This is a genomic window from Pseudomonas sp. Marseille-Q0931, from assembly GCF_940789645.1.
GTDB lineage: Bacteria > Pseudomonadota > Gammaproteobacteria > Pseudomonadales > Pseudomonadaceae > Aquipseudomonas.
The window spans coordinates 1-56,291 of record NZ_CALNWT010000021.1; the positions used below are offsets into that span (position 1 = coordinate 1).

Sequence of the window (56,291 nt, forward strand, 5' to 3'; positions counted from 1 at the left end):
CGGCATCATCTGCCGCACCACCCACTCCCGATGCTCTATCGAATAACGCGCCACACGGCTCTCACTTCCGCCCACCGACCAAGACTCATCGAATCAACTCACACGACAACTATCCTGACGCGGCGGGGGACTAATTGTGGTGCGACCTATCGCTGTTAGTCTTGAAAGCGTTTCAAGGTCAACTTCTTTCCCTACATGCCCATAACCTTTGATTATTTTTTCAAGCTCTCCACGAGACGAAGAAGGCAGACTAACTTCATCAGACATTAAAAAATCTCCTTTTTCATAAATATCTAGAATTCATTTTGCAAAGCCAAAACTCACAAACCAAAACCACTTAAAACATCAAATAGCAGCGTGACTGGGAGAGAGCTTCTGATTTGCATAACACCCTAGAATGCTCTTTGACAGGGACTAGGCTGAAATCGAGAGTAGCCGCACAGATGGCCGTAGACAATAATCTGATGGCATTTTGCCTAAAAAGTGTCACAGACACAGCAAAACATAGCCAACCTAAGCGGGACAGAAAAACGACAACTAATTGATTTTCATGAAAAAGCAGACGAAAGCAGAGCAATGCAGAACCGTCGACATGGGTTCAAATCCCCCCGGCTCCACCAAATAAACCCCTGATTTTCCTAGAGAAAGTCAGGGGTTTTTCTTTGGGGTGTCGAAAAGGTGTCGAAGTGTTAGGCCTGCTGGAGGGGATCGCTTTCGATATCTGAAAAATTGCTGATCTTCACTGAACCATCGGGAAACCGGGCAATGACATCCAACTGACCACCCATGGCTTCGATGTGGCTACGCAAAGTGGAAATGTACATGTCAGTACGCTTTTCCATCTTGGCAATGGATGGCTGCTGTACATGCAGCACCTCAGCCAGCACCTTCTGTGACAACCCACGAGCCTGGCGCAGCTCATTAAGCAGCATCTCTGCAAGCAGCTCCTGGGCTTTGGCCTCTACCCTAGCCTGAGCCTCAGGCGCCATTTTTGCGCGTAGCTCTGCAAATTTCTTAGCCATCTATCAAGCGCTCCTTTCGAAGCTGTTCCAGATGTTCGTCATACAGTCGATCAGACAGCGGAACGTTGATGTCATACCAACGATCATCACCAGTATTGTCGCCACCGATCAGCAAAATAGCCGAACGCCTGAGATCGAATGCATACAGGGTTCTATAGGGTCGGCCTTCGTGCTGCGTCCTCAGCTCCCGCATGTGGCCGTGACGAGAGCCATTGATTCCGCTGCTGTGCGGAAAGCCAAGTGACGGGCCCCGCGCCTCCAGGAGCTGGACTGACACCGCAACAGACTCCTGCTCCTCAACAGACAAGCTTTCCCACCACTCACCGAACTCGTCGGTGTATTCGATATCCCAAGTCACGGTAAAAAATATAACCTCAAAGGAATATTCCATCAATGGAATACCCACATTATAGAGACCTGAGCGGGCCAAAGAGTACCGCGACCTGCAGAGATGATCCGACGCCAGGTGCGCATAGCGCATCGTCATGGCCAGGTTGGAGCGACCCAGGATTTTCTGCAGGGTGAGGATGTTGCCGCCGTTCTGGATGAAGTGGCTGGCAAAGGTGTGTCGCAGGGCGTGGGCGGCCTGGCCTTTTGGTATGCGGATGATCGTCCTGGCCAGGGCACGGCGGAACGATGTGATGGCCGAGTTTGGCTGGCCGTGTTGGTGCCAGTACCTGACGACCTTCCTCAAGCTGCAATGACTGGCGCCGAACGAACCATGCCGTTTCTGGTTCCGCTGGAGGTGATCACGCCATTGCGCAGGCCGGTCGGCTCAGCCTCTTCGAGCATCGGTGGCCAGACGGATCAGGGTGATCACCTCGCCATGCCGGGTATTCCAGCCATGCCGAATTTCCTCCAGCAGCCCGGCGAGCACGACAGTCTGCGAGGACTTACAGAACGCTGCCGCGCCTCGATGAGCGCCACCAATATCCATACAAGGCGCCATAGACACTCACTGAATCCGATAGCTGAAGGTGTTCTTCACATTGGCCACGGCCACCGCCTGGCCATTGACCACCCGGGGCTGGTAGCGAAAGGTCCTGGCAGCCGCCAGCGAGGGTTTGACGAACATGGGGTGGCAGGTGCCCACCACCTGCGGGTCTTCCACCCGGCCGGCGGCATTGACCGTGTAGGCCACGGTGCATTCGCCCTCGATCTTGCGCTCCAAAGCGCGCGCGGGATAATCCGGCGCCTGCTTGGCGATGGGCAGGTACTGACGGCTGGCGGCCTCCGCCTCGGCACGTGCAGCCGCGGCTGCCGCATTCGCCGCCGCCTGCCGTTCGGCTGCAGCCAGGCGCTCAGCCTCGGCCTGGCGGGCCTGGGCCAGTTGCTGTTCCTTCAGCGCTTGCCGTTGCTGCTCCTCACGGGCCAGACGTTCGTCGCGTAGCACTTTCTCACGCTGCTGGCGTTCGCGCTCCACCTGGCGGGCTTTTTCCTGACGTTCCTGTTCCACCCGCTTGAAGGCGAGATCGGCCTGCTCGACCACCGGCGCCTGGACCACCGGTTCAGGTTCCTGCACTGGAACAGGCGCTGGCGGCTCGGCAAGCGCCGGTACGGGAGCTGGCGGCACCACTGGCACCGGCAGGGTGATCAACTGGGTGGTGAGCACCGCAGAAACTGGTGCCGGCATCGGCGTCGGGTGGGACAGGTTGAGCAACAGGTAAGCCAGGCCGGCATGCAGGGCCAGCGCCACACCGAGGGCGAAGCCGTGTTCACGCCAGGCCGGCCAGACGAGACGGGACGCGGGCATCTCTAGAGTCAGACCGTTCATCTCAGGGCGCCTCGGTAATTAGGCCCAGGCGGCTGACACCGCCACGCTGCAGTTCGGCGATGCCAGCCACCACCGACGCATAGTCGGCGTTCTGGTCGGCGCGCACGTACACCTGTGTCTCAGGGCTGGCGGCGACCAGGGCAGCAATTTTCTCGCGCATCTCATCCTTGTTCACCGCGCTGTCGGTCTGCGCCTCGACGTTCACCTCGCTGCCCAGGTTCCAGTAGAAGCTGCCGTCCTCCTTCACCGACAGGGTGACGATACGCTGCTCGCCTGGCGTCGGCAGCGCCTCGGCGGCCACTTTGGGCAGCTCGATCTGTACGCCCTGAACCAGCATCGGCGCGGTGACCATGAAGATCACCAGCAGCACCAGCATCACGTCGATGTAGGGCACCACGTTCATCTCGGCCTTCAGGCCGTGCTTGTGCGTCGGTCGAACCAGCATTGCGCTCTCCTCCTCAGGCTGCCGCGGCCATGCTCGGCGCCGCGCCGTTCAGGCGACGGTGCAGGCGCCCTTGCAACTCGTTGCCGAAGGCGTAGTAGCGGGCGATCAGCGTCTGGCTACGTGCCGAGAAGCGGTTGTAGGCCATCACCGCGGGAATCGCCGCGAACAGGCCGATGGCGGTGGCGATCAGCGCTTCGGCGATGCCCGGGGCTACGGTGGACAATGTGGCCTGCTGCACCTGGGACAGGCCCAGGAAGGAATTCATGATCCCCCACACGGTGCCGAACAGACCGATGTAAGGGCTGACCGAGCCGACCGTGGCGAGAAATGGCAGGCCTTTCTCCAGGCGCTCTTCCTGCTCGGCGATGGCCACCGCCAGGCTGCGCTCGACACCGTCGAGCACGCTTTCCGGGCTGTTGCCGGCATGGGGCTGCAACTGGCTGAAGCTCTGGTAGCCGGCCAGGAAGATGCGTTGCAGGGCGGCATCGGCCGGCAACTCCTGCTGGCTACCTTCGCGGTACAGGCCACCGATCTCGTCGGTGCGAAAGCGCTTGAGAAAGGCCTTGGCCAGTTGCTCGCTGCGGCGCAGCACGGCGCCACGCTGGACGATCAGGTACCAGCTGACCAGCGAGGCCAGCACCAGGCAGAGCATCACGGCCTGCACGACGATGCTGGCTTCGGCGATCAGGCCCCAGACGGTCATGTGTTCGAGGTGGGCTTGGTTTTGCATCACGGATTTCCTTCAATTGCTCGAGCCCCAGGGCTCACATTGGAAGACCAGCACGTTGCGCACTGATGACAGGCGCAACGCCGTTCGTCTCACTCCAGGCCCAGCGCAGCGGCGACCGCCGTCCAGGGCACGTATTTGTAGTTCTGGTTGCCTTCGGGCATGCGCTTGCGGCCGTCCTGCACCACCAGCAGGCCGGCGCTCCAGGGCCCGCCGAGGTTGGCCGAGGTGACGTCCAGGCCATCGGTCTCCGATGCGCCGTCGATACCCAGCGCGGCGTTCAGGCCGATGCGAAAACTGCCGCGCAGCCGGTACGGCGCCTGCGCCTCGACCACCACGTAGCTGTCGTTGCCCTGGCTGGAGATCACCAGGTAGTCGCGCTGCTCGCCGTGGTAGAGCGCCAGGCCTTCGATGTCGTCCTTGACCGGGCCACCGACGGCGATCACCTGATCGAAGGTGGTCGGCGCCTCGGCGCGCGCATCCAGCGCCCACACCGCAACGTCTTCCTCACCGATATACAGCCGCTCGTTGCGGTCGTCGGCCACGCAGCCCTCGGGCTGGGTTTCGGTCTTGAAGCGGCGCACCAGTTGGCCGCTGGCCTTGCCGTTCACGCTGCCCAGGCGGTACTGCAGAAAGCTGCCGTCCTTGTCGTTGGCGATGGCATGGATGGCGCCCTGACGATCCTTGAACAGGCACAGACCGTAGATTTCCTCCAGCGGCGTGGCGATCTGGCCGATGTCGGCGAGCACGCCGCTGAGTGGATCGATGGCGAACAGATGCAGGCTGTTGTGATCGCGGTTGCTGGCCACGGCCAGATCGACCTGGCGCTCGCCCAGCTGGAAGCCGGGGCGCACATCGACATTGTTCAGGCGACCGACGCGTAGGCTCTGCACCTGCTTGCCGGCCAGGTCGTAGGCGAGCAGGCCGCCCTTCTTGTCGGTGCCCAGCACACGGCTGCGTTCGGGGTGCACGCGGTCGATCCAGATCGCCGGGTCGTCCGCCGCATCGCCAAGGCTGGGCACGCCATCGGTCTGTACCAGGGGCGCGAGCACTGGGATGGTAGGCTGTGGCTCGGTGCGCTGAGGTGTCCAGTTCAGTGATGCGCTGCGTGCGCCAGCGTCGTCGACCAGCAGCAGTTCGAGGCCCTGCGACGTCGCGCGGGCGCTGACCTGCTCCGGCTCATCGAGGTCTTCTAGACTCAGCACACCGGCACGCTGCCACTGCGAGGCGCTGCGCTGGTACAGATGCAGGTTGGCAGCAGCGGCATCGACCAGCAGCAGCGCATCCGGCAACACGGCCATCCCAGCGGCCGTCTCGAGCAGCTCGCCGAAGGGTGCGACCAGCTCCACCGGCTCACGCACCAGCGGCGCTTCGGCGCCGGCGTCATAGCGCCACAGGCCGACGTTTTCTTCGTTCACGTACAGGCTGTTGCTGCGGTCATCGACCTGACAGAAACCGCTCTCCGGCGGCAGGCTCAGGGCACGTACTAGGTGCGGTTGGGCCAGCGGGCGGCCCTGCTCGGCCACCAGCCACTGCTCGCCGATGCCCTCTTCGCCCACCAGGAACAGAAAGTCGTTACGCGCGCTGTCGCGGTACAGGCACAGGCCTTCGATGGCGAAACGGGTTTTCGGTAGATAACGCGGCGCGCTCCACTGCTGTGCGGAGTCGAAGCGCGTCAGCAGCGCCTGTTGGCGTTTGCGGTCGAGGCTGGCAACCAGCACCCCGTCGGCATCGGCACGGTGATCGAGGGTTTCGAAACGGCCCGGCAGCTCGCTGAGCACCTGGCCGTCGCCACCGATTACCTGCAAACCGCTGCGCGTCACCTGCAGGCGCTGGGCGTCGGCGAGAAAGGCCAGCGGCGCCAGCCACTGCGTGCTTTCGCTGGCGATAAGCGTCTTGCTGAGGGTCAGCGCCGGTGTCACAGAAACAGCCTGCTGCGCTTGTTTGCCCTGGCAAGCGGCCAAGGCAACGCAGAGACCCAGCGGGGACAGATTGAACAGTCGCATAGATTGAGAATTTCCTGGATCAATTGCCTGGTTGCAGTGACCTGAAATTTGTTCCGGGTCCGGATACAGGTTTGCGATTTTTCAAAATTTGCCTGCGATATGGCGGCGATCATGTGGGAGGGGCTTCAGCCGCGAGCTTTCATCCGGGCAGCAAAAGCTAGCGGCTAAAGCCCCTCCTACAACAATCATTCAGCCAACCGGCAGCTTCTATCTTTCAATCGCCAATCCCTGGCGCTTAAGGAGCGTGAGTTCAAAACCCCGCCGTCAGAAGTGGGTAAGGGTCAGGCCAACCTTGTAGGTCGGGCCGTATTCCTCGTACTGGGCGTTGTAGCTGCGGCGCCCGGTGTAGACGTAGTAGGACTCGTCGATGATGTTCTGCGCCTCGAAGGTCAGCTGCAGTTCGGGGGTGATGAAGTAGCCGGCCTTGAAATCGACGAACAGCTGATCATCGACGTACAGGTCGTGGCGCTTGTCCTCGACCGAGCTGATCTCGTACAGGTAGCTGGACTTGTAGTTGGCCGCGACGCGAAAGTTGAAGCGATCGTTTTCCCAACCGACCATGAAATTGCCGACGGTGTCGGACTGATTCGGCAGGTCGATGGAGCGCTTGGCGCCCTGCCCCTCGATGGTCGCGTCAGATCTGCTCAGGGTCAGGTTGGCGCCCAGCAGCACACCGTTCCACGGCGCCGGCAGCCAATCGAATTTCTGCGAGTAGGCCAGCTCCATGCCATAGAGCTTGGCGCCGCTGCCGTTCTCGAAGCTCAGCGCCTCGTCGAAATCTGCCCAGATACCGCTGCCGGCGAGGTCGGTGTTGTAGATGAAGTTGTCGATGTCCTTGTAGAACAGGAAGCCCGAGACCACGCCGGCACGGCCCATGTAGTGCTCGATGCCGAGATCAAGGTTCATCGACTCCAGCGGTTTGAGGTCGGGGTTGCCGAACGAGGCGTCGTCACCGTCGATGGCGAAGCCCGGCGCCAACTGGCCAAAGGTCGGGCGCACCACGGTGTTGGTCCAGGCGGCGCGCACGGCGGTTGACGGCGAAATCTGGTAACGCGCATGCAACCCGGGCAGCCAGTGGTCGTAGCGATTCTTGCTGTGACTGTCCTCGTAGACGCCATCACGCAGGCCGGTGCCCTTGGCCTCGAACTCGGTGCCCTCGTAACGCAGGCCGGCGATGAAGCGCCAATCGTCTACATCCAGGGTGTTCATCAGGTAGGCCGCGTTGATGTCCTCACGCATGTCGAAGTCGTTGATGCGCGAATTTTCCTCGTCGTAGAACTCGCTGCGATCCAGGCCGCCGATCAGGTTCTTGATGGCGCCGGCGCTGATGCCGTTGCCGAAGTTGCCCAGGGAATAGTCGACGTTGCCGCTCTGCAGGCCTTCCAGATCGATGCCGCTGAAGTCGTCGTAGACCCACACCTCGGTGTCGCTGGTCTTGTCGCGGCGGCTAAGCTTGCCGCCGAATTTGACCTGGGCGGCGTTGCCTTTGAGGTCGTAGTCGCGAGCCAGGTCCAGACGGATGTTCTTTTCCTTGTCCTTGCCGCTGACCTTCTCCCATTCCACTTCGTCGAGTTCGAAGGAGGCCGGGTCGTAGAACCCGCTGCCCACGCTCAGGTACGGCTTGCGCGTGCCGTCGAAGCCGACATCGGTGAAATCGCCGACGAACTTCGCCCCGGCGATGCCGCCTGGATCCCTCTCAGTGGCCTGGCTGTAGCCGGCCTGGCCGCTGATGGTCCACAGGTCGATCATGCGTTCGCCGCCGATTACATAGGACTGGATCTCCTGGGTGTCCTGACGCGACTTCAGTTCGCGCCAGCCTTCAGCGTCGCCGCGTTCGCCCGAAGCCTGGGCATCGGCAAACTCGACACCCGCGGCGTTGCGCGTCTCGGTGTCCTTGAACTTGCTGTACAGGGTGCGCAGGTAATAGTTGGAGTAATCGTCGGGCTGGTAGTCGAAGTTCAGGCCAAAGCCGGTACGCTCACGGGTAATTTCGTAATCACGCTGCTCGACCTCCTCCAGGCGCGCGCCGTCGTCGAAATCCCAGGCGCCGCCGGTCTCGACGTTCTCCGAGCCGAACTTGCGTTTCTGCCAGCTGAACGCTGCCGCTACGCCGAAGTTGTCGGTGCCGTCGCCCAGGCTGAAACGGTCGCTGATGGCGCCGGAGAACTTGGGGCTGTTCTTGCTGACGTTGGTGTCGTGGCTGCCTTCGCCGGACAGGGAGTAGAACAGGCCGTCGTGGTCAAAGGCCGAAAGGCTTTCCACCTCGATGGTACCGCCCAGGGAGTTGGCGTCCATGTCCGGGGTCAGGCTCTTGACCACCGACAGCGACTGCACCAGCTCGGCGGGCAGCACGTCCAGCGCCACCGCGCGGCGGTCGCTTTCCGGTGCCGGCACCAGGGTGCCGTTGATGGTCACGCTATTGAGATCCGGGGCAATGCCGCGCACGCTGACGAAGCGTCCTTCGCCCTGGTCGCGCTCCACCGACAGGCCCGGAATGCGCTGCAGGGCTTCGGCGGCGTTGTCGTCCGGCAACTGGCCGACGCCGTCGGCGTGCACCACGCTCTTGATACTGTCGGCGCTCTTCTGCTCACGCAGCGCCTTGTCGATGCTGGCGGCCTGGCCGATCACCTCGACGCGCTCGATCACTTCTTCTGCCCAGGCCGGCGCGGCGCTGATGGCGATGGTCAGCAGGCTGACGCGAAAACCGATATTGCGGCTATGACGGAATGGCTTTGCCACCTTGACTCCCTCGTTCGATGACCCTGGCAACACCAGGCAATGGCAGCGAAAGCTAGAAATCCTTTGTGGCACTTGCGTGACAGGGGCGCCGGCCTAAGCCTTGAAAGCATGGTTTTACGGCCGTCGACCGAGTGTTTTGAGCTGAATTGACCTCCCCGGCATGCCGGGAACAGATACTCCAGCCCCATTTCATCCGGCCGCGAAACGGGTACTGGCAGCAGCGAGTCTCTGCTGCCGGCGCGCCGCACGCGGGACTGTGGCTACGGATCGACAAACAAACGCCTGACTCGGCGACGCTTAAATCAGCCTGAAAATTTGCCGGTTTGCGCAGCGATCACCTGAGCCGAATCGACCCCCCGGCCGGTAACCGAACCGTCATACGCCTTTGTTTCCTTGGCGCCCCAACGCACCTCCGCCTTACCCAAGGAAACCGCTCATGCATCGCCCCCTGCTGCTGGCCACGTTGCTGGCCACCGCCCTGACCTGCTCTCCGGCCTTTGCCCAACAGCCCGTACCGCACTCGCCCGGCCAGCCTTACGCCGCCGGTAACCTGGCCGACCGCATCGTGCTGACGCCTGGCGCAGACGCCGCCACGCAGATGGCCGTCAGCTTTCGCACCGATTTGCAACAAGGCACTGCCCAGCTGGAATTCGGCCCGGCGCTGGCCGGCCCGCAGTTGACCGCCAAGGCGCAGCCACGCAGTGGCCAGACCCGCCGATTGGACGCCGAAAATGGCCCCTCCAACTACCACCAGGTGCGCCTGGAGCAGCTCACGCCGGACACCGCCTATGTCTATCGGGTCAAGGGCAGCGCCGGCTGGAGCGAATGGCATCAGTTCCGCACCGCCAGGCAGACCTTCGCGCCGTTCACCTTCCTCTACCTGGGCGATACCCAGAACGACATTCTCGCCGTGGCCTCGCGCACCATTCGCCAGGCACTGCGCAGCGTCGCCCGCCCGGCACTGGTGGTGCACGCCGGTGATTTGGTCGCCTCGCGCGACGAGCTGGCCCATGACGACGAATGGGGCGAATGGAACCAGGCCGGCGGCTGGGCCTACGCCGCCATCCCGCAACTGGTGGCCGCCGGCAACCATGAGTACATCGACACCCTGCTGGCCGACGGCAGCGAGAGCCGCACCCTGGGCGAGCACTTCCCCGCCCAGTTCGCCCTGCCGCGCAACGGCGCCGAGGGCGTGGCCGATACCAGCTACGTCAGCGACTACCAGGGCGTGCGTTTCGTGGTGCTGGACGGCACCTCGGCGCTCGACCTCGGCACCCTCGAGAACCAGACCCGCTGGCTGGAAAACGCCCTGAAGACCAGCCAGGCGACCTGGAACGTGGTGGTCATGCACCAGCCGATCTACACCTGCGCGCGCCCCGAGGACACCGAAGAGTTGAAGGCCGCCTGGCAACCGCTGCTCGAACGCTACAAGGTCGACCTGGTGCTGCAGGGCCACGATCATTGCTACAGCCGCCTGACCCATGCCGCCGGCCGCGATGCCACCCGCCAGGCGCAACAGGCCAACCAGCCCATCGGTCCGGTGTACCTGGTGTCGGTGACCGGCTCGAAGATGTACGGCCTCAACGACCGCGCCCACACCCAGCCCGACCGCAGCGCCGAAGACACCCAGCTGTTCCAGACCATCGCCGTGGAACAGAACCGCCTCAGCGTGCGCACCTACACCGCCGACGATCGCCTGTACGACGCCTTCGACATCCAGCGCGACGCCAAGGGCAACAAGTACCTGCACGAACCGAAGCTGGAGAAACAGGCCGAGCGCTTCTGCACCGCCGAACGCGGCCCGGATGGCCTGCCGTGCAGCGCTCGAGACAAATGACCGTCATCGTTCTGAGACATTGCCCCGGCATGCTCGGCAGCGCCCATAGGCGCAGCGCAAGGAGAACCCCATGAAGTCGTTGCTGAAACTGCACGGCATGACCCTGGCCGGCCTGGTCCTGGCCGCCAATGCCGGCCTGCTGGTCTACCTGGCGGCCGGCGACATCAAGCGATGGGCCGAGATCAACTGGATGGATGTGGCAGGCGAAGGCGGCACCTGTCTGATCCTCTGCGGATGGCTGATCATGCTGCTGCGCGGCCGCCCGGCCGGGCGCGTCACGCGCCTGCTGTCACTGGGGCTGTGCTTCACCGCCTTCTCGATGTGGATGGATTGTTTGGACGAATTCATCCGCCTGCCGGCCGAAGCGATCTGGGACAACTGGCTGGAAACCGCGCCCATGCCGGTGGGCATGCTGTTGCTGACCCTCGGCATGTATCACCTGCAGCAGGAGCAGCGCGCCATCAACGAGCAAATGAGCAAGCGCGAGCAGCGCCTGCGCGACCACCGCCTGTTCGACAAGCTCACCCCGCTGTCCGGCGCCCAATACTTGCGCCAGCACCTGCAGCAGGCCCTGGTGCAGGCACGCACCGAGCAGCAGCCGCTGTCGCTGGTGGCCATCGACTTGGACGACTTCAACCTGGTCAACCAGCGCTACGGTCAGGCCGAGGGCGACCAGGTGCTGCAGGCCGTCGCCCAGTTGCTGCTGCTCAACCTGCGCCAGCAGGACATGCTCTGCCGGCTGGCCGGCGACCGCTTCGTCGCCGTGCTGCCAAACACGGGCGAGCATCAGGCGCTGAGCATGGCCGGCGAATTGCGCCAGAGCATCGCCAACCTGGCACACCGCAGCCAGCAGCACGGCGAACGTCTGCAACTGCGCGCCACGGTGGCCGCAGTGATGGCGCTGGAGGAGGACGAGGCGCAGCTGCTCAAACGCCTCAATCTCGCGCTGGCCTACGCCAAACCTCGCCTGGCGCGCAGCGCATGAGCGGCGCCGGCTACGAGTGCGACAGCCGCTTCATCGCGGCTCACCATCTGCCTGCCGTACTGATCGACCTGGCACGCTCGCGCGGCATCGACAGCCATCACCTGCTGCGCGGTTGCGAGCTGTTCTACGACGACATCGTCACCGGCCAGGCGCGGATCAGCCCTGGCCAGTTTCTGCGTCTGATCGCCAACGCCCAGAAGCTGCTGAATGCAGCGGATACCAGCTTCCTGTTCGGCCAGCGCCTGTGGCCGGGCCATTACGGCGCGGGTAGCCATCTGCTGGAGCAGGCCGATCACCTGTTGCAGGCGCTGGAGGATCTGGTCACCTACCGCGCACTGCTGTCGCCGCTGCTCACCCCCGTGCTGCACCTGGACGACCGCTATCTGCACCTGTACTGGCGCGACAGCTGCGGCGCCGCCGAGCGACTGCCCTTTTTGCTCGAAGCGAGCATGACCGCGGTGGTCGCCCTTGCCCGTCGTCAGCAGAACGAGCGCCTACCCTGGCGCTTCCAGTTCGCCTATGCCGAGCCGAGCCACGTCGAGCAATACTGGGTACACCTCGGTGAAACGCTGAGCTTCGACCGCCCCTCGACGGTCATGAGCCTGCCCCGCGTGCACCTGCTACAGCCCTGGCCGAATGGTGGCGCCACAGGCGCGCGGGTCGCCCGCCAGGCTTGTAATGAGCAATTGCAGAATTGGGGCTGGCAGCACAGCCTGCTCGACGAATTGCATGCCCACCTCAGCGCCCATATCCGCCAGCCGCTCAGCCTGGAACGGGTCGCCAGCGCCTTCGCCACCAGCCCGGCCACGCTCAAGCGCAAACTCGGCAAACACGGCACCCACTTTCAGGAGCAACTCGATCTGGCGCGCCGCGATCTTGCGCTCTACCTCTACCAGGTCAAGGGCTACAACAACGATGAAGTAGCGCAGCGACTGGGCTTCAACGACATCACTAACTTCCGCCGCTCGTTCAAGCGCTGGACGGGCCGCGTGCCCAGCGACCTGGCCGCCTTCACTTTGCATGGGAAAGCCTGAGGTGCAAAGCCGGACGGCCACGCTCAGCGATAAAACACTGCGGCTGGTCATGGCAACAGCCGTGAAGCGTTACCAGCAAATCGAAGCAGGCTGCCATGGACATGAACACCGCCTTCGAGCCGGAGGCGTGGCAGCAGTGCAAAGCGCGCTGAACCAGCCAGCAACTTGCGGGTAAACCCGAGCCGCTCAAAGCTCACCGCATCCTGCAGATGATCCTGCGCCAGCGGCGCATCACGCATGCCATGACGCTGTATTGGAGTCCCGCTCTCCCTTCGCAGCAGGCCTCAGAATACGAACTCAGGCAGATGACCTCTGGTGCTTGCGACTCGTACCAGCAAATCGATATTATGCGAACTATTCTCAATTGAACTTGAGTATCGACTCCTCCATCGCGAGTGTGCGCATGTCTGCGGCCGAGCCCCCTTTCCAGCAAGCGATCCATGAGCTGTACAGCAACCATCACGGTTGGCTGTTCGCCTGGCTACGGCGAAAGCTGGGTTGCGCCCATAACGCGGCCGATCTGGCGCAGGACACCTTTGCCCGCATTCTTTCTTCGCGCGAGGTACTCGGCAGCATTCGCGAGCCACGTGCCTTTCTGACGACGACAGCGCGCCGCCTGGTGATCGACAAGTCACGCCGCAAACAGATCGAAGACGCCTACCTGCGTGAGCTGGCGCTGACCGTCGAAAGCCTTTCGGGTTACCAGTCGCCCGAGCAGATTCTCACCACGCTCGAAGCCCTGGAGCAGATCGCGTTCGTCCTGGAAGAGCTCAGCGCCAAACAGCGCCAGGCCTTCCTGCTGTACTTCCTGGATGGCCAAAGCCAGGTCGAGATCGCCGTGCAGATGGGTATTTCCGAACGCATGGTGCGCAAGCATCTGATGCAGGCACTGCTGCATTGCAGCAATGCGCTGGAAGTCTGAGCGCGCATGAACAGCCTGGAATCGATCAACGAGCAAGCCGCCGACTGGCTGATCCGGCTCAACGAGCCGGACGCCGACGAAAACCTCGCAGCCGAATTCGACGCCTGGAAACGCAGCGACGCCCGTCATGCCGCAGCAGCCGAGCGGCTACAGGCCTTTATCGGGCAAATGTCGGCGCTGCGTACGCAAAAGGCCTCGGTGCATGCCGCGCTCGATGCCGCCTTCACCAGCCGCAAGCGCAGCTACCGCGGCAAGCGCGCGGCCACCGCCCTGATGCTGCTGGCGCTGCTGCCGGCCTGGGCGCTCTGGCGTAGCGAGCTGTCCGGCTACCTGCTGGCCGACCTGCGCACCCAGCCCGCGCAATGGCTGGTGCACGAGCTAGCCGATCAGTCGCGGGTGACCCTCAACGGCAACAGCGCCCTGGACCTGCAGTACGACGGTCAGCAGCGACGCATTCGCCTGCTGCGCGGCGAAGTGCTGGTCGACGTCGCCCATGACTCGAGCCGCCCCTTTATCGTCGAGACCGAGCAGGGCGAAATCCGTGCGCTGGGCACCCGCTTCGTGGTCGCCCGGGCAGACGGCGTGACCCTGGTGACCATGCTCGAATCGCGCGTGGCGGCGACGGCCGGCGACAACCCGCAGGCGCTGGAGGTCAATGCCGGCGAGCAGGCGCGCATCACCCGCAACGAGGTGCAACTGACGGCGACCGTGGACACCCGCAGCGTCGAGGACGCCTGGCGCCACCATCAACTGGTGGTCAAGGACCAGCCGCTGCCAGCGGTGCTCGATCAACTGGCCAGGCAGTTTCCGGGGCATATGCAATTCGACCGCGAGGCGCTGGCCGACCTGCGCGTATCCGCGGTGCTGCCGCTGGATGACAGCGACCGTGCCCTGAATCTGCTCGCCGAGGCACTGCCACTGCAGGTTCGCGAATTCAGCCCATGGCTGAGAGTGATCAGCCGCGCCCGCTGAAGCGGCAGCAAAAAAAATCGCATGATCGGGTTCCGGCTTTTGCGCCTGGCCCGTCAAGGACGATAGACACCAAAAAACACGGGATCCTATCGATCATGCGCACCTCCGCCGCGCCCTTTGGCTACGCTGTCACGCCCCTTGCCCTGGCCGTTCATCTGACCTTCGCCGGGCTGCTGGGCACCGTTGCCGTCATGCCTGCACCCGCTCACGCTGCCGAGCAGGCGCACACCCACTACGACATCGAAGCCGGCCCCCTGGCGGAGGTGCTGAGCCGTTTCGCGCAGCAGGCCGGCGTGCCGCTGGCGTTCGAGCCGCAGCGCCTCGCCGATCTGCAAAGCCCGGGCCTGCACGGCCGCTACGACATCGACGCAGGCTTCGCCACCCTGCTGCGAGGCAGCGGCTACTCAGCCCGCATGGGGACCAACGGTTACGTCCTGGTTCGCCAGAGCGACAGCCTGGAGCTGAGCGCCACGACCGTGATCGGCGCCAACGAGGAACACCCCAACGAATATGTGGCTGGATACGTGGCCAAACGCAACATGAGCGCTACCAAGACCGACACGCCAATCACCGAAACGCCACAGTCGCTGTCGGTGGTAACGAGCGACGAGGTCCGCGACCGTCAATCGGAAACGCTGGGCCAGGCGCTGAGTTACACGCCAGGGCTCACCAGCAGCTCGACCGCTTTCAACCGCACCGCGGACCGCTTCCGCATCCGCGGCTTCGGGGTCGAATCCGGCACCGGCGGCTCGCTGCGCGACGGCCTGCGCCTGCAGAACAACTCCTACGACGGCATTCAGGAACCTTATGGCCTGGAGCGCGTCGAGGTCATTCGTGGCGCTGCCTCGGTGCTCTACGGCCAGCTTTCGCCCGGCGGCATGATCAACGGCGTCAGCAAGCGCCCGACCGAAACGCCCTTCCATGAGCTGAACCTGCAAGCGGGTTCCCACGACCGCAAGCAACTCTCTGCAGACTTCAGCGGCCCGTTGGCCGGTAGCGACACACTGAGCTATCGCCTGACCCTGCTCAGTCGCAACAGCGACACCCAACAGGATCATATCAACGACGACAAGTTCTACATCGCTCCGGCGCTGACCTGGCGACCCAACGAAGACACATCGCTGACCCTGCTGTCCTTCTACCAGAAGACCGATACGCGTTTCCCCGCGCCCCTGCCCTACCAGTTGGTCAAGGGTGTGGGTGACGGCGCGTTCAAGATCGGTCGCCACGATTTCATCGGCGAGCCGGACTACGACGACATGAACGGCGAGATGTCGACCCTGGGCTACGAATTTCAACACCACTTCAACGAAAATTTCACGCTCAACCATAAGCTGCGTTATTACGAAACCGACGTGCAGTGGAGCTACCTGCAAATTCAACCGTCTGCCGCTGCCATCAACCTTGCTGCAAACACCGGCACACTGTTGCGCCGTTACAGTGACCGCCACGAACGTGCACGGACATGGGCCAGTGACACCAATATCGAGTCGAAATGGCAGCTCGGCAATGTCGAACACACAGTTCTCGTAGGCTTCGATGGCTATGACACGTCTTATGACTCACATAATTTCCGGGGCACCCCTACCAATACTCCAAGCCTGGATCTGACTCGTTATAACTACGGTCAGCCAGTGGTCGTCGACAAAAGCCGCGCAGCAGATCGTGGATCACAGCTCGATACTCGACAGAAAGGTCTCTATCTGCAGGATCAGATCAAGTTCGACGACAAGTGGATTCTAGTGTTGGGTGGCCGCCACGACTGGGCTGACCAACTGCAGACGGCGCATCGCAATGATGCCAAGGCCAGTCAAAGCGACGAAGCCACCACCTGGCGCGCCGGCCTGGTCTACCTGGCGGACAACGGCCTGGCGCCCTATATCAGCTACAGCGAGTCGTTCTTCCCTGTTTCTGTCGCAGAAGTCACTGGCCAAAACTTCGCCCCCACCGAAGGCAAGCAATACGAAGTGGGCGTGCGCTATCAGCCCAAGGACAGCAATCTGCTACTCAGTGCAGCCATCTATGAACTGACCCAAACCAACGTGCTGACCTTCGATAGCAATGACGATCCGAGACAGACCGGCGAGGTTCGCTCGCGCGGCCTGGAACTGGAGGCCAAAGCCGATGTGACCGAAGCGCTAAGCCTCATTGCCTCCTACGCCTACACCGATGCCCGCACCACCAAAAGCGCCATTGCCACAGAAGTCGGCCAACGCACCGATGATACGCCCTACCACCAGGCCGCCCTGTGGACCAGCTACGACTTCGTCAACTGGGGTATTCCGCAACTGACCATAGGCGCCGGCGCTCGCTACATGGGTACAACCCAGGCCTCACTGATGGACTCGCCCATGCCGGCCTATACCCTGTTCGACGCCATGGCGCGCTACCAGATCGACGATCACTGGGCCGTGACCGTCAACGCCAGCAACCTGACCGACAAGCGCTACGCGCAGTGCGGGGCCTCCACCTGTCACTACGGTGACGAGCGCCAGGTGGTGAGCACGGTGAGCTACCGCTGGTAACGAGCACAGCCGGCAAGATCGGGCAAAGCTGCCAGTTCGAGCCGCTCAGGCCCCAAATGTGAACAAGCCCCTGAAGTCGACTCTTCAGGGGCTTTTCGTTGGTCACGCCGCGTCGATTACGAGGCGATCGATGCCAATCGGCGATAACTTGATGACACGGCGCCCGCCTTATCCTATCCAGCACGCCAGCACGAAAACCCGGATAATGGCGGCCATTTCGTTTCACTCGCTGGTGCTGCCCTCATGGAAATCAAGGTCAACTTTCTCGACAACCTTCGCCTCGAAGCCAAGTTCGATGACTTCACGGTGATCGCCGATCAGCCGATCCGCTACAAGGGCGACGGCTCGGCGCCGGGGCCGTTCGACTATTTCCTGGCCTCCTCGGCGCTGTGCGCAGCGTACTTCGTCAAGCTGTACTGCCAGACGCGCGACATCCCCACCGAGAACATCCGCCTGTCGCAGAACAACATCGTCGACCCGGAGAACCGCTACGCGCAGATCTTCAAGATCCAGGTCGAGCTGCCCGCCGATATCTCCGAGAAGGATCGCCTGGGGATTCTGCGCTCCATCGACCGCTGCACGGTGAAGAAGGTGGTGCAGCAGGGGCCGGAGTTCATCATCGAGGAGGTGGAAAACCTCGACGCCGATGCCCAGGCGCTGCTGATGCCGGTGAGTGACACCACCACCTACATCCCGGGCAAGGACCTGCCGCTGGAGCAGACCATCGCCAACATGTCGGGCATCCTCGCGGATCTCGGGATGAAGATCGAGATCGCCTCCTGGCGCAACATCGTGCCCAACGTCTGGTCGCTGCATATCCGCGATGCGCAGTCGAACCTGTGCTTCACCAACGGCAAGGGGTCGACCAAGGAAAGCGCCCTGGCCTCGGCGCTGGGCGAGTTCATCGAGCGGCTGAACTGCAACTTCTTCTACAACGACCAGTTCTGGGGGGAGGACATCGCCGCCGCCGAGTTCGTCCACTACCCGAACGAACGCTGGTTCAAGCCGGGCCCGAAGGATGCGCTGCCCGAAGAAATTCTCGACGAGTACTGCCTGGCCATCTACAACCCGGACGGCGAGTTGCGTGGCTCGCACCTGTACGACACCAACTCGGGCAACACCCTGCGCGGCATCTGTTCGCTGCCCTTCGTGCGCCGCAGCGATGGCCAGACGGTGTATTTCCCGTCCAACCTGATCGAGAACCTGTACCTGTCCAACGGCATGAGCGCCGGCAATACCCTGGCCGAGGCCCAGGTGCAGTGCCTGTCGGAGATCTTCGAGCGGGCGGTGAAGCGCGAGATCCTCGAGGGCGAGCTGTGCCTGCCAGACGTGCCGCAGGACGTGCTGGCCAAGTACCCGGGGATCGTCGCCGGCATCCAGGGTCTGGAGGAGCAAGGCTTCCCGGTGCTGGTGAAAGACGCCTCGCTGGGCGGTGAATTTCCGGTGATGTGCGTGACCCTGATGAACCCGCGCACCGGCGGCGTGTTCGCCTCGTTCGGCGCGCACCCAAGCCTGGAAGTGGCGCTGGAGCGCAGCCTCACCGAACTGCTACAGGGCCGCAGCTTCGAGGGCCTCAACGACCTGCCGCAGCCGACCTTCGACAGCCTGGCGCTGACCGAGCCGAACAACTTCGTCGAGCACTTCATCGACTCCAGCGGCGTGGTGTCGTGGCGCTTCTTCGGCGCCACGCCGGACTTCGAATTCGTCGAGTGGGACTTCTCCGGCGAGGGTGCAGACTCCAACGAGCAGGAAGCCGCAACCCTGTTCGGCATCCTCGAAGACATGGGCAAGGAAGTCTACGTCGCCACCTATGACGACCTCGGCGCCAACGCCTGCCGCATCCTGGTGCCGGGCTATTCGGAGATCTACCCGGTCGAGGACCTGATCTGGGACAACACCAACAAGGCGTTGCTGTTTCGCAAGGACATCCTCAACCTGCACGCCCTGAGCGACCGCGAGCTGAAATCGCTGCTGCGTAACCTGAACAACACCGAGGTCGACGACTACACCGATATCACCACGTTGATCGGCGTCGAGTTCGACGACAACACGGTGTGGGGCCAGCTGACCATTCTCGAGCTGAAGCTCTTGATCAACCTGGCGCTGAAGAAATACGACGATGCCAAGGAGCTAGTCGAGGCCTTCCTGCAGTACAACGACAACACCGTCGAGCGTGGCCTGTTCTACCAGGCGGTCAACGCCGTGCTGGAGATCCAGCTGGACGACGAGCTGGAGCTGGCCAACTACGAGCACAACCTGCGGCGCATGTTCGGTAGCGAGCGCATGGACGCGGTGATCGGCTCGGTGGATGGCAGCGTGCGCTTCCATGGGCTGACCCCGACTAGTATGAAGCTCGAAGGCCTGGACAAGCACCTGCGCCTGATCGACAGCTACAAGAAGCTGCATGCTGCCCGCGCCAAAGCGGCCGGGCTGGCCGACTGAGCATGACCAGCGAGCGCCCAATCCAGAGAGTCGTAGCGCTGATGCTGGCGGCCGGCTACAGCCGCCGCTTCGGCGGCGACAAGCGGCGTGCAACACTGGCCGACGGGCGCTCGCTGCTGGCGGCCAGCCTGGCTCTGCCCTGCTCGATGCTCGAAGACGTCTGGCTGGTGCTGCGCCCGGACGAAGCGCCAGCAGGACTGGACCTGCCAACGGGAGTGCGAGTCGTGCAAAACCCGGCTAGCGCCCAGGGCATGGGCCATAGCCTCGCCGCTGGCGCCGAGCGTCTACTGGCTGAATCCAACGCTGATGCCGTGGCGATCTTTCTTGCCGATATGCCGTCGATTCGCCGGGATAGCCTGGAAACCCTGATAACCCACTCCTGCGCGAACAATATCGTGCTGCCCAGCTATCAGGGCAAACGCGGTCATCCGGTGCTGTTCGGACGCGATTTCTGGCCGCAGCTCACCAGCTTGAGCGGCGATGCCGGCGCGCGCGCGGTACTGCAAAGCAACGCTCAGGTCGTGCAACTCGTCGAGTTGGACGACCCCGGTGTGCTGCAGGACATCGATACCCGAGAAGACTGGCAACACCTGCCGCCCCACTGAACCTTCAGTGTGCTTCCTTGCGGTACTCAGCGCCTAGCTCTCGGGACAGGGCGATAAAATTGACGACCTGCGGCGACTGGTGCAGCTCACGGCAAACCAGGGTAACCGGTGCGACCAACCGAGGTTTGGCATCACGAATCGAGCGGTACGCCACGCTGTGCTCGTGGAAACCACGCATCGATGCGGGCACCACTGACACTCCAGCGCCGGCAGCCACCAGGCTGACATTGGTCAGCATGCGCTCCACCTCGAACGCCACATGCGGCTCGAACCCTGCGTTGCGGCATGCCTGCAGGAAATTGGCGTACATCCCCGGCGCACCTGGGCGGCGCACCAAGATCAAGGGTTCATCGGCGAGATCCTTGAGCGACACTGCGCCATTGCCATGCAACAGGCGATGCCCCACCGGCAGCACCAGTACCAGTTCCTCGTTGAGCAGGCGGTGATAAGTGACGCATGCCGGACTGGCCACGGGGGCGCGTAGAATGCCGACGTCGACTCGCTCGTTCACCACATTGTCGGTCAGCAGTTTCGCACTGCCTTCATTCAGCGCGATATCCACTCCAGGATAGCGTTCGCGGTAATACCGGATGATCCTCGGGATTAGTGGATGCGACGCGGCGGAGCTGGTGAACCCCAGCCTCAGGCTGCCTTCGATGCCTTGTGCGGCCCGCGCAGCCTTGAGCCCACCCTGCTGGACGCGCTGCAGGATGTCCCGTGCTTCCTTGAGGAAGACCTCGCCTCCCACCGTCAGATCGACACCCTTGGCATGGCGGATGAACAGCTCGAATCCCAGCTCCGCCTCCAAGGCACGGATCTGCTGGCTCAGCGGCGGTTGCTGAATGTTCAGGCGTGCAGCCGCGCGAGTGAAATGACGCTCCTCGGCAACCATGACGAAGTAGCGCAGGTGACGAAGCTCCATGAGATGACTCACTGTGAGACAGAGTGGACAGCGGGGCCAAACGATACCGAATCGCGCGACCGATGGGGTAGGATGACCCTTCTGCTGAAGCGACGACAGCAGACACCCATAATTACAAAAACAGAGCGTCATGATTCACCGACTTGCCCGTTCCGGTATTGCTCAGCTGCTTTTGGCCGTCCTCTTCGGTGGTATTCTCGGTGTCTGCAATCCGTCTCTGGCAATCCAGATGAAGCCGCTCAGCGAGGTGTTTCTCGGCATCATTGCCTGGGTGACACCGCCGGTGATGTTCATCCTGCTCTGCTCCAGCGTCGCCAGGCTCGTCGGCCACCCCGGCAGCGCGAGACTGGCATTGAAGACAGTGGGCTACTGGCAGTTGATGTCCCTGCTGTCGCTGAGCTGCGGCATCCTGTTGGCGTTGCTGTTACAGCCTGGCAGCAATAACGCCCTCCTCTCACCAATAGCAGCCGACAGCCATACCAGTACGGACGTGATTGCGCAGTTGCCCGCCCTGGTACTGCAAACGTTTGAACAAAGCCTGATTCTCAAGGTACTGCTTGCCGCGCTGGTCTGCGGCTACCTGCTGGGACTTTCGGGCCAGGCAGGCACAGCATTGCAGCAACGCCTGGATCAGGGCGTCTCGATGATATTCAGGCTGATGCGAGGCATCGTGCGCTTCGCTCCGCTGGCCGCATTCGCTGCCATCGCCTTCACCATTGGCAAGTACGGCATGACGGCCGCCATTCCGCTGCTGAAGTTCATTGCTACCCTCTACCTGGCCAGTCTCGTATATATCACCCTGGTACTGGGTTTCGCCCTGCGCCTGCTCAGGTTGCGCTTGTGGCGCCTGATCCTCCATGTCAAAGAAGCGCTGCTGCTGGTCGCTGCCACCGGTTCATCGGTAGCAGCTTTACCGAAACTGCTCGAGAAGCTCGAAGCGGCCGGATGTAATAGTCATGTCGCACGCCTGGTGCTGACAGGCGGCTACAGCTTCAACCTCAACGGTTCGAATCTCTACCTGAGCGTGGCCATGGTGTTTCTCGCACAGATGGCGGGAACCGACCTGAGCGCTCAGCAACTCTTGCTGCTCCTGCTCGTCAGTCTATTCACCTCGTTGGGAGCGACTAGCGTCGCCGGATCAGCCTTCGTCATTCTGACCGCCACACTCAGTGCTCTGCAGTTCGCCCCCATGGAGCTGCTGGGTATCCTCGTTGGCGTCGAACGTTTGATGAAATGTCGTTCGCTGACGAATGTTCTGGGCAATTGTGTGGCCTGTCTGTTCATCAGCAAATGCCACGATGCGCTGGATGTCGAGCAAGCTCGGCGCGTACTGGGTCAACATCGCCCGCAGCGAGGCGCCCTGAGGCTCAACGAGGAGTGACGGCCTGCACGGCTGGCCGTTGTAGTCGATAGCGCAGCCTGAATCGACCTGGATTTCCGGCACCGCGTGCAGCATGTCGCCGTAGCAGTTCGGCCCCGAGACCGTGGCCGACCAGCTCGACACCCTGCAAATCGGCAAAAGCCGGATGATGCGTGAGATAGCGTAACAAACCATCGACAACCGCTAGCGCGCAAACACCTTTCAGAGCGAATCCGGATCGTTCCCCTCTGGCCCAATCACCCACCTGCCATACAGGCATGTCGGGCTGTATCCTGGGGTCACCAGGCTCAAGAAAGACAGGCGTAATCACCAGCGCTCCTTCAACCTGGTAGGGCCTTTCGTCGAGGTCTGCGCCGAAGAGGATGACCGCCCGGCTCAAACCAGTTGGTAAGTTGTAGAGGTCTGCGCTGGCCCTTACCAGAATGGCGAAGGCTGTATCATCGACGACCAGACGCATGAACTGCGTCGTCAGCTTGCCCCTGGTATCCACCGGGCTGCGCGCCCCTAGAAAACCCGAACATGTCAAGGCGCCGCTACCGAACATCGATAGCAGCGCGGCCAGCCGGAGCAGATGACGCCTGCGCACGGGCCGAGACGATCAGCGGGCGAGACGATCAAACGCCTTGTCCAGACGCTGCTCTGCCTCGACCAGCTTCTGGCGATGCTCACCCATCCAGCCCTGATCGGCCTTCAAGGTTTTCTGCGCAGCCGCCAGCATGCGCTTGACCTCAGCCGGTTGCGGCCCCCCCGTGCCCTTGCGGGTTTCCACCATGGCGCGTGGCGACAGCGTAGCGCGGAACGCGGACTCGCTCAGTGGCAACTGCTGCTCCTGCCACTTATATTTCTGCGCCGCCTTGGCGAACAGCGCCTGGGCATCCGCGTATGGGAAGTTCTTCGGCAGCAAGCCTTCCTTACGCGCCTGCCCGACGATCATGGAGGCGAAACTGTGCCCTATGCGAAACGGCACCTTATGCTCACGTTCGAGGGTATCGGCCAGCTCCATCGACGTGGTCCAGTCGTTATCCAGTTCTTCCATGGCGCGCTCGGGATTGATCACCAGGGCATCGAGCACCGAGTCCAGACGCTTGAACATCTGCGTAGCCGACTCGAACAAACCGAGCTCGTCGAATGCGATCTTGTAGTCGGTCATGCCGGTGGTGACGTTATGCGCACGGATCGACGTGGCACCGGCCAGCCCGACGACGTTGGATGCCGACTCCCGGGTGCGCATCAGCAGGCCCGGGTTACGCTTCTGCGGCATGGCGCTGCTGGTATAGGTAGAGCCCTCCTCGAGCAGCAGCCAGGGTCGGGTTTGGTGATATTGGGTATGAATGTCGCCGATCAGCGCGCCCACACGAATCGCCGACGAGGATGCGATACCGGCAGCCTCCAGCGGGATATCGAAGGTCGAGACCTGGCTGGAGTCCAGCGAGTTCTCGCGTACACCATCGAAACCGAGCAAGCTCGCCAGGCGCTCTCGATTGAGCGGCCAGCCCGAGTTGGCCAACACCGCCGTGCCCATTGGGCTGAGATTGAGACGCCCGTAGAGTTCGTGAATACGCTGAGCGTCACGTTGGAAAGCCGCCTCGAACGCCAGCAGGTAGTGCGCGTAGCTGATCGGCATGGCCTGCACACCGTTGGTATAAGCGGGAATCAGCGTATCGACATTGTCGGCGGCGAGCTTCAGCAGACGCTCACGCACACTGTTGAGACCATCACTGAAATCCAGCACCTGAGCACGCAGCACTGCCAGGCGGTAGGTCGCGTACATGTCCTGCCGACTACGCCCGGAATGGATCAGCGACGCCTCTGGGCCGATCTTGTCGATCATGATTTTCTCGACCTGCAGCACGTCACTTGGACGCCTGCCATCGGGCTGCCCGGCCTGGTCGATGACATGCTGCACGCCGCTGGCGATACGCTTGCCCTGCGGCGCACTGACGATGCCTTCCTCGGTGAGCATGACGATGGAGGCCTTGTTGATGCGGTTCATCCAGGCGAACTGACTTTCGTAGGCGCCGCCTTTGAGCGCACGCTTGTCGGTGCTCGCACCGATCCTGGCGGCCTGTTCGGCGCACTCGGCGGTGCTGTTGCAGGAAACGTCGGCGGTGTTGGCAGCCTGGGTGGTCAGCGGCAGGAACAACGCGGCACTGATGGCCAACTGCAGCAGGGTCTTGTGGGTATTCATATGTAAGTCCTCGCGAAGGTACCGGGCCACTGCGGGCCCGGTATCGGGCATAAAAAGGGTCAGAGCAGCGGCAGGGTGTAGCTGAAGATCAGGCGGTTCTGATCGATGTCATTACCACCGTTGCTGCGGTAGGTGCCGTTACGCCATTTGACGCCGAAGTTCTTCAGCGGGCCGTTCTGCACGACATAGGCAATGTCGGTGTTGCGTTCCCATTCCTTGCCCTCGCGACCACCTGCGCGATCGAAGTTGTCGCCGCTGATGTAGCGCGTCATGAAGGTCAGGCCCGGCAGGCCCAGCGCGGCAAAATCGTAGTCGTAACGCACCTGCCAGGAGCGCTCCTCGGGGCTGGCGAAGTCCGCCGAGATCATCACGTAGTTGACCAAGAAGGAGTTGGTGCCTTCGATGTGCGGAAAGCCCGTATCGCCACTCATTTTCTGATAGGCGACACCGAGCGAGTGGCTGTTGAGGTTGTAGGTGAACTTGGCGCCGACGGCAGTGTTGTCGACATTGCTGTTGCCATCGTGAGTGGAGCGGGCATAGCGAATGTCGCTGTCGAAAGAGTGCCCATCCATGATCGGCAGGTGATGACGCACGTTGACGATGTGCTGCTTGTAGTTCTGCTCCAGGTGTCCGTAGTTGTAGGCAGTGCTTAGGTGCTTGGACCACTTGTAACTGGCCCCCGCGAAATTGAACTCATCGCTGGCCTGACCACCTCGAATGCCCTTGCCGGCGACCAGCATGTCATCACTGGCGCTGGAGTTGCGCAGGCTGTTCTTCGTCAGTTGACCGACGTCCAGCGTCAGCCCGTCGATTTCCCGTGACTGCAGCTGTGCGCCACGAAAAGTCTGCGGCAACAGGCGCGAATCGCTAGGCAGGACCGTCGGCAGTTTCGGAATCAACGTACCGACATGCAGCGTGCTCTTGGAGATACGCGCCTTGGCGGTGAAACCCAGCTGGCTGTAATCATCCGGTGCCTTGTCATCACCGACGGGCAGCAGACCGGTGCCCTGACGATCGGGGCCGGAGTCGAGCTTCAGGCCAAGCAGCCCCAGCGCATCGACACCGAAACCTATCGGCCCCTCGGTGAAACCGGACTGATAGTTGAGCAGAAATCCTTGTGCCCACTCGTCTCGCTTGGACTGACTGGCACCGTCCTGATGAAAGTCATGGTTCATGTAGAAATTGCGTAGCTCGAGCGAAGCTTTACTGTCTTCGAAGAAGGCGGCGTTGGCGACGGTGGGCAAGACAAGGGAGCTGCCCACGGCGAGAAGCGCGGGCAGGCGCGAGGTAGGTCGTATCATTTTCATGCCTCGATTCATTGTTTTTGTTAGCGGCCAGGCAACTGGCAAAGGGATGCTAAAGACAACAAATAGAGATTAAAAATATATAAATAGTATTGAATTGATATCTACAGAATATGACTTTCTTTCTTCACCTCAACCCTTGCGGGCGAGCGTCATCAGCGTTTCGCTCAACGCCTGCGCCGCGCTGGACAACTGATGCCCGGCCAGGTGCAGCAGACCGATCCGGCGCGACACCTGCGGCTCGATCAGCGGCAGGCAGCGGGCGCCCAGGTCCTCCATCTGCTGCCGGCATAGCTGTGGTACCGCGCTGACGCCGAGGCCTTCGGCGACCATGCGCCCGACCGTGACCAACTGATGACTCTCAAACGCCACCGGCAGCTTGCCGTGACTGGAGATCACGCTGTCTTCCAGCAGCAGGCGCACCGCCGAGGGTCGCTGCAGAGTGATAAAAGGCCGGTCGAGCAGATCCACCCAGCTCAAGGCCTCGCACCCGGCCAGCTCGCTATCTGCCGGCACCACCGCGACGAAGCGATCCTCGTACAGCGGCGTGAACTGCAAGCCGTCGAGGCTCAAAGGCTCGAATGCGATGCCCAGTTCGACGCGGCCGTCGCGCACCATCTCCATTACCTGTTCGTTGACCACATCGTGCACCGCCACGTTGACCCGTGGGTAGGCGTCGCGAAAGGCGCGCAGCGCCGCCGGCAGGCGATTACCGGCGAACGACGGCATGGCCGCCACCGCTACCTTGCCCATCTGCAGGGTGAAGTGCTGGCGCAGCAGGTCCTCGGCGTTGTCCCAGTCGGCCAGCAGGCGCACGGCGATGGGCAGCAACGTCTCGCCCTCGGGCGTCAGCGCCACGCTGCGGGTGGTGCGCACCAGCAACTGACCACCGAGCGATTGCTCCAGGTTCTTGATCGCCAGGCTCAGCGCCGGCTGCGACAGGTGCAGGCGCTCGCAGGCCTGGGCGAAGCTCAGGCTCTGTGCCACGGCAAGAAAGGCGCGCAGCTGCTTGACGGTCATTGATTTATTTACCTGATCAATCAAGAGAAAAAACAAACTTAACAAATAAGGCTACAGCGCAGAAGCTTGGCCTCACTCCTGATAACAACAAAAGAGGCAGCCTCGAATGAGCGGACTCGACAAACGCGTCGGCAGCTACGCAGAAGCCCTGGACGGCCTGCAGGACGGCATGACCGTGCTGGCCGGCGGTTTCGGCCTGTGTGGCATCCCCGAGAACCTGATCGCCGAGATCCGCCGTCGCGGCGTGCGCGATCTGACCGTGGTGTCCAACAATTGCGGCGTCGACGGTTTTGGCCTCGGCGTGCTGCTGGAAGACCGGCAGATCCGCAAGATGATCGCCTCCTATGTCGGCGAAAACGCACTGTTCGAGCAGCAACTGCTCTCCGGCGAACTGGAAGTCGAGCTCACCCCGCAGGGCACACTGGCCGAGAAGCTGCGCGCCGGCGGTGCCGGCATTCCTGCCTTCTTTACCGCCACCGGCTACGGCACCCCGGTCGCCGAAGGCAAGGAAGCGCGCGAGATCAACGGCCGCCACTACATCCTCGAACCGGCCATCACCGGCGACTTCGCCATCGTCAAAGGCTGGAAGGCCGACCACTTCGGCAACGTGGTCTACCGCCATACCGCGCAGAATTTCAACCCAGTGGTCGCCACTGCCGGGCGCATCACCGTGGTCGAGGTCGAGGAGATCGTCGAGCCCGGTGAACTCGACCCGACGCAGATTCACACGCCCGGCATCTATGTCGATCGGCTGATCTGCGGCAGCTTCGAGAAACGCATCGAAAAACGCACGCTGCGCGCCTGAGGAGAAAGACCATGGCTCTTACCCGTGAACAAATGGCCCAGCGCGTGGCCCGCGAGCTGCAGGACGGCTTCTACGTCAACCTCGGCATCGGCATCCCGACCCTGGTGGCCAACTACGTGCCCGAGGGTATGCAGGTGATGCTGCAGTCGGAAAACGGCCTGCTCGGCATGGGCGCCTTCCCCACCAAAGAGGAAGTGGACGCCGACATGATCAACGCCGGCAAGCAGACCGTCACCGCGATCAAGGGTGCGGCGATCTTCGACTCGTCGCAGTCCTTCGCCATGATCCGTGGCGGCCACGTCGATCTGACCGTGCTCGGCGCCTTCGAGGTGGACGTGCGCGGCAACATCGCCTCGTGGATGATCCCCGGCAAGCTGGTCAAGGGCATGGGCGGCGCCATGGACCTGGTGGCCGGCGCCGACAACATCATCGTCACCATGACCCATGCCTCCAAGGACGGTGAGTCCAAGCTGCTGGAGCATTGCAGCCTGCCGCTGACCGGCTGCGGCTGCATCCGCAAGGTGCTGACCGACCTGGCTTATCTGGAGATCGAAAACGGCGCCTTCATCCTGCGCGAACGCGCGCCAGGGGTGAGCGTCGAGGAAATCGTCGCCAAGACCGCCGGCAAGCTGATCGTCCCCGAACACGTGCCGGAAATGAGCTTCTAAAGTTGTCTACCGTTCTGTAGGCGCCACCACGCACGGCGCCTACGGAACGTTTTTTTGGCTATGTCCTACACCCTGTAGGAGCGGATTCATCCGCGAAGCTTTTTCCGCCCTACCGCGCACAGAGGATTCCCCATGCAAGACGTCGTCATCGTCGCCGCCACCCGCACCGCCATCGGCAGCTTCCAGGGCAGCCTGGCCGAGATTCCCGCGCCGGAGCTCGGCGCCATCGTCATCAAGCGCTTGCTCGAACAAACCGGCCTCGACGCCGCCCAGGTCGATGAAGTCATCCTCGGCCAGGTACTCACCGCCGGTAGCGGCCAGAACCCCGCACGCCAGGCCGCTATCCGCGCCGGCCTGCCGCATGCCGTGCCGGCTATGACCCTGAACAAGGTCTGCGGCTCGGGTCTCAAAGCTCTACACCTGGCTACCCAGGCCATTCGCTGTGGCGATGCCGAGGTGATCATCGCCGGCGGCATGGAGAACATGAGCCTGGCGCCCTACGTGCTGCCCAAGGCCCGCACCGGCCTGCGCATGGGCCACGCGCAGATGCTCGACAGCATGATCGTCGACGGCCTGTGGGATGCCTTCAACGACTTCCACATGGGCATTACCGCCGAGAACCTGGTGGAGAAATACGGCATCAGCCGTGAGGCGCAGGACGCCTTTGCTGCCGAATCGCAGCAGAAGGCCGTGGCCGCTATCGAAGCCGGTCGCTTCGACGCCGAGATTACCCCGGTGCTGATCCCGCAGCGTAAGGGTGACCCTGTCGCCTTCGCCCGTGACGAGCAACCGCGTGCCGGCACCACCGCCGAATCCCTGGCCAAGCTCAAACCTGCATTCAAGAAGGACGGCAGCGTCACCGCCGGTAACGCCTCCAGCCTCAACGACGGCGCCGCTGCCGTGCTGCTGATGAGCGCGGCCAAGGCGCACGAGCTGGGCCTGCCGGTGCTGGCGAAGATTGCCGGCTACGCCAACGCCGGCGTCGACCCGGCGATCATGGGCATCGCCCCGGTGTCGGCCACCCGTCGCTGCCTGGACAAGGCCGGCTGGAGCCTGGCCGATCTGGACCTGATCGAAGCCAACGAGGCCTTCGCCGCCCAGGCGCTGTCGGTCGGTCAGGAGCTGGGCTGGGATGCCGACAAGGTCAACGTCAACGGCGGCGCCATCGCCCTCGGTCATCCCATCGGCGCTTCGGGCTGCCGCGTGCTGGTGACCCTGCTGCACGAGATGATCCGCCGCGACGCCAAGAAGGGTCTGGCCACGCTGTGCATCGGCGGCGGCCAGGGTGTGGCGCTGGCCATCGAGCGCGCCTGAGCGCCAGACAATCGCCGCTGAAGCGCCTCCCACACTGCCCGTCTGGCTCCTGTGGGAGGGGCTTTAGCCGCGACGATTTATAAAGAGGTATGCCTGGACGCAATCCGGGGAAACCTGAAATGGACCTCCCGGATTTCATCCGGGCTACCACCACCCAGCTCGGTCTCGGCCGAGCTTTGTCATATCCACCGCAACACCCAGGCATAGCCAACTCTGAATGCCCGGTTAGCCCTTACACAACCATAAGAAAGAGGCGTCATCCATGTTCAACACCCTCACCCGCATGAGCGTGAGCCTGGTACAGAAGTACCTGCCGTCACCGTTCGTGTTCTCTGCGCTCCTGACCCTGGGCGTGCTGCTCGCCGGTATATTCTCCACCGGCCAGTCGTTGCCGGCCATGGTGCAACACTGGAGCGGCGGCTTCTGGACGCTGCTCGGCTTCGCCATGCAGATGGCGCTGATCTTCGTCACCGGCCATGCCCTGGCCAGCGCACCGCTCATCAACCGTCAGCTCGACCGCCTGGCCGGCATGGCGCGCACACCGGGTCAGGCGATCATCATGGTTACCCTGGTGGCGCTGGTCGGCTGCTGGGTCAACTGGGGCTTTGGCCTGGTGATCGGCGCTGTGTTCGCCCGCGCCCTGGCGCGCAAGGTCGATGGCGTCGACTACCCGCTGCTGGTGGCGTCGGCCTACTCGGGCTTCCTGGTCTGGCATGGCGGCCTCGCCGGTTCGGTGCCGCTCTCCCTGGCCACTGGCGGCCCGGACCTGGCGCGCATGACTGCCGGCGTACTGAGCGACCCGGTAAGCATCACCGAAACCCTGTTCAGCACCCTGAATCTGACCATCGTCGCCCTGCTGGTGATCGGCCTGCCACTGCTCAACCGCGCCATGCACCCGCGCCAGGGCGCCAAGGTCGCCGATGCCGCCAAACTGGTCGAGTCACGCGCCGAACTGCCGGCCCGTGAAACCCCGGCGCAACGCCTGGACGACAGCCGCATTCTCGGCTTGGCGCTGGTGGCCATGGCCGGTATCTACCTGTTCAACCACTTCGCCAGCAAGGGCTTCGTGCTCGGCCTGGACGTGGTCATCGCCATCTTCCTGTTCAGCGGCCTGCTGATGCACGGCACCCCGGAGCGCTACATGCGCGCAGTGGACGAGAGCGTGCGCGGCATCGGCGGCATCGTCCTGCTGTTCCCCTTCTACGCCGGGATCATGGGCATGATGATGGGCGCCAACGCCGACGGCATCTCCCTCGGCCGGCAGATCACCGAAGCGTTCATCTCCTGGTCCTCGGCCGACACCTTCCCGCTGCTGGCCTTCCTCAGCGCCGGTGTGGTCAACGTGTTCGTCCCGTCCGGTGGCGGCCAGTGGGCCGTGCAGGGCCCGATCATGCTGCCGGCTGCCCAGGCCCTGGGCGTCTCGCCCACCGTCACGGCCATGGCGATTGCCTGGGGCGACGCCTGGACCAACATGATCCAGCCGTTCTGGGCGCTGCCGCTGCTCGGCATCGTCGGCCTCGGCGCCCGCGACATCATGGGCTACTGCCTGATCATGCTGCTGTACTCGGGCGTGGTGATCTGCGGGGCGTTCTATCTGCTCGGCTGAATCCCCGCTCGCGATCACCGCACTGTGAGGCCTCGCGAGCTAGAGCGATGCAAGGCAGAGGCAGGCGAGCAAGCGGAGTGTACTTTTGTACATGAGCATTGTGAGCCTGCTTCTAACGCAGCAGCGCCGACGCGCAGCAGGCTGTGCCTAACTTAATCCCCCATCAGCCCCTGCGCCTTGGCCATCGCCACCGCCTGGGTGCGTCTTTGCACACCGAGCTTGACGTTGATCCGCCGTGCATGGGTCTTGACCGTGTGCAGCGAGATGAACAGGCGATCGGCGATTTCCTGATTGGAAAAACCCTGCGCGATCAATTGCAGCACGGCCAGCTCGCGCGAGCTGAGCAGGGCGGTTCCGGCGCTGGCGGGCTCGTCAAGGGCCGAAGCCGGCTCGAACAAGCGCTGATGCAGGCTTTGCCCAACCTCTCCCGGCAACATGCGTTCCAACCACTGCGGCTGACGCTGTTGCAACTCCTGCAATGGCCGCAGCAGACGCAGCTGTCGCGCCTCGCCAAGCGCCTGGTGAAGCAGCTCATCGGCCTGTTCGTCCTGACCCTGCACGAGCAGCGCCTCGGCCAGGCTGACCCGACATTCACAGGTCAGGCTGCGATGCCCGGCGAGCTGGCTTTCATCCAGTAACAGGCGCAACGCATGCTCGGCAGCCGCCTGATGACCGAGCAGCAGGTCGCTGATCGCCAGGCAGTGGCGCAAGCGCGGCAGCAGGTCGTAAAACTCGGAAGGGGCCAGTTGCTGGCGCTGCTGCAGTTGCTGCAGGGTCTGGGCGAACAACTCGCGCGCCCGCCCGGTCTGCCCCTGACGCAACAGCAGACGCCCTGCCTGCAATTGCAGCACGCAGCGGTAACGCACTTCCGGCACGTGCGACCACTGCATGACGCGCTCGGCCTTCTGCAGCCACTGGTGCGCCTCGTCGAGTTCCCCCCGACTCTCGGCCAGCTCCAGCAGCCCCAGGTAGCCGGAAATGATGTAGGCATCCTCGCAATGTTCGGCTTCCTGCAGCCCCTGGCGATACGCCTGCTGCGCCGCCTCGTCCAGGCCCTGGCGCGCCAGCAGGCTGGCCCGAACCAGCAACAGGCGGGCGACCACCGGGCTATGGTTGAAACGTTCGCGCAACAGCGCCAGCGACTGCTCGGCCAGCTGGGCCGCGCGCCCGGCCTCGCCACGCATCTGCAACAGCAGGCAGTGATCGGTATTGAGCAGGGCTTCGAAGATCAGACTGCCACGCAAGCGCGCCAGATGCAGGCCCTGATCCAGCGCCTGCTTGGCCTGCTCCAGCGCATGCTCGGCCATATGCTGCTGCGCCAGCGCCTGATAGCACAGCACACGTTGCGACCAACTGCCCTCATCCAGCATCTGCAGGGCCTCCTGACAGTGCAGCCGAGCATCACGGCGGCCGCACTGCCGCGCCAGTACGCCCATCAATGCCTGCCAGTGCGCGATCAGTTTGCGCTGACGCTGCGCATCGGGTTGCGGCATGAAATGCGCCAACCCCTGAATGCAGGCACTGGCGTCGTCGAAACGGGCGCAGATGATCAAGGCCCAAGCCTGTAGCACGATCAGCCGCGGCGAACTGGCGAACAACCAATCCGGCAGCTCTTCGCGCCATTGCAGCAGTTGCGCCACCGAATGCCCCTGCAGCAACTGCTCCTGGTCGAAACGCTGCAGATAGTTGACCGCAACCTCGACCTGCCCGGCCTGCAGAGCATGTTCGACGGCCTCACGAATCTCACCGTGCTGAGCGAACCATTGGCAGGCGCGCACATGGATCGAGGCTGGCAACGGAGCACCCGGCAGGCGCCACAGCACCTCGGCCAGAGGACGCCACAGACGGAACCAGGTACCGCTGCTGTCCAGGCTGCGCACGAATAACTGACGCCGTTGCAATTCGCTCAGCAACAAGGCACCGCGGCCTTCGAGCAGGTGCTCGCACAGCGACCGGGAAAAGCGTGGCAGCAGGGCCAGCGCATGCAGGTCGCTGCGCAGTTCATCGTCAAGATCGTCCAGCACCTCCCGCTGCACGTAGTCACAAAGCACCGGGCAGCCATCCTGCAGACGTTGACGCAGCGCGTCTTCACCGGCATCGAGCAGCAGCAGACGAATCGCCGCCAGCCAGCCTTCACTGCGCGCGAGCAGCGCCTGACGGAGATCATCGACCAACTCGATCTGCAGCGTGGCCAACAATTCGCTCAGCCCCGCCTCATCCAGCGCCAGCTCTTCGCCCTTGAGTTCCAGCAAATCGCCCTGCAGCAGCAGACGCGGCAGGTTCCAGGCTGGCGTACGGCGGCTGGCGACCCACCAGGTGACTTGCGCCGGCGCTGCAGCGAACAACCGATCGAGGCAGGCATCGAGCGCCTCGTCGGCCTGCCGCGGATAGTCGTCGATAAAGATCCACAAGCGCCCCGCGCGCGCATGCAGCCGTTCGATCAGTTCTGCTTCACCGGTATCCTCGCCCGGCAGCTGCATGGCTGCCGCCAGTCGCTTGCACAGCTGCGCCGGGCTCAGGCTGCGCCCGGCAAGATCGAGCCAGACCCGCTCGATGGCGGCGGGCGTGTGTCGCGCGCACTGGCCCAGCAGCACGCTCTTGCCGGTGCCGGCGGGCGCACACAGCAGGCGCAAACGCGCCTGACTGGCGAGCAGACGTTGCAGCAGGGCGGGACGGGAAACGACGCACGGTGGCAGCCGCGGTAGATCGACAGGTTGCACTTGCAGCGCGCTCGTGCGGGCGATGGCGAGGGTCGGCATGGCAGCGGTTCTCTCTGCTTGTCATTGTTGAACCACCCGACGATGGTACGCCGCTCACCAGGCACGACTACCCCCTGGCGCTTATGGTGCGAAATTCACGAGAAAGAGGCAGGCACAAAAAAGCCGGCGACGCGCGAGGCGACACCGGCTTGCTTGGAGCGACCCGGTCAGCGCACGCCAGCGTTACGCAGTGCAGCCGGGGTGAAGTCCTTGGCCGAGGCTTTGGTGCCGTACTGCACCGCCGTCTTCTCCTCATTGGCCATGCCGATCGCGATATAGCGTCCGGCGATCACGTCATACAGCGCTTCGAGCGCGTATACCGGCACCTTCTTGTCGTACTGCTGGAACAGCAGCGCCTCACCGACACGCCACATCTGACCGCGGCCGTCGTAATGCTCGGACAGGGCGATCTGCCAGGAATCCTCATCCACGTAGAAGCGCCGCTTGGCGTAGATGTTGCGCTCGCCGCTCTTCAGCGTGGCCTCGATTTCCCAGACGCGGTGCAACTCGTAACGGGCCAGATCCTGGTTGATATGGCCAGCCTTGAGAATGTCGCTGTACTTCACCTGCGGCGAGGCCAGGCGGTAGTTGTTGTACGGGATGAACGCCTCGCGCTTGCCCACCAGCTTCCAGTCGTAACGATCCGGGGCGCCGCTGAACATGTCGAAGTTGTCGGTGGTGCGCAGACCATCGGCGGCAGTCCCCGGACCGTCGTACGCCACCTGCGGGGCACGCCGCACGCGACGCTGGCCGGCGTTGTAGATCCAGGCCATGCGCGGCTCGCGCACCTGATCCAACGAATCGTGCACCAGCAGCACGTTGCCCGCCAGGCGCGGCGGCGCGGTGACCCGCTGCTTGAACAGCAGCAGGGTGTTTTCCGCCTTGGCCGGGTCGATATCGGGAATGTTGTCCGGGAAGGCGACCTCATCCTCGAAGTTGACCAGCGTGTAGGAGCCATTGGCCTGTGGCGATGCCTGGACGATGCTGCGGCGCAGGTTACCGCCGCGATAGCGAGTGATGTGGTTCCACACCACTTCCAGGCCGTTCTGCGGAATCGGGAACGCGTAGTAACGGCTCTGACCGAAGTTGGTCAATCCGTTGCCGCCTTCCACCAACCCGGTGTTCAGCGCACTGGTCTTGGCCGCGGCATAGATGTTGTCCGGCACTGCGGCGCTGCGGTGGGTCGGGTATACCGCCATGCGGTAGCTTTCCGGATAGCGCTGGAACATCGCCAGTTGCCCCGCAGTGAGGCGGTCACGGTACTGGTCCAGGTTCTGCGCGGTGATGGTGAACAGCGGCTGCTCGTTGGCGAACGGGTCACTGAGAAAACCACGCGCATCGACCTGACCGGCATCGCTGGCCAGGCCGCCCGTCCAGGCCGGGATGGTGCCGGCAGCATTGCCGGCCATCTCTGCACCCAGCGGGGTCAGGCTGTTACCGAGCTTGGCCGCTTCCTGTTCGCCGACCGCGGCCAGCACACCGCTGGCCAGCAGGCTCAGGGAAAGTGCGCCGAGCATCTTCAGGGTTGTATTCATCTGCATTCCTCAACTGATCCTGATGGCCTAGAAGCTCACGCCGAAGCTGAGCGCCAGGAAGTCGCGGTCGATCGCGACGTTGTAATCGCCGCCGAAGAAGTCGGTGTACGACAGGCTGGCGGTGTAGGTATTGCGGTAGTCGGCGTCGATGCCGAAGCTGATGGCCTTGGCGCCCTCGTTGAACAGGCCGTTGGGGCCGTAGCCGTCGACATCGTGCGACCAGGAGATATTCGGCTTGAGGTTGACCCCGGCGAACACGTTGCTGTACTCCCAGATGCCGCGCACGCGGTAGCCCCAGGAGGTGCTGGTAGTGAAGCCGTCGGTGTCGCCGTTGAAGCCGTAGGCACCGAACAGCGAATCACGGCCATAGCGCAGGTCTTCGCGGCTTTCCAGCCCACCGACGTGGGCCACGCCGACCTCGCCGACCAGGGTGAAGCGTCCCGCGCCCATCACCTGATCGAAGAAGTGGGTGAAGCTGGTCTGCAGCTGGGTGACTTCCTTGCGCCGATAGCCGACGTTGTCCTGGCCCGGCCCTGCCGCGACCGGCGAGGTGCCGGGGGCGATCGGGTTGAGCAGGCTCAGGGTCATGTCGGTGGTGTTGATCTGCAGCGGCAGGTTCGGCCGGTAGCTGATTTCGCCCGCCCAGGCCGTGCCGGTGGGCAGCGTGGTGGAGAAACTCAGGCCGTAGAGGCGGATGTCCTCGGGGTACTCCAGGTAATAGCGGCCATTGCCGAGCATCACGCTCTGCGCCAGACCGGCGCCGCTGCCCGGCGCGATGCCGTTAGCGGTGCCGATGATCCCCGGCAGCGCCGCCAGCGTGGCCAGGCCGGCGTTCTGCGTGCTGACGATGGGCGTACGGCTGTGGTAGTTCATGAAGTAAGCGCCGTACTCGGTCTCGTCACCCAGCCAGCGCAAGGCCACGCCCCATTGGCCCTGGTCACGCGCATCACGATCACCGGCGCGTGGCAGGATCACCCCTTCGCTGTCGACGCGGAAGCCCTGACCGAACGCGGCGGCGACCGGCTGCAGCGGTGCGATGGCCGGCGAGCCGATGTGGTAGCCGCTGTCGCAGCCATCGGCGGCCACGTCGGCGGTGGAGAAGAAGGTGCCGCAGTTATCGAGGATGGTCTGGTCCCACTCCAGCTGGTAGAAGGCCTCCATGCTCAGGCGGTCGCTGAGGCTCTGCGATACGTAGAGCATGTTCACCGGGATCAGGCCTTCCTTAATCTCCGCACCGGGACGGCGGAAGGCCGCGACGTCGATGGGGTTGATCGAGTTGATGCTGTTGCCGATGAAGGTGCTCTCGCCCCAGCTCACCACCTGCTTGCCGACCCGCACGGTGCCCGGCAGATCGCCGACGGCGTAGTTGTGGTAGAGAAAGGCATCGAGGATTTCCGCGCCCGAGGACTTGGCGCCCTCCTTGCGGTTGCTGTCGTCGATGTCCTTGAACAGGCGGCTCTCGTCCTTCAGCTCGAAGTCGTACCAGTACTTGCCGCGCACGAAAACGCCGGTGTCGCGGTAGCGCAGCTCGAGATCGTGGATGCCCTTGAAGATCTTCGAGAAGGTCTCGCCCTTCTTGAAGTTCAGGCGGCCGTCGTCGCCGGTCTGCGCCTGACCCTGGCCACCATTGTTGGGGCCGATCAGATCGCGATCCGGGCTGCGCATCGACCAGCTGGCACCGACCGACAGCGCACTGTCGAACTGCCCTTCGATCTCACCGATGTTGAAATTGACGGCCTGTGCCGGAGCGGCGAAACCGACGGCGACGGCCAAAGCCAAGGTGTGCGGCTGGAATAGTCCGGGCCCTGTTGTTGTTGTCATGCGGGTCTCCTAGGTATTGGGTACTGCAGCGCCAACCCTAGGCGGGGAACAGGCCCCGGATAAGCGCACCAAGGAGGGATTTCGCCTGTCGCCCGAAAGGATGAACGGCGCCCTGAGACGGGCGCACGCGGGCCGACCTCAGCTTGCTGAATGACGGACCATCAGGCGGGTGGGGAACTATTTGCAGGCAGGCACCGAAAGGCGCTGTCAGAGGACGACGCGAATGGCGTCCTGGAGAAGGGGCAGAGCCTGGGGCCAGGCTCTGCCAGGTCGATCAGTTGCCGCTGGCTGCCAGTTCGCGCAACAGCACCTCGTGGAACAGCGCCGGCGCTTCCACCTGCGGCGAGTGGCCCAGTTCCGGCCATTCCACGAGTTTCGCCTCAGGGATCGCTTCGGCGGTCTTGCGCCCCAGCTCCGGGTAGTTGCCGAGACGCTTGGCGACGTCCTCTGGCGCACGGTTGGCGCCTGGGGCGGTGCGATCCTTGCCACCGATCAGCAGCAGGGTTGGCGCCTTGATGTTGGCGAACTCGTGCACCACCGGCTGAGTGAAGAGCATCTCCGCCGTCTGCGCCTGGTTCCAGGCGACGATTTCCTTGCCTGGCCCGCTGTACATGCCGTTAAGCATGTCGACCCAGCGGTCGTACTCGGGCTTCCACACGCCGTTGTAGTAGAACTTCAGCTGGTAGTTCTTGATGCCCTCGTAGGAGGTTTTCAGCTCGCCCTGGTAGAGCTGGTCGACGGTCACATAGGGCACGCCCTCGGCCTGCCAGTCCTCCAGGCCGATGGGGTTGACCAGCACTAGTTTCTCCACCCGCTCGGCATGCGCCAGCGCGTAGCGTGCGGCCAGCATGCCGCCCATGGAATGGCCGATCACCGTGGCCTTCTCCACGCCCAAGGACTCCAGCAGCGCATCGGTGTTGCTGGCCAGCTGGCCGAAGCTGAACTGATAGCCGCGCGGCTTGCTCGAGCTGCAAAAGCCGATCTGGTCCGGCGCGATCACGCGGTAGCCAGCATCCGCCAGCTCCTTGATGGTCGCTTCCCAGGTTGCACCGCAGAAGTTCTTGCCATGCAGCAGCACCGCCGTGCGGCCATTGGCCTTGCCGGCTGGCTTCACATCCATGTAGCCCATCGACAGCTCCTGCTGCTGCGAACTGAACGCGAAGCGCTGGATCGGGTGGGGATACTCGAAGCCCTCCAGTTGCGGGCCATATTCGGTCTGCGGCGCAGCCTGAAGCATGGAAAGTGGAAGGAGGCTGGCGGAAAGTGTCGCGGTGAGCAGGGTTTTCTTCACGGGCGCATTCCTGTGTCTGATGAGTGCATGCTCGCTACGACCAGGCGCAGGCATGCAGGGGCTAGCGAATATAGCAACCGCCCCCGCTCATCAAGGCTGCAATGCTTTGCCGAATGTGACTGAAACACGCTAGATAGAGCCCTCAGGCATCGACGGGTGGTTCAGGCGCTCAGCGCCAGCGATCCAGCAGATTCACCGCCAGGCGATCCAGCCAGCCCCACAGACGTTGTTGCGCGCGGCGCCACCAGGGGCGCTGGCGCCAGTCATCGAGGGTGATCTCGCGGCTGTTGGCGAAATCCTCGATGAAGCTGGCCGCCACCGCCTGGGTGAAGTCCGGGTCCAGGGCTTCGACGTTGGCGTCGAGGTTGAAGCGCAGGTTCCAGTGATCGAAGTTGCACGAGCCGACGCTGACCCAGTCGTCCACCAGCACCATCTTCAGGTGCAGAAAGCTGGGCTGGTACTCGAAGATGCGCACACCGGCCTTGAGCAGCCTGGGATAGTAGCGCTGGCCGGCAAAACGCACTGGCGGGTGATCGGTGTTGCGCCCGGCCAGCAGCAGGCGTACCTCGACACCGCGCGCCGCGGCGCGGCGCAGGGCACGGCGGATTTTCCAGGTGGGCAGGAAGTACGGCGTGGCCAGCCACACGCGCCGCCTGGCGCCTCTCAGCGCACGCAACAGCGAGAGCAGAATGTCGCGGTGCTGCGCCGCGTCGGCGTAGGCCACGCGCCCGAGACCAACGCCGGCCGGCGGGCATTCCGGCAGGCTCAGCGGGATCGGCTGATGGCTCGGGCGCCAGGAAAATCGTGCCCGCCACAGCCGCTCGAACAACTGCTGCCAGTCGCCCACTAGCGGCCCTTCGATTTCCACCATGGCTTCGTGCCAGGGGCTGCGGGCTTCGTCCGGCAGCCAGAACTCATCGGTGGAGCCGGTACCGCCGACGTAGGCCAGGCACTGATCCACCAGCAGCAGCTTGCGGTGATCGCGGTGAAAGTTGCGGATGCCACGCCGCCAGCGCACCGGGTTGTACCAGCGCAGCTGTATGCCGGCGGCCTGCATGCGCTCGCGCAGCGCGGCGCCCAGCTTGGCCGCGCCGAAGGCATCGAACAGGCCGCGCACCGTCACCCCGCGCTCGGCCGCTCGGCACAGGGCATCGACCAGGCGCTCGCTGCAGCGGCCGTCTTCGATCAGGTAAAGCTCGATCTCCACCTGCTGCCGGGCACCCTCGATGGCTGCCAGCATGCGCGGGAAGAACGCCGGACCGTCCAACAGCAATTCGAAGCGATTGCCACCGCGCCAGGGAAAGATGCGGCCGCGCTTGTGCACGCTCACCGCGCCGTGAAGATCAGCACGGCGCCCACCGGCACCGACAGGCTGATGGCCGGCAGATCGGCGATCTTGCGCAGCGCCTCGATGCCGCTGGCCAGGGCGAAGTCTTCGGCGTGCAGCACCAGCGGCGCCAGGGTCACCACCTGGAAGCGGCGATCATCGAGGCGGGTGACCAGCAGCTCGCTGTCCAGCTCGCGGGTGCGCTCGTTGAGGGTCAGTTGCAGGGGCAGGCGCAGCTCCAGTTGCGCGCCGGGCGCCAGGTCGGTGAGTTGCGGCAGGTCGACCTGGGCACTGATGCGTGCCTCAGGCAAACGCGAGGTGTCGAACAACATGGCACGCAGACGCTCGTCGCGCAGCGGGATGCCGGTGCTCAGCGAATCCAGGTCCACGCGCAGGCGCGCGCGTCCATCGGCGGCGATCTGCCCGTGCAGTGTGAGGAAGCGATGCACCTCCGACTGGCTGCCGGAATGGGTGGAGATGAACGACAGCCGCGAGGACTCGTTGTCCAGGTACCAGTCGGCGTGAACGGGCAAGGCGACAGCCAGCAGCAGGGCAGGAAGCGAACGGCGCATGAGAACTCGATAAAGGCATGACCAGGCGGCAACGATAGTCGCCACGGCCAGCGTTGCAAAGCCCAGCGCCCAGAGCACCGTAGCGCGGCTGCAACCCGCCGCTTCCGAGTTGGCGGGTTTCACCCGTTCTACTTGCTCGGCAGCAACTGGCAGCCCTGCCGCTCCCCCAGCCAAGCTGCACTGTGGGTGCGGCCCAGGCCACTGGCGGTCACACGCTTGGCATTGTGATCATCGAGCAGGCTGCTGATCGGCACGTACTGCGCGACATAGCCTTCGCAATAGGCCGCCGGATTACCGCTGACGTAACGGCAGGAGCAGTACTCCTTGGCCGTGTAGGCGCCGATGATGTCGGGGAACGCCGCCAGATGCGCGCGGTTCGGCCAGGCCCAGGCCAGCGCCAGGATCAGCAGCAGCGCCAGCACGCTGAGAATCGGGTGACGACGAATCATGGTTGCACCTCCGTGGCGAAGGCCGCCTGCACGCGCTTGAGCAATTCGTTGTGCTGGAAGCTGCGGTCGCGGTCATCGGCGTAACGCACCACCACCAGTTTCTCCTGCGGCATCACGTACAGTCCCTGGCCCCAGTGGCCCAGGGCGGCGATGGTGTCGGCCGGTGCATCCGGCCAGGGCCGCGCAGCGCCCGGCAACTCGGCGTTGAGCCACCAGTGCCCGCCCGGTACGGCATCACCAGGCGCGAAATTCTGTGGCTGATAGTCGGCGAAGGGCGTGGAGACGAAATCGACCCAGGCCGTCGGCAGAAGTTGGCGCTCGCCCCAGCGCCCGCCGCGCTGCATCAGCAGGCCGACCCGGGCCAGGTCACGCGCGCTCAGGTAGGCATAGGACGAGGCGACGAAGGTGCCGCTGGCATCGCGCTCCCAGGTCGCGCTGGTGATGCCCAGCGGCTCGAACAGCGCGGTCCAGGGATAGTCGGCATAGGCCTGCTCGCCGACCATGCCGCGCAACGCGGCAGCCAGCACATTGCTGTCGCCGCTGGAATAACGAAAGCGCGTACCAGGCGCGGCATCGGCTTCATGCGCGGCGGTGAACGCCGCCATATCGGCGCGACCGCGGGTATAGAGCATGGCCACCACCGAGGATTTCAGCGGCGCGTACTCGTAGTCCTCTTCCCAGGCCAGGCCCGAGGCCCAGTTGAGCAGGTGGCCGATCTTGATCTGCGCATGCTCGGCCATCGCCGGGTAGTACTGCGCAGCCGGCGCATCGAGCTTGAAGCGTCCTTCGCCGTAGGCCACACCGAGGGTGGTGGCAAGCAGGCTCTTGGCCATCGACCAGGTCAGGTGAGCGGTCTGCGCCGTGGTGGGCTCGGCGTAGCGTTCGTAGACGATCTGCCCGTCGCGTATCACCAGCAGGGCATCGGTGCGCGCGCCCGTGCGTTCGACGTCATCGCGCTCAGGAAAGGCGTACTGTTCCAGTTCGGCCAGCGCGGCGCTATCGATACGGGGTTGGCTCTGCCAGTCGGGTTGCGGCCAGCTTTCCGCCAGGGCGGTGCTGGCAGCCAGGCTGAGAGCGAGCGCCAGGCTCAGTCGACGAAGCAAGGAAGTGGGCATGGGCGGTCTCGATCAGAAATCGTCGCGCACCCTAGCATGGCGAAGATGACGGCTTGAAGGGTCTGTTGCGCCATCTCCGCGGCTCATTCGGGCAGAGCACCACTGCCGTCACTTGGGCAGTTGGTAATCCTCCGGGCCCATCAGGTCGAGACCGCATTCGAGGTTCTCGATCCAGTAAAGGAAGGCGCTGATCATTTCCGGGCCGACGAAGGGCCGGCCGTGCTGCGGCACGATCATTTCCACGTCCATCTCGCGCACCATCGCCGCCCACAGGCGACACGCCTTGTTGCCGGCCATGTAGCGGCGATGGAAGCCCTCCATGTTCGGCACGTGGTTGACGAAGTCGCGCACCGGCGTGGCGTCGTCGACCATCGAGGCGCCCATGTCGCCGGAGAAGAGGATCTTGCTCACCGGGTCGTACACCTGGAAGTTACCCACCGAGTGCAGGAAGTGCGCCGGCACCGCCTTGAGCGTGCATTTGCCAAGCGGGATGCTCTGGCCGCGATCCGGTAGCGCGATGATGCGATCGAAGGTGTTGATGCCACGGCTCAGCACCAGATAGTTGGCCGTCAGGTGCGGTAGAAAACGCGCCCACAGCTTGGAGCAGATCACTCGCGCACGGGTGTGCAGCAGCCACTTGTCCAGCGAGGCGATGATGTCCGGGTCCTGATGCGAGGCGAAGATGTAGGTCAGGTCCTGCACCGGAATGTGTTTGGACAGCTCCAGAGACAGGGGCGTGTAGGTCAGGTCACCGCCCGGATCGAGCAGCAGATACTGCTCGTTGTCGGTGATCAGGAACTGGTTGGATTGCACGCCTTCGCCGCTGACCAGGTCATCGAACATCAGGCATTGGTGGCTGCCGTTATCGAACAGCACGATGGGCTCGCGGCGCATGGAAACCTCGTAGATGAATCGCGAAGCAACCTTATGCGCACCACCACCAGCCAGTACTGATATGGATCAAAGGCCGGCGACAATCCGCCGCGCTTTCTCCAGGCGTTTGGCCCGCGCCGCCTCGGCGATGCGCAGCAAGCCCTTGTCGCGCTGCCACAGTTCCGCCCAAGGCGTCGGCCCGGTCGCCAGAGCGGCCTCCACCTCGCCGGCCAGGGCTTGCTGCTCGGCGAACAGGCCGGCGAGCAACAGATGGGTGGTCGGCGCGTTGGGCGCTTGCCGCGCCACCTCGGCGCAACCGGCGAGCAGCGCCTGCAGGCGCAACAGCAAGGCCTCCGGCCAGTCACACTCACGGCCGATGCCGAACAGCCAGGCGCTCACCGCCGTGAGCACATGCACGTCCTCCAGAGTGCGAAAGGGTTTGACGTAGCCGTCCCAACCGTCGCCGGCCAGGCGCTCGCCCTGCGCCTGCTGCAAGTGCAGGCGCGCATGGCCGATCTCCGGCATCAGCGGCAACGCCGGCAGCGGTTCGATACGCACACCGGGCGCACCCTGGCGCACCACGCCCAAGGCCAGGCGCGGCGCCTGCCCCGCACCCTCCTCGCGCGCCGCCACCAGCAGCCAGTCGGCGCACTCGGCGGCGGTGACGAAATCCTTGCGGCCGCTGAGCTGCAGGCCTTCGATGCGTGTGCCCATGTCCGCCGGGCGGGTGCTGCGATTCTCGGTTACACACAGCGCACCGGCCGTCCACGGCGCCGCTGGCCACAGCACACGCAACGCCGCCTGGTAGCCGGCGAGAAAGGCCAGACCCGGCGTGGCCGCCTGCAGACCGCCCAGCAGAGCCAGATCGAAGGGCTGTGGAGTACCGCCCAGCCGCGCCAGCAGGCGCGTGTACCAGTCTTCCAATCCGGCTTCGGCAGTCAGGCGCTGGACGGGCTGAAACAGGTTGGACCAGGGCATCGCGGCTCTCCTCGTGGGCAGCTTCCGACTGCCGTCACACAAGCATCAAAAAAGCTTCACGGTGATGACACCGCAGCTACCTAGCCTGAGATTGCCCAACAAGATCGCCCGGCTGCAAGCACCCAGCCGGCACACGGAGGATCTGGCATGACTCAAAACGCTCGCCGTCTGCAGGCCGAACGCCTGCATGGCCCCGCCGCCCTGCGTGAAGCCCAGGCCTTGCGCTACCGCGTGTTCAGCGCGGAATTCGACGCCAAGCTCAACGGCGCCGAACTGGGTCTGGACATGGACGACTACGACATCCACTGCCGCCATATCGGCGTGCGTGACCTGGAAAGCGGCCAGCTGGTGGCGACCACCCGCCTGCTCGACCATCAGGCCGCTGCGGGCCTCGGCCGCTACTACAGCGAAGAGGAATTCGCCCTGCACGGCCTGGCCGGCCTCGAAGGCCCGGTGCTGGAAATCGGCCGCACCTGCGTCGATTCCGCCTACCGTAACGGCGCCACCATCGCCGTACTCTGGGGCGAGCTGGCCGAGGTGCTCAACGAAGGCGGCTATCGTTACCTGATGGGCTGCGCCAGCATCTCCATGCAGGACGGCGGCATCCAGGCTCATGCCGTGATGCAGCGCCTGCGCGAGCGCTACCTGTGCACCGAGCACCTGCGCGCCGAACCGAAACACCCGCTGCCGCAACTGGACCTGCCGAGCAACGTCATCGCCGAGATGCCGCCGCTGCTCAAGGCCTACATGCGCCTGGGCGCGAAGATTTGCGGCGAACCCTGCTGGGACAAGGACTTCCAAGTGGCCGACGTGTTCATCCTGCTCAAGCGCGACGAGCTTTGCCCACGCTACGCCCGGCACTTCAAGGCAGCCGTCTGACGCGCCACACATTTAGGAACTTGCATCGCTTGCGCCGGCCCTGTAGACAGAGGCCGGCTTTTTTTATCTGGAGTCCTTCATGACCCGACTGCGCCTTTCCCTGCGCCTGCTGCACCTGGCCCTGGTCATCGCCTTCGGCACGCTGCTGGCAGCCATCGTCAGCCTTTGCGAACGCGTGGTGCGGCATGACCTGATGCCCCTGCGCCAGCGCCTGACGCGCTGGTTCCTGGCGCGCCTGGGCGGTGCCTTGCCGTTTCGCGTGCGAGTCGAAGGCGAGCTGCCGACGCAGCCGATGCTGTGGGTCGCCAACCACGTGTCATGGACCGACATCCCGCTGCTCGGCGCCCTGCAGCCGCTGTCCTTCCTCTCCAAGGCCGAAGTGCGCGCCTGGCCGCTGGCCGGTTGGCTGGCACACAAGGGCGGTACACTGTTCATCCGCCGTGGCGCCGGCGACAGCGGCCAGGTCGGCCAGCAGCTCAGCCGCCACCTGCAACAAGGCCATCACTTGCTGATTTTTCCCGAGGGCACCACCACCGATGGCCTCGCCCTGCGCACTTTCCACGGCCGCCTGCTGAGCAGCGCAATCGACAGCGGCGTGGCGCTGCAGCCGGTGGCCATCCGATACCTGCGCGATGGCCAACCCTGCCCCGTCGCGCCTTTCGTGGGCGACGACGACATGCTCTCGCACCTGCTGCGCCTGCTTTCCAGCTCGGCCTGTGAAGTGGAGATACGCCTGCTCGCGCCGATCCCCAGCGAATCACGCAGCCGCAACGAATTGGCCCGGCACAGCCAGGCCATCATCGCCACGGCACTGCAGTTGGAAACGCCCGCCATGGTGGCGACCGAAGCCGAAGCCGCCTAATCCACCGCGTAGCCCGGATGCGATCCGGGGGCTTTTGCAAGGGCTCCCTGGATTTCATCCAGGCTACAAAGCCGCTCAGCCAGCCGGCGGCACGATCAACGCATCGCTGTCGAGCGAGGCCAGCAGGCGGCTGGCCACACTGCCCAGGAAGAAGCGCGAGACGCCTTCACGAGCATGGGTGCCGAGTACCAGCAGGTCGGCACCGGAGTGACGCAACGCCTCGTCGATCACGCCTTCCGGCGAACCAACCTGCACCAGCAGGCGCTCATGGCCCAGCGACGCGCCCGCAGCATGCAGACGTTCCACCAGTTGCTCACGCAGCAGCTCGCGCTGGCTCTCCAGCGCCTCGGCGCTAAGCCCGGCCTCCATGATCGCGCCCGCTGCCACCGGTTCGACCGCACTGGCCGCGTGCAGGTCGTCGAGGTTCGCCAGGCCCAGCTCACACGCCCGCTTCAGCGCCTGTTGCGAAGTGCGCGACAGGTCCATCGCCAGCAGCGCATGACGGTACTCGTGAGTGACCGGACCATTGACCCGCAGCACCGGCAGATGACTGCTGCGCACGACGCGTTCGAGCGTGGTGCCGACGAAGAAGTCGCGCAACGCCGACTTGCGATGTGCGCCCACCACCAGCAGATCGGCGCCCATGCCCTGGGCACTTTCGACGATCACCATGGCGGCCTCGCCGGTGCCGACGATCACTCGCGGCACACTGCCGCACTGCTCGCCTAGGCGCTCGGCCTGCGCCTGCAGCAGGGTTTCCGCCTGCTGCACCTGACGCTGCACATGCGCAGCCGGTGCGTCGTCATCGATCACGTGCAGCAGGTACCACTCGCCGCCACCCTGGCGACGGATCAGTTGCACGGCGCGCTGCACCGCATGCGCTGAACGCTCGGACAGGTCGGTCGCTACCAGAATCTTGATCATCTCGTTTCCTCCATGTGTTCAAACACCGCGTTACATTCAAGCGTCTGCCGGCGCCGTACTCCTTGATGCAGGTCAGGCAAGACGCGGGAAAGCGGACTAGGGTGATCAGGACTGCTAAACGCGCCACACGCAAGGCAGCCTGGCCCACCGAAGGAGATGCACCCATGGGCAATTCCCCCTCTGAACATAGTGACCACGCCTGGCACGCTTTGACTGCACAACAAGCACTGGAGGCGCAGCACGGCAACGCCAGCGGCCTCAGCCAGGACGAAGCCGAACGACGCCTGCAACGCCACGGCGCCAACCGCCTGCCGCCACCGCAACGCCGTGGGCCGCTGCTGCGCCTGCTCTACCAGTTTCACAACGTACTGCTCTATCTGATGCTGGTCGCCGCGCTGATCACCGCCCTGCTCGGCCATTGGGTCGACACCTCGGTGATTCTCGCCGCGGTACTGATCAACGTGATCATCGGCTTCATTCAGGAAGGCAAGGCGGAGAATGCGCTGGACGCCATCCGCAACATGCTCTCGCCTCACGCCATGGTGCTGCGCGACGGAGAACGCCACGAAATCGATGCCGAACGCCTGGTGCCCGGCGACGTGGTGCTGCTGGTATCCGGCGACAAGGTGCCGGCCGACCTGCGTCTGCTCAGCGTGAAGAACCTGCTGGTGGAAGAGGCCGCGCTGACCGGCGAATCGGTGCCGGTGGAAAAATCCGTGGTGCACTGCAACGTCGATGCTGCGCTCGGCGACCGGCGCTGCATGGCCTATTCCGGCACCCTGGTCAGCAGCGGCCAGGCCACTGGCGTGGTGGTGGCGACCGGCGCCGACACCGAACTGGGGCGCATCGGCGCAATGCTGCAGCAGGTGCAGGCGCTGTCCACGCCGCTGCTGCGACAGATCGAACAATTCAGCCGCTGGTTGGCGGTGATCATCCTGATCCTGGCCTTCGCCACCTTCATCCTCGGCATTCTCTGGCACGGGCAAAGCCCCGGCGACATGTTCATGATGGTGGTGGCGCTCACCGCCTCGGCCATTCCCGAAGGCTTGCCGGCGATCATGACGGTGATCCTCGCCCTCGGCGTGCAGCGCATGGCTGGTCACAACGCCATCGTGCGCCGCCTGCCGGCGGTGGAAACCCTGGGTTCGGTGACGGTGATCTGCTCGGACAAGACCGGCACCCTGACCCGCAACGAGATGACCGTGCAGCGCGTGGTCAGCGCCAGTCGCATTGTCGATGTCTCGGGTGTCGGCTACGCCCCGGAAGGTGCCTTCCATCAGGACGGCGCCCTGCTCGAACCCGACGCCGAACTGCTGGAAATCGCCCGCGCCGCGCAACTGTGCAACGACGCCCGCCTGCAACAGGACGATGCCGGCCACTGGCTGCTGCATGGCGACCCGACCGAAGGCGCACTCCTCACCCTGGCACTGAAAAGTGGTCTCGATATCCAGACGCTGCAGGCTCAGTTGCCACGTAGCGACGCGATTCCGTTCGAGTCCGAGCACCGCTTCATGGCCACCCTGCACCACGACCACGCCGGCCATGGCCTGGTCTACCTCAAGGGCGCCCCCGAACGCGTGCTGGAGATGTGCGCCAGCCAGCGCAGCGCCGACGGCGGTTGCGCGCCACTGGACGCCGATTACTGGCGGCGCCAGGCCACCGACCTGGCAGCCCGAGGGTTGCGCCTGCTGGCGCTGGCCAGCAAGCCGGCCGCAGCCGAACAACGCACGCTGAATTTCGATGATGTCGAAGGCGGGCTGATCCTGCTGGCCCTGGTCGGCATCATCGACCCGCCGCGAGAAGAAGCCATCGCCGCCGTCGCCGAGTGCCAGCGCGCCGGCATCCGGGTGAAGATGATCACCGGCGACCACGCCGAGACCGCCCGCGCCATCGGCGCGCAACTGGGCATTGGCGTCGGCCTGCCGGCGATGACCGGGGCCGAACTGGAACTGCTCAACGACCGCCGCCTGCGCGAGGTGCTGCCCGGCGTCGAGGTATTCGCTCGGGCCAGCCCGGAGCACAAGCTGCGCCTGGTGCAGAACATGCAGGACAGCGGCCAGGTGGTGGCCATGACCGGCGACGGAGTCAACGATGCGCCAGCGCTGAAACGCGCCGACGTGGGCGTGGCCATGGGCCTGAAAGGCACCGAAGCGGCCAAGGAAGCTGCCGAAGTGGTGCTGGCCGACGACAACTTCGCCACCATCGCCGGCGCCGTGCGCGAGGGCCGGGCGATCTACGACAACCTGAAAAAATTCATCCTCTTCGCCCTGCCCACCAACGGTGGGCAGGCGCTGATCGTGATCTTCGCCATTCTGTTCCAGGTGGTATTGCCGATGACCCCGGCGCAGGTCCTCTGGATCAACATGGTCACTTCCAGCACCCTGGGCCTGGCGCTGGCCTTCGAGCCCAGCGAGCGTGGGCTGATGAACCGCGCCCCGCGTGCGCCGAACGAGCCCCTGCTGTCCGGTTTCTTCGTCTGGCGCGTGCTGATGGTCTCGGTGCTGATCGCCGGTGCCGGTATCGGCCTGTTTCTCTGGGAGCTGCAGCTCGGCAGCGACCTGGAGCACGCGCGCAGCGTGGCGGTGAATGCCGTGGTGATGTGCGAGATCTTCTACCTGCTCAACAGCCGCAGCCTGTTCGGCTCGGTACTCAGCCGCGACGGCCTGCTGGGCAACCGCGCGGTGCTGCTGACCATCGCCCTGTGCCTGCTGCTGCAACTGCTGTTCACCTACGCCTCGCCGCTGCAGAACGTGTTCGGCTCGGTTGGCCTGAGCCTGGAGCAATGGTTGCGGGTGCTGTTGGCGGGCCTGGCGCTTTTTGCAGTGGCAGAACTGGAGAAGTGGATGGTGCGGCGTTATCGGTTGCATCCGCAGGCGGTCTGAACATCAGAGAAGCGCTGCGGTGATGTCGTCGCGGCTGAAGCTCCTCCCACGGTGCCAGACGCCCGCTTCTGTGGGAGGCGCTTTAGCGGCGACGGTGACAGGGATGTCGCTGATCCCCGGATTGCATCCGGGCTACGGCTCGCTCCCGCCCTGCTCGGTCTCGGCGAAGGCCATCAGTTCAGGGTAGAAGAGTCGGAAGTCCTCGCTGAGGGGTTCGTAGAGGCGCTCCAGTTCGCTCAGGCTGCCGTCGAGCAACTGCGGTTTTGACAGCCGCCGCTGCATGCCAGCGATCACCTGCTCCAGCACCGCGAACTCGCGGTAGCTGCCCAACCAGTCCTGCGCCGCCATGCGCGGTGCCATCAGCGCCAGACGCCCCGGCAACTCCGGTTCGGCAGCAAGCACCTGATACACCCGGCCGGTGAAGCGCTCCAGCGGCAAAGTGGCATACACCGGCCAGTCACGCGCCAGACAATGGTCGAAGAACAGGTCCAGCAACATGCCCGCCGTACGTCGCCGCGCCAGCGGAAAACGGGCGCGCGCCTGCGCCTGTAGCGGGTGGCTGTCGGTGAAGGCATCGATACGCCGGTGCAGACGGATGGCTGCCTCGATCTGCGCCGGCCAGCGTCCGTTGAGCGGGCCTTTGACGAAATCGCCATAGAGGCTGCCAAGCAGTTGTGATGGCGCGTCGCCGCCGAGATGCAAATGGGCGAGGTAGTTCATCCGGCGAGCTTAGCACTGACAAGACATCGAAGCGGTTGATGGAGACTATCGGAACAAACGATCTGTATATCGCTCAGAGACGATATAAGGTTCGCCACATGCCGATACGCAACGATCACGCTATGGACATCGATCTCGACGCCATCATCAAGGCCCTCGCCCACCCGGTACGCCGCGACATCCTCGACTGGCTGAAGGAACCCGAACGCCACTTCGCCGAACAGGATCATCCGCTGGAAATCGGCGTGTGCGCCGGCAAGATCTTCCTGCGCACCGGGCTTTCGCAGTCCACCGTTTCCGCCCATCTGACCACCCTGCAGCGCGCCGGTCTGGTGACCAGCCGCAAGGTCGGTCAGTGGCACTTCTTCAAGCGTAACGACGAGCTGATCCAGGCCTTCGTCGAGCGCCTAGGCCAGCAACTCTGATTTGACCTCTTCCTTCGGAGAAATCACATGCCCACACTGTTCGACCCCATCCAGATCGGTGATCTGCAGCTGAACAACCGTATCATCATGGCACCGCTGACTCGCTGCCGCGCCGACGAAGGCCGCGTGCCCAACGCGCTGATGGCCGAGTACTACACCCAGCGCGCCTCGGCCGGCCTGATCATCAGCGAAGCCACCGCCGTCACGCCGATGGGCGTGGGCTACCCGGACACCCCTGGCATCTGGTCCGACGAGCAGGTGCGTGGCTGGAGCAACATCACCCAGGCGGTGCACGCCAACGGCGGCAAGATCGTCCTGCAACTGTGGCACGTCGGCCGCATTTCCGACCCGATCTACCTGAACGGTGAACTGCCGGTCGCTCCCAGCGCGATCCAGCCGGCCGGCCACGTCAGCCTGGTGCGCCCGATCAAGGACTATGTCACCCCGCGAGCACTGGAGACCGAAGAGATCGCCGATATCGTCGAGGCGTATCGTCAGGGCGCCGAGAATGCCATGGCGGCCGGTTTTGACGGCGTGGAAATCCACGGTGCCAACGGTTACCTGCTCGACCAGTTCCTGCAGAGCAGCACCAACCAGCGCACCGACCGCTACGGTGGCAACGTCGAGAACCGCGCGCGCCTGCTGCTGGAAGTCACCGATGCCGCGATTTCCGTGTGGGGCGCCGGCCGCGTTGGCGTGCACCTGGCCCCGCGTGCCGACTCGCACGACATGGGCGACGCCAACCGCGCCGAAACCTTCGGCTACGTGGCCCGTGAACTGGGCAAACGCGGCATCGCCTTCATCTGCGCCCGCGAGAAGGCAGGTGACGACAGCCTGACACCGCAACTGAAGAAGGAATTCGGCGGTGTGTTCATCGCCAACGAGCGCTTCACCAAGGATCAGGCCAACGCCTGGCTGGCTGAAGGCAATGCCGATGCGGTGGCCTTCGGCGTCCCCTTCATTGCCAACCCGGATCTGCCGGAGCGCCTGGAGCAGGACGCGGCGCTCAACCAGCCGCATCCGGAAACCTTCTACGGCTCGGGCCCGGTTGGCTATATCGACTATCCGCGCCTGTAAGCCCGACTCAGGAGTGAGGGTTTGTGTGGGAGCGGACTTGTGTGGGAGCGGACTTATCCGCGAACGTGGCCAACGACAAAAAGCTCGCGGACAAGTCCGCTCCCACCGTAATGCTGTTCACATAAGGCTGCACACGTTGGCTCCCCTCTCCCATTTATTGGGGGCACGCCTAGTGGAGAGGGGCTGGGGGAGAAAACACCGAAACCGCCGGTTTCCCCCTCTCCCTAAAGGGGCGAGGGGACTGATCGTGTTTGACCGTTTCTTAAGTGAACAGCATTACGCTCCCACCGGTGTTTAACTCACGACAGCGCAGCACCTGAGCAGCGAGGCATCCCTCCTCGCCTACCTTCAGCGCTGATTGAGCTGCTGCTGCAGATTAGCCACCTGGCTCTGCAGGGTGTTGATGTTGCGCGTCATCTGCGCGCGGAAGGCATCGAATTCGGCGACGTTGGGACCAGCGCTAGGAGCCGGGCGATTGTCCAGCTCACTGCGCAGCACCAGCAGATCCTGCTCCAGGCTGCGGATGGCCTGGGCCGGGTTGCCCTGCTTCTTCAGCGCATCGATATCGCCACCGAGCGTCTTGATCCGGGTATCGAGCTTGGCCAGTTCGGCCTGCGTCGCCTTGGCGTCACCCTGCGCAGCCTTCAGCGCCGTTTGCTCGCTGCTCAGCGCCTGCAGGCGCTTCTCGAAATCGGCGCTGGCGCCAATGCCACTCTTCAGTTCGCTACCCAGTTGCTCGACACGCTTGTCCAGCGCGGCCTGCGCAGTGCCGCTCTGTTGCTGTTGCTTGCTCAGTTCGGCCAGGCGGTTCTCCAGTTGCCGAACCTGCAGCTTGAGCGCCTCGCTGCCGCTGGTGACGTTGGACTCGGTCGCTACCACCTTGCCGGAAATATCCTGAATGCGCCCGGCGGCCTCTTCGCTGATGCGCGCGAAGCTTTCCTGGGTCGCCACCAGGCGCTGTTCCATCAACCCGATCTGTTGCAGGCTCCACCAGCCCAGGCCGGCCAGGGCGAAACTCAGCGCACCGACCAATGCCCACAACGGCCCGGTGCTGGCGCCCTTGGCCACCGGTGCCTTGCTGCTGGTCACGCGGCTGCTGCGCGGGGCCGGCTCTTCACGCGGCTCGGCGAAATCCTCGCGGCGCTCCGGGGTCAGGCTGGGCAGGTTGTCGAGCTCGTCGTTGGCGTCATTACGCATGTTCGGACCTATGGTTGGAACCAGGAAACGGAAATGCCGCGCAGTATACCGATTCGCCACTATGCCATGAGCGTCGCGCCAAGCAGGTGCGCGGCGCACCGACGAAGGGCGCGACAGGGCCATCGACTCGCCCACAGCACAGCAGTTCCGCAAAATTTGAACTGGTACGCACTTTGCTTTTGATCCTTTCGTGAGCGCAGCGATAGCGCACCGCCCACGAGCCAGCAGGCGGCCCGAAAGTTCTGCAATGCAATCAGCACGAGCATACGTGTTACAGCCGCCGGGAAGCGGCTGGCCAGGTCACGGCGAGCGAGGACGGCTGCAACCCGTGCCCCTTCAACCAACCGGGGGAAGTCGCAATGGAACTGAATAAAGAAATACTGGACTGCATGAAAGCGCTGCGTCGTCGCCTACGCGAAGAGCAGGCAGTGGACATTCGCCTCAGCCAGCCCAACGCCATCGGTGCCATGCTCGATGGCAGTCTGAAGTCCGATGACGAAGAAACCCGTAGCCTGGGCAGGCGCCTGGCCGAGCTGTCCGATCAACCCCAACGCGTCGCGACGCCCGAGGCTGCAGTGGAACTGCCAGTCGGCAGCGCCACCGGCTCGGTGCGTATCTATCGCGGCCAGCGCGTCTACGCCTGAGGTCCCATCTGCGCCTGCCACCAGGTGCAGAATTCATCCAGTGCATCCCACAGGCTGGCCCTGGGCTCGTAGCCAAGGTACTCGCGAGCGCGGTCGATGTTCAGGGAGAAATCCCTGGCCATCACCGCCACGCCCAGGCGAAACAGGCTCGGTTCGGATCTCCCGGGCAACAGGCGACACACACCTTCGTTGAGCGTCGCCGCAGCATAGGCCAGCGGCAACGGCACATGCCGCGTCACCGGCGGCAGTTCCAGGCGGCGCAGCACATAGTTGACCACATCCCACAACGGCACCGGAGCGCCATTGCTGATGTTGTACACCTGGCCGAGCGCCGCGCCGCCCACCTGTAACGAACTGAGCAAAGCGTCGTTGAGATTGTGCACGCTGGTGAAGTCGACCTTGTTCAGGCCGTTGCCGATGATCACTAGACGGCCCTTGCGCTGCATGCCGATCAAGCGCGGGAAGATGCTGGTGTCGCCCGCGCCGGTGACGAAACGCGGGCGCAGGGCGATCACCTCCAGACCGAACTCCTGCGCGGCGAACACCTGCTGTTCGGCCAGATACTTGGTTTTGCCGTAGTGATCGGAGAAACGCTTGGGCACCTGCTCCTCGCGGATATCGACATGGGATTTCCCATCGAAGTAGATCGAGGGTGACGAAAGGTGCACCAGGCGCTGCACCTTCTGCTTGAGGCAGGCGTCGACGATGTTCTCGGTGACCGTCACGTTGGCCTGATGGAAATGCCCGTAGTCGCCCCACACGCCAACGGCCCCCGCGCAATGCACCACGGCCTCGACATCCTGGCACAGCGCCTGGGCCAGTTCGGCATCGCCAAGATCGCCCTGGACGAACTCGGCGCCGCGTTTGATCAGGTGTTGCACACCCTCGGCACGGCGACCGTTGACCCGCACCGCCAGGCCCTGTTCGAGGGCGAAACGTGCGAAGCGCCCACCGATGAAACCACTCGCGCCGGTGACCAGAATCTTCATCGTATCCCCTTAATATCGATTCTTGTAATCGCCGCACTCTAGCAGCGCTCAGTGCGGCCTGCGCTGTCGGCGGCAGCCAGAACGACGACCCAGCAGGCCGCCTAGGCGTGCAGCGACACCAGCACCGAAGCCGAGTGGCGACGCAGCTGTTCGGTCAACTCGCCGAGCAGTTCACCGCCGTTGCGCCAGTGGTGCCAGTACAGCGGCACATCGATGAAGCGCTCCGGCACCAGATCCACCAGCCTGCCGCCGGCCAGCGCCTCACGCACCTGCAACTCCGGCACCAGGCCCCAGCCCAGGCCGCCTTCGGTCAGCCGTACAAAGCCTTCCGATGAGGGGCATAAGTGATAGGCAAAGGCTCCGGTCACCCCCAGCCCCGCGAGGTAGCGGTGCTGCAGTTGATCATCCGGGCCGTAAACGATGGCCGGTGCCCGCGCCAGCGCCTCGGCGGTGACGCCAGCGGGAAAGTGTCGGGCGATGAAGGCCGGGCTGGCCAGCGCGCGATAACGCATCGCCCCCAGCGCCAGGCTGCGCGCGCCCGCCACCGGACGCTCGGCAGCACACACGCAGCCTGCCACCTCACCCGCGCGCATTCGTTTGAGACCGACTTCCTGATCTTCCACCACCAGCTCCATCAGCACCTGCTGGGCGGCGCAGAACCCGGCCGTGGCGGCCGCCCACCAGGTGGCCAGACTATCGGCGTTGATGGCGATACGCAGACGCTCGGGCAAGGCCTGTTCATCCAGCCCCGGCACCTGCCCCTGCAGATCGCGCTCGAGCAGGCGCACCTGCTGCACGTGGTTGAGCAGACGTCGACCGGTCTCGGTGGGTGCCGGCGGCGTGGCGCGCACCAGCACCGGCTGGCCGACCCGCGCCTCGAGCAACTTGATGCGTTGCGAAACCGCCGATTGCGACAGGCCCAGCACCTGCGCCGCGCGTTCGAAGCCGGCCTGTTCCACCACTGCCGCCAGGGCAGCCAGAAGTTTGTAATCGAACATCGATTTTCCTAATGAGCGATCAGCAATATTGCTTTCTCTTATACATCCAGTCGCCGCAGACTCGCCAGCATTCACCCACGATCAGGAGCCTGCCATGTCTGGCGAAACCGACCTCGCGCGCCTGCTGCAAAGCATGACGCCGCAGCTCAACCCCGGTCAGTACGTGTTCTGCTGCGTCGCAGCCGAGCATGACTGCAGCGGCCTGCAGCCCATCGCCAGCCTGCGCGAAACCGAAGGCCTTAGCCTGGTGCTGCCGCGCGAAGTCGCCGACGCGCACAACCTGAGCTACGACTATGTCGCAGCGTGGATCACCCTTGAGGTGCATTCGTCGCTGGCCGCTGTCGGTTTGACCGCTTCCTTCTCCACCGCCCTGGCGCAGGCGGGGATCAGTTGTAACGTGGTCGCAGGCTTTCACCACGACCACCTGTTCGTGCCCATCGAGCGAGCCGAAAAGGCGCTGTCCACCCTGCGCGCCCTGTCAGCGGCGTCCCTGCCGGAGCCAGCCTGATGTGGCAGAGCTACGGTAACGGCCTGTTGGTGGCCATCGGTCTGATCATGGCCATCGGCGCCCAGAATGCCTTTGTCCTGGCACAGAGCCTGCGCCGCGAACATCACCTGCCGGTGGCCGCGTTGTGCATCGTCTGCGACGCGGTGCTGGTAGCGGCCGGCGTGTTCGGCCTGGCCACCTTGCTGACGCAGAGCCCGACGCTGCTGGCCATCGCCCGCTGGGG

At 63.9% G+C, this 56,291-nt stretch carries 51 protein-coding genes and 1 pseudogene (1 of these 52 running past the window's edge); 21 read left to right on the plus strand and 31 right to left on the minus strand.

Annotated features, from left to right (window positions below; all coding sequences use genetic code 11):
* Positions 1-93: 93 nt before the first annotated feature.
* The 10 genes and pseudogenes from P3C50_RS23405 to P3C50_RS23450 form a co-directional block, all read right to left on the minus strand.
* Positions 94-267 carry a hypothetical protein gene (locus P3C50_RS23405; RefSeq protein ID WP_275547791.1) on the minus strand — a complete coding sequence of 58 codons (174 nt, stop codon included), beginning with the start codon at positions 265-267 and terminating at the stop codon, positions 94-96.
* Positions 268-689: 422 nt separating this feature from the next.
* Positions 690-1,022 carry an XRE family transcriptional regulator gene (locus tag P3C50_RS23410; RefSeq protein ID WP_275547792.1) on the minus strand — a complete coding sequence of 111 codons (333 nt, stop codon included), beginning with the start codon at positions 1,020-1,022 and terminating at the stop codon, positions 690-692.
* The gene (locus P3C50_RS23415; protein WP_275547834.1) at positions 1,015-1,380 is read right to left on the minus strand and encodes a type II toxin-antitoxin system RelE/ParE family toxin; all 366 of its coding nucleotides are present in this window, start codon (positions 1,378-1,380) and stop codon (positions 1,015-1,017) included. The genes P3C50_RS23410 and P3C50_RS23415 overlap by 8 nt, the downstream gene beginning before the upstream one ends.
* A gap of 159 nt (positions 1,381-1,539) precedes the next feature.
* Positions 1,540-1,716: pseudogene (locus P3C50_RS23420) on the minus strand (integrase); the annotation flags it as partial.
* Positions 1,717-1,797: 81 nt separating this feature from the next.
* Positions 1,798-1,959: a hypothetical protein gene (locus P3C50_RS23425; protein WP_275547793.1), complete on the minus strand. Its 162-nt coding sequence runs from the start codon at positions 1,957-1,959 to the stop codon at positions 1,798-1,800.
* Positions 1,960-1,977: 18 nt separating this feature from the next.
* On the minus strand, positions 1,978-2,796 hold the full coding sequence (locus P3C50_RS23430; protein WP_275547794.1) for an energy transducer TonB: 819 nt from the start codon (positions 2,794-2,796) through the stop codon (positions 1,978-1,980).
* A 1-nt stretch (position 2,797) separates the two neighbouring features.
* Positions 2,798-3,241, minus strand: a complete 444-nt coding sequence (gene tolR, locus P3C50_RS23435; protein WP_275547795.1) for a protein TolR — start codon at positions 3,239-3,241, stop codon at positions 2,798-2,800.
* Between the two features lie 13 nt (positions 3,242-3,254).
* The gene (tolQ, locus tag P3C50_RS23440; protein WP_275547796.1) at positions 3,255-3,971 is read right to left on the minus strand and encodes a protein TolQ; all 717 of its coding nucleotides are present in this window, start codon (positions 3,969-3,971) and stop codon (positions 3,255-3,257) included.
* Between the two features lie 89 nt (positions 3,972-4,060).
* Positions 4,061-5,974 carry a phytase gene (locus tag P3C50_RS23445; protein WP_275547797.1) on the minus strand — a complete coding sequence of 638 codons (1,914 nt, stop codon included), beginning with the start codon at positions 5,972-5,974 and terminating at the stop codon, positions 4,061-4,063.
* A 264-nt stretch (positions 5,975-6,238) separates the two neighbouring features.
* On the minus strand, positions 6,239-8,713 hold the full coding sequence (locus P3C50_RS23450) for a TonB-dependent receptor (RefSeq protein WP_275547798.1): 2,475 nt from the start codon (positions 8,711-8,713) through the stop codon (positions 6,239-6,241).
* A gap of 436 nt (positions 8,714-9,149) precedes the next feature.
* Between P3C50_RS23450 and P3C50_RS23455 the strand changes: the two genes are divergently transcribed.
* From P3C50_RS23455 to P3C50_RS23465, 3 genes are all read left to right on the plus strand, one after another.
* The gene (locus P3C50_RS23455; RefSeq protein ID WP_275547799.1) at positions 9,150-10,550 is read left to right on the plus strand and encodes a purple acid phosphatase family protein; all 1,401 of its coding nucleotides are present in this window, start codon (positions 9,150-9,152) and stop codon (positions 10,548-10,550) included.
* Positions 10,551-10,620: 70 nt separating this feature from the next.
* Entirely contained in the window at positions 10,621-11,535 is a 915-nt protein-coding gene (locus P3C50_RS23460; RefSeq protein WP_197854971.1) for a GGDEF domain-containing protein, read from the plus strand.
* Positions 11,532-12,569 carry an AraC family transcriptional regulator ligand-binding domain-containing protein gene (locus tag P3C50_RS23465; protein WP_275547800.1) on the plus strand — a complete coding sequence of 346 codons (1,038 nt, stop codon included), beginning with the start codon at positions 11,532-11,534 and terminating at the stop codon, positions 12,567-12,569. The genes P3C50_RS23460 and P3C50_RS23465 overlap by 4 nt, the downstream gene beginning before the upstream one ends.
* A gap of 47 nt (positions 12,570-12,616) precedes the next feature.
* Here the strand turns inward: P3C50_RS23465 and P3C50_RS23470 are convergent, their stop codons facing one another.
* Positions 12,617-12,808, minus strand: coding sequence for a hypothetical protein (locus tag P3C50_RS23470; RefSeq protein WP_275547801.1), 192 nt, complete (start codon positions 12,806-12,808; stop codon positions 12,617-12,619).
* A 164-nt stretch (positions 12,809-12,972) separates the two neighbouring features.
* On the opposite strand from P3C50_RS23470, the gene P3C50_RS23475 reads away from it, so the two are divergent.
* The 5 genes from P3C50_RS23475 (at position 12,973) to P3C50_RS23495 (ending at position 20,035) form a co-directional block, all read left to right on the plus strand.
* The gene (locus P3C50_RS23475; protein ID WP_275547802.1) at positions 12,973-13,491 is read left to right on the plus strand and encodes a sigma-70 family RNA polymerase sigma factor; all 519 of its coding nucleotides are present in this window, start codon (positions 12,973-12,975) and stop codon (positions 13,489-13,491) included.
* A 6-nt stretch (positions 13,492-13,497) separates the two neighbouring features.
* Positions 13,498-14,463, plus strand: coding sequence for a FecR domain-containing protein (locus P3C50_RS23480; RefSeq protein ID WP_275547803.1), 966 nt, complete (start codon positions 13,498-13,500; stop codon positions 14,461-14,463).
* 95 nt (positions 14,464-14,558) lie between these two features.
* Entirely contained in the window at positions 14,559-16,988 is a 2,430-nt protein-coding gene (locus P3C50_RS23485) for a TonB-dependent siderophore receptor (RefSeq protein ID WP_275547804.1), read from the plus strand.
* Between the two features lie 243 nt (positions 16,989-17,231).
* The gene (locus tag P3C50_RS23490) at positions 17,232-19,430 is read left to right on the plus strand and encodes an OsmC domain/YcaO domain-containing protein (RefSeq protein ID WP_275547805.1); all 2,199 of its coding nucleotides are present in this window, start codon (positions 17,232-17,234) and stop codon (positions 19,428-19,430) included.
* Between the two features lie 2 nt (positions 19,431-19,432).
* Positions 19,433-20,035 (plus strand): nucleotidyltransferase family protein, encoded by a 603-nt coding sequence (locus P3C50_RS23495; protein ID WP_275547806.1) that lies wholly within the window; start codon positions 19,433-19,435, stop codon positions 20,033-20,035.
* A 4-nt stretch (positions 20,036-20,039) separates the two neighbouring features.
* Here P3C50_RS23495 and P3C50_RS23500 read toward each other — a convergent pair whose 3' ends face one another.
* Positions 20,040-20,957 carry a LysR family transcriptional regulator gene (locus tag P3C50_RS23500; RefSeq protein WP_275547807.1) on the minus strand — a complete coding sequence of 306 codons (918 nt, stop codon included), beginning with the start codon at positions 20,955-20,957 and terminating at the stop codon, positions 20,040-20,042.
* Between the two features lie 130 nt (positions 20,958-21,087).
* Between P3C50_RS23500 and P3C50_RS23505 the strand changes: the two genes are divergently transcribed.
* On the plus strand, positions 21,088-22,338 hold the full coding sequence (locus tag P3C50_RS23505) for a cation:dicarboxylate symporter family transporter (protein WP_275547808.1): 1,251 nt from the start codon (positions 21,088-21,090) through the stop codon (positions 22,336-22,338).
* Here P3C50_RS23505 and P3C50_RS23510 read toward each other — a convergent pair.
* The 4 genes from P3C50_RS23510 to P3C50_RS23525 form a co-directional block, all read right to left on the minus strand.
* Positions 22,325-22,795, minus strand: coding sequence for a hypothetical protein (locus tag P3C50_RS23510; protein WP_275547809.1), 471 nt, complete (start codon positions 22,793-22,795; stop codon positions 22,325-22,327). The two genes, P3C50_RS23505 and P3C50_RS23510, sit on opposite strands and share 14 nt — an antisense overlap.
* Before the next feature lie 141 nt (positions 22,796-22,936).
* Positions 22,937-24,526: an argininosuccinate lyase gene (locus P3C50_RS23515; RefSeq protein WP_275547810.1), complete on the minus strand. Its 1,590-nt coding sequence runs from the start codon at positions 24,524-24,526 to the stop codon at positions 22,937-22,939.
* A gap of 59 nt (positions 24,527-24,585) precedes the next feature.
* A complete protein-coding gene (locus tag P3C50_RS23520) occupies positions 24,586-25,827 on the minus strand; it encodes an OprD family porin (protein ID WP_275547835.1) in 1,242 nt (413 codons plus the stop codon).
* A gap of 135 nt (positions 25,828-25,962) precedes the next feature.
* Positions 25,963-26,850: a LysR family transcriptional regulator gene (locus P3C50_RS23525; RefSeq protein ID WP_275547811.1), complete on the minus strand. Its 888-nt coding sequence runs from the start codon at positions 26,848-26,850 to the stop codon at positions 25,963-25,965.
* Positions 26,851-26,956: 106 nt separating this feature from the next.
* Here P3C50_RS23525 and P3C50_RS23530 point away from each other — a divergent pair, with 106 nt between their 5' ends.
* The 4 genes from P3C50_RS23530 to P3C50_RS23545 all read left to right on the plus strand — a co-directional run bounded on the left by P3C50_RS23530 (position 26,957) and on the right by P3C50_RS23545 (position 31,243).
* Positions 26,957-27,655 carry a CoA transferase subunit A gene (locus P3C50_RS23530; RefSeq protein WP_074859308.1) on the plus strand — a complete coding sequence of 233 codons (699 nt, stop codon included), beginning with the start codon at positions 26,957-26,959 and terminating at the stop codon, positions 27,653-27,655.
* An 11-nt stretch (positions 27,656-27,666) separates the two neighbouring features.
* Entirely contained in the window at positions 27,667-28,323 is a 657-nt protein-coding gene (locus tag P3C50_RS23535; protein ID WP_275547812.1) for a CoA transferase subunit B, read from the plus strand.
* 132 nt (positions 28,324-28,455) lie between these two features.
* The gene (locus P3C50_RS23540) at positions 28,456-29,637 is read left to right on the plus strand and encodes an acetyl-CoA C-acetyltransferase (RefSeq protein ID WP_275547813.1); all 1,182 of its coding nucleotides are present in this window, start codon (positions 28,456-28,458) and stop codon (positions 29,635-29,637) included.
* A 262-nt stretch (positions 29,638-29,899) separates the two neighbouring features.
* Positions 29,900-31,243: a short-chain fatty acid transporter gene (locus tag P3C50_RS23545; RefSeq protein WP_197854948.1), complete on the plus strand. Its 1,344-nt coding sequence runs from the start codon at positions 29,900-29,902 to the stop codon at positions 31,241-31,243.
* A gap of 152 nt (positions 31,244-31,395) precedes the next feature.
* Here P3C50_RS23545 and P3C50_RS23550 read toward each other — a convergent pair whose 3' ends face one another.
* The 10 genes from P3C50_RS23550 to P3C50_RS23595 form a co-directional block, all read right to left on the minus strand.
* Entirely contained in the window at positions 31,396-34,002 is a 2,607-nt protein-coding gene (locus tag P3C50_RS23550; RefSeq protein ID WP_275547814.1) for a LuxR C-terminal-related transcriptional regulator, read from the minus strand.
* A 167-nt stretch (positions 34,003-34,169) separates the two neighbouring features.
* A complete protein-coding gene (locus tag P3C50_RS23555) occupies positions 34,170-35,537 on the minus strand; it encodes a DUF1329 domain-containing protein (protein WP_197854946.1) in 1,368 nt (455 codons plus the stop codon).
* Positions 35,538-35,564: 27 nt separating this feature from the next.
* Positions 35,565-37,358 carry a DUF1302 domain-containing protein gene (locus P3C50_RS23560; RefSeq protein WP_275547815.1) on the minus strand — a complete coding sequence of 598 codons (1,794 nt, stop codon included), beginning with the start codon at positions 37,356-37,358 and terminating at the stop codon, positions 35,565-35,567.
* A 274-nt stretch (positions 37,359-37,632) separates the two neighbouring features.
* Positions 37,633-38,595, minus strand: coding sequence for an alpha/beta fold hydrolase (locus P3C50_RS23565; protein WP_275547836.1), 963 nt, complete (start codon positions 38,593-38,595; stop codon positions 37,633-37,635).
* A 223-nt stretch (positions 38,596-38,818) separates the two neighbouring features.
* On the minus strand, positions 38,819-39,973 hold the full coding sequence (locus P3C50_RS23570; protein ID WP_275547816.1) for a phospholipase D-like domain-containing protein: 1,155 nt from the start codon (positions 39,971-39,973) through the stop codon (positions 38,819-38,821).
* Positions 39,974-39,975: 2 nt separating this feature from the next.
* On the minus strand, positions 39,976-40,548 hold the full coding sequence (locus P3C50_RS23575; RefSeq protein WP_275547817.1) for a YceI family protein: 573 nt from the start codon (positions 40,546-40,548) through the stop codon (positions 39,976-39,978).
* Between the two features lie 128 nt (positions 40,549-40,676).
* Positions 40,677-40,997: an amidase gene (locus tag P3C50_RS23580; protein ID WP_275547818.1), complete on the minus strand. Its 321-nt coding sequence runs from the start codon at positions 40,995-40,997 to the stop codon at positions 40,677-40,679.
* Positions 40,994-42,112, minus strand: a complete 1,119-nt coding sequence (locus P3C50_RS23585) for a serine hydrolase domain-containing protein (protein WP_275547819.1) — start codon at positions 42,110-42,112, stop codon at positions 40,994-40,996. The genes P3C50_RS23580 and P3C50_RS23585 overlap by 4 nt, the downstream gene beginning before the upstream one ends.
* A gap of 108 nt (positions 42,113-42,220) precedes the next feature.
* On the minus strand, positions 42,221-43,006 hold the full coding sequence (locus tag P3C50_RS23590; RefSeq protein ID WP_197854935.1) for an MBL fold metallo-hydrolase: 786 nt from the start codon (positions 43,004-43,006) through the stop codon (positions 42,221-42,223).
* 66 nt (positions 43,007-43,072) lie between these two features.
* Positions 43,073-43,963 carry an acyl-CoA dehydrogenase family protein gene (locus tag P3C50_RS23595; RefSeq protein WP_275547820.1) on the minus strand — a complete coding sequence of 297 codons (891 nt, stop codon included), beginning with the start codon at positions 43,961-43,963 and terminating at the stop codon, positions 43,073-43,075.
* 147 nt (positions 43,964-44,110) lie between these two features.
* On the opposite strand from P3C50_RS23595, the gene olsB reads away from it, so the two are divergent.
* Together olsB and P3C50_RS23605 are read left to right on the plus strand one after the other, a co-directional pair.
* Complete coding sequence (gene olsB, locus P3C50_RS23600; protein WP_275547821.1) at positions 44,111-44,842, plus strand: L-ornithine N(alpha)-acyltransferase; 732 nt, start codon at positions 44,111-44,113, stop codon at positions 44,840-44,842.
* A 79-nt stretch (positions 44,843-44,921) separates the two neighbouring features.
* On the plus strand, positions 44,922-45,704 hold the full coding sequence (locus P3C50_RS23605; protein ID WP_275547822.1) for a lysophospholipid acyltransferase family protein: 783 nt from the start codon (positions 44,922-44,924) through the stop codon (positions 45,702-45,704).
* Between the two features lie 75 nt (positions 45,705-45,779).
* Here P3C50_RS23605 and P3C50_RS23610 read toward each other — a convergent pair whose 3' ends face one another.
* Positions 45,780-46,628: a universal stress protein gene (locus tag P3C50_RS23610; RefSeq protein ID WP_275547823.1), complete on the minus strand. Its 849-nt coding sequence runs from the start codon at positions 46,626-46,628 to the stop codon at positions 45,780-45,782.
* 164 nt (positions 46,629-46,792) lie between these two features.
* Between P3C50_RS23610 and P3C50_RS23615 the strand changes: the two genes are divergently transcribed.
* On the plus strand, positions 46,793-49,510 hold the full coding sequence (locus P3C50_RS23615; protein WP_275547824.1) for a cation-transporting P-type ATPase: 2,718 nt from the start codon (positions 46,793-46,795) through the stop codon (positions 49,508-49,510).
* 132 nt (positions 49,511-49,642) lie between these two features.
* Here P3C50_RS23615 and P3C50_RS23620 read toward each other — a convergent pair whose 3' ends face one another.
* On the minus strand, positions 49,643-50,230 hold the full coding sequence (locus P3C50_RS23620) for an ACP phosphodiesterase (protein WP_275547825.1): 588 nt from the start codon (positions 50,228-50,230) through the stop codon (positions 49,643-49,645).
* Positions 50,231-50,352: 122 nt separating this feature from the next.
* On the opposite strand from P3C50_RS23620, the gene P3C50_RS23625 reads away from it, so the two are divergent.
* A complete protein-coding gene (locus P3C50_RS23625) occupies positions 50,353-50,655 on the plus strand; it encodes an ArsR/SmtB family transcription factor (protein ID WP_041769672.1) in 303 nt (100 codons plus the stop codon).
* A gap of 27 nt (positions 50,656-50,682) precedes the next feature.
* The gene (locus P3C50_RS23630) at positions 50,683-51,732 is read left to right on the plus strand and encodes an alkene reductase (RefSeq protein ID WP_275547826.1); all 1,050 of its coding nucleotides are present in this window, start codon (positions 50,683-50,685) and stop codon (positions 51,730-51,732) included.
* Positions 51,733-52,080: 348 nt separating this feature from the next.
* Here the strand turns inward: P3C50_RS23630 and P3C50_RS23635 are convergent, their stop codons facing one another.
* Positions 52,081-52,929: an ATPase gene (locus P3C50_RS23635; protein WP_275547827.1), complete on the minus strand. Its 849-nt coding sequence runs from the start codon at positions 52,927-52,929 to the stop codon at positions 52,081-52,083.
* Positions 52,930-53,288: 359 nt separating this feature from the next.
* On the opposite strand from P3C50_RS23635, the gene P3C50_RS23640 reads away from it, so the two are divergent.
* On the plus strand, positions 53,289-53,573 hold the full coding sequence (locus tag P3C50_RS23640; protein WP_275547828.1) for a hypothetical protein: 285 nt from the start codon (positions 53,289-53,291) through the stop codon (positions 53,571-53,573).
* Here the strand turns inward: P3C50_RS23640 and P3C50_RS23645 are convergent.
* Both P3C50_RS23645 and P3C50_RS23650 read right to left on the minus strand, forming a co-directional pair.
* Complete coding sequence (locus P3C50_RS23645; protein ID WP_275547829.1) at positions 53,564-54,562, minus strand: NAD-dependent epimerase/dehydratase family protein; 999 nt, start codon at positions 54,560-54,562, stop codon at positions 53,564-53,566. The genes P3C50_RS23640 and P3C50_RS23645 overlap by 10 nt on opposite strands.
* A gap of 101 nt (positions 54,563-54,663) precedes the next feature.
* Positions 54,664-55,560: a LysR family transcriptional regulator ArgP gene (locus P3C50_RS23650; protein WP_275547830.1), complete on the minus strand. Its 897-nt coding sequence runs from the start codon at positions 55,558-55,560 to the stop codon at positions 54,664-54,666.
* A 94-nt stretch (positions 55,561-55,654) separates the two neighbouring features.
* Between P3C50_RS23650 and P3C50_RS23655 the strand changes: the two genes are divergently transcribed.
* Complete coding sequence (locus P3C50_RS23655; protein WP_197854909.1) at positions 55,655-56,068, plus strand: ACT domain-containing protein; 414 nt, start codon at positions 55,655-55,657, stop codon at positions 56,066-56,068.
* Positions 56,068-56,291: the 5' portion of a LysE/ArgO family amino acid transporter gene (locus P3C50_RS23660; RefSeq protein WP_275547831.1), read on the plus strand. It continues 379 nt past the right edge of the window; 224 of the gene's 603 nt are visible here — the first part of the coding sequence; the start codon lies at positions 56,068-56,070; its stop codon lies off the right edge, out of view. Before P3C50_RS23655 ends, P3C50_RS23660 begins: the two co-directional genes overlap by 1 nt.

Excerpts from the sequence above, each read along its gene's own strand:
- P3C50_RS23405 (WP_275547791.1), bottom strand. The coding sequence starts at position 267 with ATGTCTGATGAAGTTAGTCTGCCTTCTTCGTCTCGTGGAGAGCTTGAA.
- P3C50_RS23410 (WP_275547792.1), bottom strand. The coding sequence starts at position 1,022 with ATGGCTAAGAAATTTGCAGAGCTACGCGCAAAAATGGCGCCTGAGGCT.
- P3C50_RS23425 (WP_275547793.1), bottom strand. The coding sequence starts at position 1,959 with ATGGATATTGGTGGCGCTCATCGAGGCGCGGCAGCGTTCTGTAAGTCC.
- P3C50_RS23430 (WP_275547794.1), bottom strand. The coding sequence starts at position 2,796 with ATGAACGGTCTGACTCTAGAGATGCCCGCGTCCCGTCTCGTCTGGCCG.
- tolR (WP_275547795.1), bottom strand. The coding sequence starts at position 3,241 with ATGCTGGTTCGACCGACGCACAAGCACGGCCTGAAGGCCGAGATGAAC.
- tolQ (WP_275547796.1), bottom strand. The coding sequence starts at position 3,971 with ATGCAAAACCAAGCCCACCTCGAACACATGACCGTCTGGGGCCTGATC.
- P3C50_RS23445 (WP_275547797.1), bottom strand. The coding sequence starts at position 5,974 with ATGCGACTGTTCAATCTGTCCCCGCTGGGTCTCTGCGTTGCCTTGGCC.
- P3C50_RS23455 (WP_275547799.1), top strand. The coding sequence starts at position 9,150 with ATGCATCGCCCCCTGCTGCTGGCCACGTTGCTGGCCACCGCCCTGACC.
- P3C50_RS23460 (WP_197854971.1), top strand. The coding sequence starts at position 10,621 with ATGAAGTCGTTGCTGAAACTGCACGGCATGACCCTGGCCGGCCTGGTC.
- P3C50_RS23465 (WP_275547800.1), top strand. The coding sequence starts at position 11,532 with ATGAGCGGCGCCGGCTACGAGTGCGACAGCCGCTTCATCGCGGCTCAC.
- P3C50_RS23470 (WP_275547801.1), bottom strand. The coding sequence starts at position 12,808 with ATGCGTGATGCGCCGCTGGCGCAGGATCATCTGCAGGATGCGGTGAGC.
- P3C50_RS23475 (WP_275547802.1), top strand. The coding sequence starts at position 12,973 with ATGTCTGCGGCCGAGCCCCCTTTCCAGCAAGCGATCCATGAGCTGTAC.
- P3C50_RS23480 (WP_275547803.1), top strand. The coding sequence starts at position 13,498 with ATGAACAGCCTGGAATCGATCAACGAGCAAGCCGCCGACTGGCTGATC.
- P3C50_RS23485 (WP_275547804.1), top strand. The coding sequence starts at position 14,559 with ATGCGCACCTCCGCCGCGCCCTTTGGCTACGCTGTCACGCCCCTTGCC.
- P3C50_RS23490 (WP_275547805.1), top strand. The coding sequence starts at position 17,232 with ATGGAAATCAAGGTCAACTTTCTCGACAACCTTCGCCTCGAAGCCAAG.
- P3C50_RS23495 (WP_275547806.1), top strand. The coding sequence starts at position 19,433 with ATGACCAGCGAGCGCCCAATCCAGAGAGTCGTAGCGCTGATGCTGGCG.
- P3C50_RS23500 (WP_275547807.1), bottom strand. The coding sequence starts at position 20,957 with ATGGAGCTTCGTCACCTGCGCTACTTCGTCATGGTTGCCGAGGAGCGT.
- P3C50_RS23505 (WP_275547808.1), top strand. The coding sequence starts at position 21,088 with ATGATTCACCGACTTGCCCGTTCCGGTATTGCTCAGCTGCTTTTGGCC.
- P3C50_RS23510 (WP_275547809.1), bottom strand. The coding sequence starts at position 22,795 with ATGCGTCTGGTCGTCGATGATACAGCCTTCGCCATTCTGGTAAGGGCC.
- P3C50_RS23515 (WP_275547810.1), bottom strand. The coding sequence starts at position 24,526 with ATGAATACCCACAAGACCCTGCTGCAGTTGGCCATCAGTGCCGCGTTG.
- P3C50_RS23520 (WP_275547835.1), bottom strand. The coding sequence starts at position 25,827 with ATGATACGACCTACCTCGCGCCTGCCCGCGCTTCTCGCCGTGGGCAGC.
- P3C50_RS23525 (WP_275547811.1), bottom strand. The coding sequence starts at position 26,850 with ATGACCGTCAAGCAGCTGCGCGCCTTTCTTGCCGTGGCACAGAGCCTG.
- P3C50_RS23530 (WP_074859308.1), top strand. The coding sequence starts at position 26,957 with ATGAGCGGACTCGACAAACGCGTCGGCAGCTACGCAGAAGCCCTGGAC.
- P3C50_RS23535 (WP_275547812.1), top strand. The coding sequence starts at position 27,667 with ATGGCTCTTACCCGTGAACAAATGGCCCAGCGCGTGGCCCGCGAGCTG.
- P3C50_RS23540 (WP_275547813.1), top strand. The coding sequence starts at position 28,456 with ATGCAAGACGTCGTCATCGTCGCCGCCACCCGCACCGCCATCGGCAGC.
- P3C50_RS23545 (WP_197854948.1), top strand. The coding sequence starts at position 29,900 with ATGTTCAACACCCTCACCCGCATGAGCGTGAGCCTGGTACAGAAGTAC.
- P3C50_RS23550 (WP_275547814.1), bottom strand. The coding sequence starts at position 34,002 with ATGCCGACCCTCGCCATCGCCCGCACGAGCGCGCTGCAAGTGCAACCT.
- P3C50_RS23555 (WP_197854946.1), bottom strand. The coding sequence starts at position 35,537 with ATGAATACAACCCTGAAGATGCTCGGCGCACTTTCCCTGAGCCTGCTG.
- P3C50_RS23560 (WP_275547815.1), bottom strand. The coding sequence starts at position 37,358 with ATGACAACAACAACAGGGCCCGGACTATTCCAGCCGCACACCTTGGCT.
- P3C50_RS23565 (WP_275547836.1), bottom strand. The coding sequence starts at position 38,595 with ATGCTTCAGGCTGCGCCGCAGACCGAATATGGCCCGCAACTGGAGGGC.
- P3C50_RS23575 (WP_275547817.1), bottom strand. The coding sequence starts at position 40,548 with ATGCGCCGTTCGCTTCCTGCCCTGCTGCTGGCTGTCGCCTTGCCCGTT.
- P3C50_RS23580 (WP_275547818.1), bottom strand. The coding sequence starts at position 40,997 with ATGATTCGTCGTCACCCGATTCTCAGCGTGCTGGCGCTGCTGCTGATC.
- P3C50_RS23585 (WP_275547819.1), bottom strand. The coding sequence starts at position 42,112 with ATGCCCACTTCCTTGCTTCGTCGACTGAGCCTGGCGCTCGCTCTCAGC.
- P3C50_RS23590 (WP_197854935.1), bottom strand. The coding sequence starts at position 43,006 with ATGCGCCGCGAGCCCATCGTGCTGTTCGATAACGGCAGCCACCAATGC.
- P3C50_RS23595 (WP_275547820.1), bottom strand. The coding sequence starts at position 43,963 with ATGCCCTGGTCCAACCTGTTTCAGCCCGTCCAGCGCCTGACTGCCGAA.
- olsB (WP_275547821.1), top strand. The coding sequence starts at position 44,111 with ATGACTCAAAACGCTCGCCGTCTGCAGGCCGAACGCCTGCATGGCCCC.
- P3C50_RS23605 (WP_275547822.1), top strand. The coding sequence starts at position 44,922 with ATGACCCGACTGCGCCTTTCCCTGCGCCTGCTGCACCTGGCCCTGGTC.
- P3C50_RS23610 (WP_275547823.1), bottom strand. The coding sequence starts at position 46,628 with ATGATCAAGATTCTGGTAGCGACCGACCTGTCCGAGCGTTCAGCGCAT.
- P3C50_RS23615 (WP_275547824.1), top strand. The coding sequence starts at position 46,793 with ATGGGCAATTCCCCCTCTGAACATAGTGACCACGCCTGGCACGCTTTG.
- P3C50_RS23620 (WP_275547825.1), bottom strand. The coding sequence starts at position 50,230 with ATGAACTACCTCGCCCATTTGCATCTCGGCGGCGACGCGCCATCACAA.
- P3C50_RS23625 (WP_041769672.1), top strand. The coding sequence starts at position 50,353 with ATGGACATCGATCTCGACGCCATCATCAAGGCCCTCGCCCACCCGGTA.
- P3C50_RS23630 (WP_275547826.1), top strand. The coding sequence starts at position 50,683 with ATGCCCACACTGTTCGACCCCATCCAGATCGGTGATCTGCAGCTGAAC.
- P3C50_RS23635 (WP_275547827.1), bottom strand. The coding sequence starts at position 52,929 with ATGCGTAATGACGCCAACGACGAGCTCGACAACCTGCCCAGCCTGACC.
- P3C50_RS23640 (WP_275547828.1), top strand. The coding sequence starts at position 53,289 with ATGGAACTGAATAAAGAAATACTGGACTGCATGAAAGCGCTGCGTCGT.
- P3C50_RS23645 (WP_275547829.1), bottom strand. The coding sequence starts at position 54,562 with ATGAAGATTCTGGTCACCGGCGCGAGTGGTTTCATCGGTGGGCGCTTC.
- P3C50_RS23650 (WP_275547830.1), bottom strand. The coding sequence starts at position 55,560 with ATGTTCGATTACAAACTTCTGGCTGCCCTGGCGGCAGTGGTGGAACAG.
- P3C50_RS23655 (WP_197854909.1), top strand. The coding sequence starts at position 55,655 with ATGTCTGGCGAAACCGACCTCGCGCGCCTGCTGCAAAGCATGACGCCG.